At 35.9% G+C, this 57,671-nt stretch carries 44 protein-coding genes, 2 tRNA genes and 1 pseudogene (1 of these 47 running past the window's edge); 20 read left to right on the top strand and 27 right to left on the bottom strand.

All coding sequences use genetic code 11. The features are described from left to right. The 4 genes from ACFINM_RS05265 to ettA all read right to left on the bottom strand — a co-directional run. Positions 1-478, bottom strand: partial view of a lytic transglycosylase domain-containing protein gene (locus ACFINM_RS05265; protein WP_375613362.1) — the 5' portion only. 32 nt of this gene lie to the left of the window's left edge; only the first 478 of its 510 coding nucleotides appear in the window; the start codon lies at positions 476-478; its stop codon lies off the left edge, out of view. A 1,361-nt stretch (positions 479-1,839) separates the two neighbouring features. After that, positions 1,840-2,217, bottom strand: a complete 378-nt coding sequence (locus ACFINM_RS05260) for a hypothetical protein (RefSeq protein WP_375613361.1) — start codon at positions 2,215-2,217, stop codon at positions 1,840-1,842. 2,155 nt (positions 2,218-4,372) lie between these two features. Next, positions 4,373-5,311 carry an ArsR/SmtB family transcription factor gene (locus ACFINM_RS05255; RefSeq protein ID WP_375621373.1) on the bottom strand — a complete coding sequence of 313 codons (939 nt, stop codon included), beginning with the start codon at positions 5,309-5,311 and terminating at the stop codon, positions 4,373-4,375. Between the two features lie 517 nt (positions 5,312-5,828). Beyond that, positions 5,829-7,478, bottom strand: a complete 1,650-nt coding sequence (gene ettA / locus ACFINM_RS05250; RefSeq protein WP_375611983.1) for an energy-dependent translational throttle protein EttA — start codon at positions 7,476-7,478, stop codon at positions 5,829-5,831. 160 nt (positions 7,479-7,638) lie between these two features. Here ettA and ACFINM_RS05245 point away from each other — a divergent pair, with 160 nt between their 5' ends. Both ACFINM_RS05245 and pncA read left to right on the top strand, forming a co-directional pair. Then, on the top strand, positions 7,639-8,175 hold the full coding sequence (locus tag ACFINM_RS05245) for a hypothetical protein (protein WP_375611982.1): 537 nt from the start codon (positions 7,639-7,641) through the stop codon (positions 8,173-8,175). Between the two features lie 46 nt (positions 8,176-8,221). Beyond that, positions 8,222-8,830 (top strand): bifunctional nicotinamidase/pyrazinamidase, encoded by a 609-nt coding sequence (pncA, locus tag ACFINM_RS05240; RefSeq protein ID WP_375621374.1) that lies wholly within the window; start codon positions 8,222-8,224, stop codon positions 8,828-8,830. Between the two features lie 450 nt (positions 8,831-9,280). Here pncA and ACFINM_RS05235 read toward each other — a convergent pair whose 3' ends face one another. Further along, positions 9,281-10,333 carry a DUF475 domain-containing protein gene (locus ACFINM_RS05235; protein WP_375621375.1) on the bottom strand — a complete coding sequence of 351 codons (1,053 nt, stop codon included), beginning with the start codon at positions 10,331-10,333 and terminating at the stop codon, positions 9,281-9,283. Positions 10,334-10,690: 357 nt separating this feature from the next. On the opposite strand from ACFINM_RS05235, the gene ACFINM_RS05230 reads away from it, so the two are divergent. Both ACFINM_RS05230 and ACFINM_RS05225 read left to right on the top strand, forming a co-directional pair. Then, a complete protein-coding gene (locus tag ACFINM_RS05230) occupies positions 10,691-11,230 on the top strand; it encodes a helix-turn-helix domain-containing protein (protein ID WP_375611979.1) in 540 nt (179 codons plus the stop codon). A 388-nt stretch (positions 11,231-11,618) separates the two neighbouring features. Further along, complete coding sequence (locus ACFINM_RS05225) at positions 11,619-11,798, top strand: DUF1508 domain-containing protein (RefSeq protein WP_142416545.1); 180 nt, start codon at positions 11,619-11,621, stop codon at positions 11,796-11,798. A gap of 530 nt (positions 11,799-12,328) precedes the next feature. On the opposite strand, the gene ACFINM_RS05220 is transcribed toward ACFINM_RS05225, so the two are convergent. The 4 genes from ACFINM_RS05220 to ACFINM_RS05205 form a co-directional block, all read right to left on the bottom strand. Next, positions 12,329-12,499 (bottom strand): hypothetical protein, encoded by a 171-nt coding sequence (locus tag ACFINM_RS05220; protein WP_375621377.1) that lies wholly within the window; start codon positions 12,497-12,499, stop codon positions 12,329-12,331. A gap of 52 nt (positions 12,500-12,551) precedes the next feature. Further along, complete coding sequence (locus ACFINM_RS05215; protein ID WP_375611977.1) at positions 12,552-12,863, bottom strand: hypothetical protein; 312 nt, start codon at positions 12,861-12,863, stop codon at positions 12,552-12,554. A 305-nt stretch (positions 12,864-13,168) separates the two neighbouring features. Then, positions 13,169-13,423, bottom strand: a complete 255-nt coding sequence (locus ACFINM_RS05210; RefSeq protein ID WP_375629965.1) for a hypothetical protein — start codon at positions 13,421-13,423, stop codon at positions 13,169-13,171. 15 nt (positions 13,424-13,438) lie between these two features. Continuing rightward, positions 13,439-13,564 (bottom strand): hypothetical protein, encoded by a 126-nt coding sequence (locus ACFINM_RS05205; RefSeq protein ID WP_375611975.1) that lies wholly within the window; start codon positions 13,562-13,564, stop codon positions 13,439-13,441. A 610-nt stretch (positions 13,565-14,174) separates the two neighbouring features. Here ACFINM_RS05205 and ACFINM_RS05200 point away from each other — a divergent pair. Beyond that, the gene (locus ACFINM_RS05200; RefSeq protein ID WP_007347852.1) at positions 14,175-14,489 is read left to right on the top strand and encodes a helix-turn-helix domain-containing protein; all 315 of its coding nucleotides are present in this window, start codon (positions 14,175-14,177) and stop codon (positions 14,487-14,489) included. Here the strand turns inward: ACFINM_RS05200 and ACFINM_RS05195 are convergent. Further along, a complete protein-coding gene (locus tag ACFINM_RS05195) occupies positions 14,413-14,595 on the bottom strand; it encodes a hypothetical protein (RefSeq protein ID WP_375611974.1) in 183 nt (60 codons plus the stop codon). The genes ACFINM_RS05200 and ACFINM_RS05195 overlap by 77 nt on opposite strands. Positions 14,596-16,292: 1,697 nt before the next feature. Further along, a tRNA-Ile gene (locus ACFINM_RS05190) sits at positions 16,293-16,369 on the bottom strand. A gap of 170 nt (positions 16,370-16,539) precedes the next feature. Here ACFINM_RS05190 and ACFINM_RS05185 point away from each other — a divergent pair. After that, positions 16,540-17,283, top strand: coding sequence for an SIMPL domain-containing protein (locus tag ACFINM_RS05185; RefSeq protein WP_375621378.1), 744 nt, complete (start codon positions 16,540-16,542; stop codon positions 17,281-17,283). Positions 17,284-17,312: 29 nt separating this feature from the next. Here the strand turns inward: ACFINM_RS05185 and ACFINM_RS05180 are convergent, their stop codons facing one another. The 3 genes from ACFINM_RS05180 to dnaG form a co-directional block, all read right to left on the bottom strand. Further along, the gene (locus tag ACFINM_RS05180) at positions 17,313-17,774 is read right to left on the bottom strand and encodes a YcgN family cysteine cluster protein (RefSeq protein WP_375621379.1); all 462 of its coding nucleotides are present in this window, start codon (positions 17,772-17,774) and stop codon (positions 17,313-17,315) included. A 611-nt stretch (positions 17,775-18,385) separates the two neighbouring features. After that, entirely contained in the window at positions 18,386-20,401 is a 2,016-nt protein-coding gene (gene rpoD, locus ACFINM_RS05175) for an RNA polymerase sigma factor RpoD (RefSeq protein ID WP_375611971.1), read from the bottom strand. Between the two features lie 390 nt (positions 20,402-20,791). Then, positions 20,792-22,729, bottom strand: coding sequence for a DNA primase (gene dnaG / locus ACFINM_RS05170; protein WP_375640833.1), 1,938 nt, complete (start codon positions 22,727-22,729; stop codon positions 20,792-20,794). 134 nt (positions 22,730-22,863) lie between these two features. Between dnaG and ACFINM_RS05165 the strand changes: the two genes are divergently transcribed. The 4 genes from ACFINM_RS05165 (at position 22,864) to ubiC (ending at position 28,615) form a co-directional block, all read left to right on the top strand. Continuing rightward, positions 22,864-24,081, top strand: coding sequence for a mechanosensitive ion channel family protein (locus tag ACFINM_RS05165; protein WP_375621381.1), 1,218 nt, complete (start codon positions 22,864-22,866; stop codon positions 24,079-24,081). Positions 24,082-24,150: 69 nt separating this feature from the next. After that, complete coding sequence (locus tag ACFINM_RS05160; RefSeq protein ID WP_375621382.1) at positions 24,151-25,842, top strand: Na/Pi cotransporter family protein; 1,692 nt, start codon at positions 24,151-24,153, stop codon at positions 25,840-25,842. A gap of 857 nt (positions 25,843-26,699) precedes the next feature. Continuing rightward, the gene (locus tag ACFINM_RS05155; RefSeq protein ID WP_375611967.1) at positions 26,700-26,951 is read left to right on the top strand and encodes a GlsB/YeaQ/YmgE family stress response membrane protein; all 252 of its coding nucleotides are present in this window, start codon (positions 26,700-26,702) and stop codon (positions 26,949-26,951) included. A gap of 1,157 nt (positions 26,952-28,108) precedes the next feature. Further along, the gene (gene ubiC / locus ACFINM_RS05150) at positions 28,109-28,615 is read left to right on the top strand and encodes a chorismate lyase (RefSeq protein ID WP_375640832.1); all 507 of its coding nucleotides are present in this window, start codon (positions 28,109-28,111) and stop codon (positions 28,613-28,615) included. Positions 28,616-29,293: 678 nt separating this feature from the next. Here the strand turns inward: ubiC and ACFINM_RS05145 are convergent. Then, the gene (locus ACFINM_RS05145; protein ID WP_375640831.1) at positions 29,294-29,791 is read right to left on the bottom strand and encodes a GatB/YqeY domain-containing protein; all 498 of its coding nucleotides are present in this window, start codon (positions 29,789-29,791) and stop codon (positions 29,294-29,296) included. Positions 29,792-30,004: 213 nt separating this feature from the next. Between ACFINM_RS05145 and carA the strand changes: the two genes are divergently transcribed. Beyond that, positions 30,005-31,201 (top strand): glutamine-hydrolyzing carbamoyl-phosphate synthase small subunit, encoded by a 1,197-nt coding sequence (carA, locus tag ACFINM_RS05140; RefSeq protein ID WP_375640830.1) that lies wholly within the window; start codon positions 30,005-30,007, stop codon positions 31,199-31,201. 869 nt (positions 31,202-32,070) lie between these two features. On the opposite strand, the gene ACFINM_RS05135 is transcribed toward carA, so the two are convergent. Continuing rightward, entirely contained in the window at positions 32,071-33,291 is a 1,221-nt protein-coding gene (locus ACFINM_RS05135) for an MFS transporter (RefSeq protein WP_375629975.1), read from the bottom strand. A 527-nt stretch (positions 33,292-33,818) separates the two neighbouring features. Between ACFINM_RS05135 and ACFINM_RS05130 the strand changes: the two genes are divergently transcribed. Continuing rightward, positions 33,819-34,658, top strand: coding sequence for a DUF1460 domain-containing protein (locus ACFINM_RS05130; RefSeq protein ID WP_375611962.1), 840 nt, complete (start codon positions 33,819-33,821; stop codon positions 34,656-34,658). Between the two features lie 711 nt (positions 34,659-35,369). Here the strand turns inward: ACFINM_RS05130 and ACFINM_RS05125 are convergent. After that, on the bottom strand, positions 35,370-36,278 hold the full coding sequence (locus ACFINM_RS05125; RefSeq protein WP_375621387.1) for a cation diffusion facilitator family transporter: 909 nt from the start codon (positions 36,276-36,278) through the stop codon (positions 35,370-35,372). A gap of 766 nt (positions 36,279-37,044) precedes the next feature. Here ACFINM_RS05125 and ACFINM_RS05120 point away from each other — a divergent pair. Then, positions 37,045-37,854, top strand: a complete 810-nt coding sequence (locus ACFINM_RS05120) for a TrmH family RNA methyltransferase (RefSeq protein ID WP_375611960.1) — start codon at positions 37,045-37,047, stop codon at positions 37,852-37,854. Positions 37,855-38,131: 277 nt separating this feature from the next. Here ACFINM_RS05120 and mnmA read toward each other — a convergent pair whose 3' ends face one another. Next, positions 38,132-39,355, bottom strand: coding sequence for a tRNA 2-thiouridine(34) synthase MnmA (gene mnmA / locus ACFINM_RS05115; RefSeq protein WP_375621388.1), 1,224 nt, complete (start codon positions 39,353-39,355; stop codon positions 38,132-38,134). A gap of 400 nt (positions 39,356-39,755) precedes the next feature. On the opposite strand from mnmA, the gene ACFINM_RS05110 reads away from it, so the two are divergent. Further along, positions 39,756-40,031, top strand: coding sequence for a DUF1153 domain-containing protein (locus tag ACFINM_RS05110; RefSeq protein WP_273790817.1), 276 nt, complete (start codon positions 39,756-39,758; stop codon positions 40,029-40,031). A gap of 139 nt (positions 40,032-40,170) precedes the next feature. Here ACFINM_RS05110 and ACFINM_RS05105 read toward each other — a convergent pair whose 3' ends face one another. Beyond that, positions 40,171-40,557 carry a flagellar export protein FliJ gene (locus tag ACFINM_RS05105; RefSeq protein WP_375606932.1) on the bottom strand — a complete coding sequence of 129 codons (387 nt, stop codon included), beginning with the start codon at positions 40,555-40,557 and terminating at the stop codon, positions 40,171-40,173. 564 nt (positions 40,558-41,121) lie between these two features. On the opposite strand from ACFINM_RS05105, the gene ctrA reads away from it, so the two are divergent. Next, entirely contained in the window at positions 41,122-41,823 is a 702-nt protein-coding gene (ctrA, locus tag ACFINM_RS05100) for a response regulator transcription factor CtrA (RefSeq protein ID WP_273790819.1), read from the top strand. A 223-nt stretch (positions 41,824-42,046) separates the two neighbouring features. On the opposite strand, the gene chpT is transcribed toward ctrA, so the two are convergent. Continuing rightward, the gene (gene chpT, locus ACFINM_RS05095) at positions 42,047-42,685 is read right to left on the bottom strand and encodes a histidine phosphotransferase ChpT (protein WP_375621390.1); all 639 of its coding nucleotides are present in this window, start codon (positions 42,683-42,685) and stop codon (positions 42,047-42,049) included. 214 nt (positions 42,686-42,899) lie between these two features. On the opposite strand from chpT, the gene ACFINM_RS05090 reads away from it, so the two are divergent. Genes ACFINM_RS05090 through ACFINM_RS05080 form a run of 3 tightly spaced genes read left to right on the top strand, consistent with a single transcriptional unit; the run spans position 42,900 to position 44,166 of the window. Further along, positions 42,900-43,496: a DUF1134 domain-containing protein gene (locus ACFINM_RS05090; RefSeq protein ID WP_375613340.1), complete on the top strand. Its 597-nt coding sequence runs from the start codon at positions 42,900-42,902 to the stop codon at positions 43,494-43,496. 27 nt (positions 43,497-43,523) lie between these two features. After that, positions 43,524-43,910, top strand: a complete 387-nt coding sequence (locus tag ACFINM_RS05085) for a hypothetical protein (protein WP_375611956.1) — start codon at positions 43,524-43,526, stop codon at positions 43,908-43,910. Next, positions 43,900-44,166 carry a hypothetical protein gene (locus ACFINM_RS05080; RefSeq protein ID WP_375611955.1) on the top strand — a complete coding sequence of 89 codons (267 nt, stop codon included), beginning with the start codon at positions 43,900-43,902 and terminating at the stop codon, positions 44,164-44,166. The genes ACFINM_RS05085 and ACFINM_RS05080 overlap by 11 nt, the downstream gene beginning before the upstream one ends. Before the next feature lie 324 nt (positions 44,167-44,490). Here ACFINM_RS05080 and ACFINM_RS05075 read toward each other — a convergent pair whose 3' ends face one another. Together ACFINM_RS05075 and ACFINM_RS05070 are read right to left on the bottom strand one after the other, a co-directional pair. Further along, positions 44,491-45,609, bottom strand: coding sequence for a DegT/DnrJ/EryC1/StrS family aminotransferase (locus tag ACFINM_RS05075; RefSeq protein ID WP_375611954.1), 1,119 nt, complete (start codon positions 45,607-45,609; stop codon positions 44,491-44,493). Between the two features lie 49 nt (positions 45,610-45,658). Next, on the bottom strand, positions 45,659-46,615 hold the full coding sequence (locus tag ACFINM_RS05070) for a Gfo/Idh/MocA family protein (protein ID WP_375613400.1): 957 nt from the start codon (positions 46,613-46,615) through the stop codon (positions 45,659-45,661). A gap of 164 nt (positions 46,616-46,779) precedes the next feature. On the opposite strand from ACFINM_RS05070, the gene ACFINM_RS05065 reads away from it, so the two are divergent. Beyond that, a tRNA-Met gene (locus tag ACFINM_RS05065) sits at positions 46,780-46,856 on the top strand. Between the two features lie 531 nt (positions 46,857-47,387). On the opposite strand, the pseudogene ACFINM_RS05060 reads toward ACFINM_RS05065, so the two are convergent. The 5 genes and pseudogenes from ACFINM_RS05060 to ACFINM_RS05040 form a co-directional block, all read right to left on the bottom strand. After that, a pseudogene (locus ACFINM_RS05060) lies at positions 47,388-48,414 on the bottom strand (phage late control D family protein). Beyond that, complete coding sequence (locus ACFINM_RS05055) at positions 48,414-48,668, bottom strand: tail protein X (RefSeq protein WP_375610995.1); 255 nt, start codon at positions 48,666-48,668, stop codon at positions 48,414-48,416. The pseudogene ACFINM_RS05060 and the gene ACFINM_RS05055 overlap by 1 nt, the downstream one beginning before the upstream one ends. Further along, on the bottom strand, positions 48,665-49,141 hold the full coding sequence (locus tag ACFINM_RS05050; protein ID WP_375640859.1) for a phage tail protein: 477 nt from the start codon (positions 49,139-49,141) through the stop codon (positions 48,665-48,667). The genes ACFINM_RS05055 and ACFINM_RS05050 overlap by 4 nt, the downstream gene beginning before the upstream one ends. Before the next feature lie 13 nt (positions 49,142-49,154). After that, positions 49,155-49,529, bottom strand: a complete 375-nt coding sequence (locus ACFINM_RS05045) for a hypothetical protein (RefSeq protein WP_375640829.1) — start codon at positions 49,527-49,529, stop codon at positions 49,155-49,157. Positions 49,530-50,293: 764 nt separating this feature from the next. Beyond that, entirely contained in the window at positions 50,294-51,424 is a 1,131-nt protein-coding gene (locus ACFINM_RS05040) for a metallophosphoesterase (RefSeq protein ID WP_375640828.1), read from the bottom strand. Between the two features lie 770 nt (positions 51,425-52,194). Between ACFINM_RS05040 and ACFINM_RS05035 the strand changes: the two genes are divergently transcribed. After that, a partial coding sequence (locus ACFINM_RS05035; protein WP_375640827.1) for a right-handed parallel beta-helix repeat-containing protein occupies positions 52,195-57,671 on the top strand: 5,477 nt, incomplete at its 3' end.

Genomic DNA, 57,671 nt, shown 5'->3' with positions numbered 1-57,671 from the left:
TTGCGCAATATTTCGCTGAAATGGAATTCATTTTTTTTGCAGCATGACCTGCGTTATATTTAAGGATTGTACCACACGTACTTCCACCACTGAGTTTATAGGCCCTTGCCAAATAACGCATACCATATTCAAGATTGGTCGCAGGATCGTACAAATCCTGTACAGAACCACTAAAACCCAATCCTCGTGCCGTAGAGGGTTTAATTTGCATCAAACCTATTTCACCAGCAGCCCCCTTTATACCTGCCTTATAATTACTTTCAACTTTTACAACAGCATGTGCTAAATTAACGGGAACATTATATTTATTCGCAAGTTTCTGAATAAGAAACTCATAAGGACGAGCAGAAATCTTAGAAGCAACAATCACTGAGGTTTCTCCTGATTCCGCAACATTTAAGACACTATGAGTCCAACTTATATCAAATACAAAAAATACAGCACATGCTGTATTTAACAAGATTTTCAAAAATTGCATTTTCTTTCTCTTCACTCAAACATTCTCAAATTCTAGCCGCAAGTAATTTGCAAATGTATTATACAAAAAAGAAAGCAAAAGAACGTCTTTAAAAAGGAAATAGTAAGACAATTTCAAGCTAAAATTATGAAATAAAAGAATATATCTTTATGCACAAGTCTCAGATTTCTCTATATCATAAAATAAAAAAATAAAAAGACTATAATTAATCTTATAGCGTATCAAATAAAATGATATAATCTATAACTTTCGGCTATCACTGTTGTATCAATCAATTTTTATATTAAAAAAATAGCATCTGAACTAGATGTAATATTTTTTACATAAGATTATTAATTTTTTTATTGAGATCAATCCCTCAAAGAAAGAGAGACAAGAGCATCTTTTTACCGAAGATGCTCGATATCAAAAAAGGTTCACAAAAAATATAAACCGTTATCAACGCTTCTCTCTGATTAATAAACACCCACTGCACTCTTTATGTCCGATAAAACCTCAAAAAATCACAAAACAAATCTCCCCATCATTGCGCATAAAAAATTCATAAATATATTAAAACCATCATACTCTTTACCAATTCAAAATATTGGAACAGACTTTTAGCTCTCAAGATGTCTCAAAGAAGCTTTTTAATTCCTTTTTAAAAGAGTTTTTATCCACACAAGCCTCTACTTGTGGTATACAAGAAACTGATTTTAATTTTTTCACCATGGATAAATTTAAAATGAGAGGATTTTACAATTCTTAAGATTCTCATTCAATATAAAATGATAAATTATCATTATAAAACAATATACTAAAAAAGTTATATCCGTTTTTATCCCTACAACAAAGCTTAAAAATTACTTGTGTCTATTTTTTTGAAAAATGTTAGAAAACTCAATACCCCCAAAGCCTTTTTAAATAAAAATAGACCTCTCATCTTCATTCAAATATTTTTTCTTTGTTACAGACTATCATCTTATCAGTCTTGCACCTCATTTTCAGAAATCATACAAGTGGATAAATATCCTAAAATCCGTAGAACAAAAAAAGCTTAAATCCTTTAAAAAATTTTATTTTCTCATATCAAATAAAAAAATAACCGGCATATAAAATGCAGTTAACGTGTTTTATTATAATCAATACTGCTTTTGTCATTGTAGCGATTGATAATGCAATTAACTTGGACCAATACCCTTGATAGACTTTCTATCACTCCTGTAATGATTGCAACATTACCCTTATACTCCAATTGCTTACCTTTTGAGAGATAAATTTTGTTAATACCTTAAAAATTGATTATCTCCTCGCACTTTTCAAAATTTCACGAAAAGCTCTTTCTCCTTAAAATAAAACCCAAAAGCGCAATTAAAAAATAGCTAAAAATAAGCATTAGCAACGGAAGGACGAGAAATCGCTTTTGAGAGAGCCATAGCAACAGTTTCACCAGATTTTTGAGCCTGCTCACGACTCTGACCACTTTTAGAAGCAAGCGCAATTACATCACGACGCAGCTGCGCAATAAACAACTCCTGCTGTTGAGGGGTCATCTTAGAAAGATGCTTGATAATATCTGGAAAAGATACGGATAATCTCTCTAACAACTCCTCCTCTGTTACATCAAGCTGCTGAGAAGAAAAAGAAGAGCGACCGGAAAAAAACTGATAAACAGCACTACTTTGAGAAGCAAAAAAGACAGCGCCAGAAATAAAAAATACAAATAAAATAAAAATAATACGATGTGAAAAAGATCCCATTATCTCTTACCTAAAGATCACAGAATACAAACATAGCTTCCTTTTATGATTCTTCTTATAACATGCAACAATGCCTCAATAAAGAAAAATCAAATTATTAAAAATGAATACGCTAACACTATCCGCCCAATAAGACTCGCCCCTCTATGTATTTAGGTACTATAGGCGAAACAATAACAGATCTTACACTCCCCCCCTAATAACACCTTACATTTCCTAAAATAATTACAAAAAGCCTGACTGAGGAAATCCTCAGTCAGGCCAGACAATCTAGGGGATCCACGCGGGGGGGGGGGGAGGAGGTTCCCCGATTGTCCTCTTACATCAACCACTAAGATAGCCGATGCAATATTCTTGCTATGGAATAAAATTCTTTAAACAACAAGAAATTCTTATCATCTTCTACGCAAAAAAACATAAAAGAATTATAAATTATTTAAAAATGTTTAAATTTAGGCAAAAAAAGTTTAAAATGACCCAATTTGAAGCAATTTTATTTCAATAAGCATCAATTAGAATCTACCATCATTATAACTTTTAAATAGTTTCTTTCATAACTCTGATGATCATATTAAAAAACCGTAATTTCTACGTATCCACCCTATAAAAATCAAACTACGTAAAAGTAGAATCACTTTTCCAACAGCAATCACCACAAAAAGAAAAACGTAGATTTTTAAAATCTTACACAAATAACCGTAAAAAATGGAAAACATCTTCTTGCAAGAAAGCTATGAATTATTTAAATAAAACAATAAATTAGAGAAAATAAAATCTTATCTATCTTTATAAAAAATTTCTGTAAATGATCATTAAAATATTGTTACATCCCTCATGTAACAATCAATGAGGAACTTAAACAGCTTAATCTTATGAGAAAATGAGAACTCTGAAGGTATTTTTTTCGAATCACGCCCCATCGTCATTCCAAATAACGATAAACCATTTTACAATAACCAACAGTCTCTAACGCATTTTAACATAACAAACCGAAATCAATGCAGACATTTTCTCTTAATCTCTATCATTTAAATGATCCCGTAAAATAATACACACAGTAGTTTCTATGCTCAAAAATTTTTATATTCTGTTCTTCTAACGTAAACAATTCATTAATTTACAATCATAACTCATCATTTTACAATTTACATGAGAAACCTCAAGAACGTAAGATTCCCATATTTTCAATCTTCGTCTATTGAATTAATGAATAGCCATACTATCGCACATCACAAACAAGAAGAAGCATATGGATAAAAAACATAAAACGATGATGCCGGCTTACAACTTTTACTTAAACTAAAGACGATGGTGCCCTATCAATTTTACGCTATAACCACGGACTGCGTCATAAGATGAGCGGCAAACATAAAAAGAAAGAAAATACTTTTGGCAAAAACAATGGACTTATTTAATAATCTTCATAACTTCTCATGATAAAGAGATACGAAACTTTAGTGTAATATCACGCTTTTCTTTCCTACTTTCAGCCACAAACTATCCATAGATCATCGCCGATCTTATTTTATGAATATAATGCATTGTCTTACCCTTTTACTTTTTCGTCTTTTTAGAGCATCTTTTTGCACCCCTCACTAAAAGTTCCAAGGTACTCCTTATCTAAAAACCTGTTTTAAAGAGATATTTTAAGATCTATTGGGCACCACCATCTCTGATATTTATAAAGGTATGAGCCTTCACTATGATTATATTGTGCGGCATTATATCATATTGCAGCCGCTCTCACATTTAGAAAATGTATTTTCTTTTACAAACGGTATCATTAAGATAAATACCTTCTTTTGTAGCAGACAAACAGACTCTTTCGGATTCTGAAACAGGAAATTTGAAATGAAACAACATTCCTGTATTTAAACCTCTTATTGAGTCTAAAAAAATCAATGATCTTTTAAAATCAATATATTGGCTAATAAAATATAATATCAAGACACCTTAAATAATGATCCTCGTAGGCTTAACTCTATAGAAGGTGCTTCATTATACAGCCTACACGCCGCTATAAAACACCAATACTTCCATATAAAAACATAATACAAATGTAAAAAACAATAGCTCATCAATGATTGAATAAAGTTTTATCTCTACTCTATTCCTTGAGAAAAATCAGAGTATAAAGCACGTTAACAAACGCGATTTATGCAAAATCTACTTGTTTATCTTTGATATCGTCAACCAATAAACGCGGATCATGAGCAAGCCAAAGCGTAGCAATCCCCTCCTCACTGTTTTCATTTTGTATAGGAGTAAGACAAACCGTTTGTTCTAGAACAAGTCCCGCATTTTTAAGCCATTGTTCTATTTGTAAAGCCGAAAATCCAAAACGCATATGCACTTGATCAGAATATGAAGACTCAATTTCATGATAACCAAAATCCACAATCAATAAACGGCCATGAGGACGCAAAACACTTGATATCTCATGAAGGAATATTTCAGGATTTTCAAGAAAATGTAAAACCCAATGAAGAATAACTAAATCAAAAGTTGTATCTCCAACAGACAAGTGAAAAACATTGCTATCAAGCACAACTTGAACCGCATGCGTATAAAGATTAGAAAACAATTTTAAGATAGAGTCTCCACCTCTTCCAATATTCAGCATCGTCTGAAATGGTTTATCGCCAATGATTTCAAGTAAAGAGTTTTCTACACGATGATCTGCCATATAGGATGACCGTAATACATCCCGTTGCAACGCATTTTGTAAGAAATGCTTCTTCCTCGTTTTTTGACGCTGCTTTTTAACATCCTTCAAACGTTCTAAATCATGCGCTAACAACACATCATTCTTTGGCAAAGCCGAAAGAATACCCATCACAATGTCTTTACCCCAAAAATCATGACAAAGCTTAAAATAAAGGCTATCCCCCTTCTGATAACGCTCAATCAATCGTGCTTCGTACAATAAACGTAAATATCGTGATATACACGCTTGCGACTGATCAAGAATAAAAATAAAATCAGGAATTGTTAAATCTTCATGATGTAAGAGCCTAAGAACACGTAAATGGCTTACTTCTGCGACCGCTTTCAGCAGCACAATCATTGCATCTAAACTTGCACTTTTTTTCATAATTATCCCCTAAACATTCCTATAAACATTTGTTTATAGGAAAAAAAGTCAAGCATACAACGCATATTCTCATCTATTTTGTTCTCTCTATTTTATCATACTATGAAAAAAATAGGCTAATGTAAAAAACAAACAGATCTTATCTCCCTGCTTCTCGTTATAATGAGAATACATTGATTTATAATAATAATTCATTTTTAACTTGAATAAAAAACCGTAATACCGTAGATTTTCCTCATTTCAAATCTATTCATGATAAATCAATCCAAATCATTCTCTTACAGCTCATAAACGGAGGGGACAGATGGATAAAAATGCCTTTTATGCCCACCTCAAAACAAGAACTGCATACTATTGAGAAAAAATAACCCTATTTAGGTCATAATTTCATAAAGTGTCTCTTACTCTTTTCAATGAATAAAAACTCCCACAGAGTACACACACACTTTATTTATGAAATAACAAACGCAATAAAATACACTATTATTCTAACAAAGTTGCGATAAGATAAAAAATTCTAGCGTGTAAGAGGTTTATAATTTGCATGCTTAGGATTAAGAGATTCCGCCCCAAGACGACGAACTTTATCAGCCTCATATTCAGCAAAATTACCTTCAAACCATTCTACATGACCATCACCTTCAAAGGCTAAAATATGTGTTGCCAATCGATCAAGAAACATACGATCATGCGATATGATAACTGCACAACCAGCGAAATTTTCCAATGCATCTTCCAATGCACCCAATGTTTCAGTATCAAGATCATTTGTCGGTTCATCAAGAAGAAGCACATTCCCCCCCTCTTTTAGAAGTTTCGCCAAATGTACGCGATTGCGCTGCCCTCCTGATAAATTTGCCACCTTCTGCTGCTGATCTGCCCCCTTGAAATTAAAAGCCCCGCAATAAGCGCGGCTATTCATCTCATATTTGCCTAATTTAATAATGTCATTTCCACCAGAAATTTCCTCCCAAACAGTTTTATCCCCCACCAAGGAATCGCGACTCTGATCCACATAACTCATGTGAACTGTTTCACCGATACGTATCTGACCTGAATCGGGCTTTTCCTGTCCCGTCAACATTTTAAACAAGGTCGACTTTCCCATACCATTGGCCCCAATAACGCCGACAATGCCACCAGCAGGAAGTTTAAAAGAAAGAGAATCAATCAATACACGTTCACCATAAGCTTTAGAGAGATTATCAACCTCAATAACAACTTGTCCTAATCTTTCTCCAATAGGAATAATGATTTGCGCCTCTCCAGGACGGCGCTCACGTGCTGATTGAACCAACTCATCATAAGCCTTAATCCGAGCTTTTGACTTTGCTTGTCGCCCTTTTGGACTAGAAGCAATCCATTCTTGCTCACGTGATAAAGCACGTTGACGCGCTGCCTCTTCACGGCCTTCCTGAGCCAAACGCTTGGCTTTAGCCCCCAAATAAGCAGAATAGTTCCCCTCATAAGGAATACCTCTACCGCGATCTAATTCTAAAATCCAACCCGTTACATTGTCGAGAAAATAACGATCATGGGTTATCAAAAGCACAGCCCCAGGATATTCACGTAGATGCCTCTCAAGCCAAGCCGTCGTTTCAGCATCTAAATGGTTTGTCGGTTCATCCAAAAGTAATAAATCAGGTTTTGACAAAAGCAATTTACAAAGTGCAACACGCCGCTTCTCACCACCCGAAAGTTTTGTTACATCCCCATCGGCTGGCGGACAGCCAAGAGCAGCCATAGCCATTTCCACTTGACTTTCTAAATCCCAAAGATTCTGACTGTCAATAATGTCCTGAAGCTGTGCGCTTTCATCAGCCGTTTCCTCGCTATAATTCATCATCAATTCGTTATAACGCTCAAGAACTTCCTGTTTATCTGCAACACCTTCCATCACATTACCACGCACATCTTTGCTCGCATCAAGCAAAGGTTCTTGTGGTAGATAACCACAGCGTGCTCCTTCAGAAATCCATGCTTCTCCCGTATATTCCTTATCTAGCCCAGCCATAATACGTAAAATAGTTGACTTCCCTGCACCATTCGGCCCTAAAATACCGATCTTCGCATCTGGATAAAAAGACAAATGAATATTTTCTAGAACTTTTTTATTGCCGTAAGACTTGTTAAGCCCAGCCATATGATAGATAAATTGACGTGCCATAAATTTCTCTTTATATTATGCGATATTAAAGATTAGGATTTTGAAAAAACTGCTTTTGCTTTTTGAAACTGTACAGTAAATAGCACTTACGTCGTATCAAAAGCTTTCGCTTTATATTGGTACATTTTTTCTAATCTCACAAGCCCCAGTATGGTCCTGAATGCAAAAAAACATCCCCCTAAAGAGCAAAAAGCAAATCTTTTTAGCTGTACCTGAAACCTGTTATCAAACATTGCCTCTCTTTTCCATACCAGATATAACATTGTATTTTTATCGTATTAAACCGACTTATCAATGTAATATGATACCACAAAGAAAAGCAATTCTCTATGCGCCTTCTTTTCTCGCTTTATGGGCTTTATATTACGCAGTAAAAAATCCTTCTCTTTTTTCATCGATTTTTTGCTACGGAAAGCAATGGACTTCACCCCTTGCCTTGATATGGCTTAAATTACGTTTACAAAACGACCGCCGCCTTATGGGATCTGACGTCCCAAGCCCAATGATCATGAAAGCTTTGCATCAACACGTAGCAACAAATGACTACAGCGCACTTCCCATTGGTACGTGGTTACAATTCGTAAAAAACTATAAAACCAATTGTAAAAACTTATCCATCCCCCTCTTTTGGCTTGATAATTATAAAAATAATATCAATATCCAGCACATCATTTCAAAACTTCAAGACGACATATAGCTTTTTAAAAATACGATAAAAGCTCATCTCGTATAGGAATATATTTATGGAAAAAAAAGCCTTAATCGTCATTGATGTTCAAAATGACTTCTTACTAGGTGGAGCACTTGCCGTACCTCAAGGTGATGCTATTTTACCCGCCGTCAATAATCTCATAAATCATTTTGACCACGTTATCTTAACCCAAGACTGGCATCCCAAAAACCATTGCAGCTTTGCTTCCTGTTATCCTGAAAAAAAGCCCTATGATACAGTCATTCTTGACTATGGTCCTCAAATACTTTGGCCTGATCATTGCATACGAGGAACACAAGGAGCAGAATTCCATCCATCTCTTAGAGCAGAAAAGGCACAACTTATCCTTAGAAAAGGCTATAATCAAAAAATGGATAGCTATTCTGCTTTTCTTGAAAATGATCAAAAAACACCAACAGGTTTACAAGTTTATCTCAAAGAACATGGTTTTACTAAGCTCATTATGTGTGGCTTAGCAACTGATTTTTGTGTCGGATTTTCTGCTCTTCACGCTATACAATGCGGTTTTAAAGTCAGTGTTTCATTAAATGCCTGTGCTGGTATTGATGTAAACGGATCACTAAACACTATGCTTAAAACAATGAACGAAGCCGGTATAGAACTTTTAATGGTCTCTTAAAATATCCTTCTCTAATCTACCATTATAATACACTGATTTATAAAGGATAAATCATTTTGCACATATTTAAGTAAGAGTCCAGAATATCGTAAATTCTCTCATTTCAAACCTGTTTCAAAAACATTCTTTTACACGTTACAAAGAGAATCAATGTATGAATAAATCATTCAAAAAAACAGTAAGAATGCTTCTTATGACCCATTAAATGCAAGAGCTTGTCATAATATTGAAAGCTGGTAAAAAGTATAACATCAGCTTTCTATCTTATATTTAGGTCAAAAAGTATCCTAGAGATTGTACATTATTGGCTTCATGGGTAGTATCATGCAATGAACTCAACTTTAAAAAAACACAAATAAGCAATAAAATAGTATTTTATTTTGCATAAAAGACCTCTTTCTATTCAAAGATATGCGATAAACAAAAGTGTGAAAAAGGAAGAAATCTCCATTACTTAGATACAACATGTTTATCTAATTGACGATGCTTAAAACGAATCGAAGAATATAATGCCATTCCAATAATACAGACTCCCACAAGTCCTGTTAAAACTTCAGGAACCGATATAATCGTTTGCAGATACATAATCACTGCAAGAACTAGAATTGCATAAAAAGCACCATGCTCTAAATAACGATAATGCAATAATGTTCCTGATTCAACCAACATAATTGTCATAGAACGAACGTAAAATGCTCCGATACCAAGACCTATCGCAATAATAAAAAGGTTGTGTGAAAAGGCAAAAGCACCAACCACGCCATCGAAAGAAAAACTAGCATCAAGAACTTCTAAATAAAGAAACGCCCCTACTCCCCCGTGAGCTACTGTTGTTAAAGTCTTTTGAGGAGTATCCAAGAGATGACCGACAACTTCAACACCGATAAAGGTCAAAAGTCCATAAAGTGCTGCCAATAAAAAAGTTATTTTATTTTCTGCATCAATCTGAGCTGAAACAAATAAGATCAAAATCAAAACAATTGCAATATCAATTCCAACAAGCGCCCCAAACTTTTGAGCAGGTCTCTCTATAATATTAAGCCAATGCACTTCTTTTTCAGAATCAAAAAAATATTTTAAGCCAACCATCATAAGGAAAGTTCCTCCAAAAGCAGCAATCCCCATATGCGCATCGGTTAAAACTTCAGCATATCGATGTGGTTCCCATATCGCTAATTTGACTGCCGCAATTGGATTAATCCCAACAGCAACGACAACCACCAATAATGGAAAAACAATTCTCATCCCAAATACAGCTATCAAAATGCCCCATATAAGAAAACGACGACGCCACAATGGACTCATTCTACTAAGAACACGCGCATTGATAATAGAATTATCAAAAGATAAAGAAATTTCCAAAATTCCTAAAACAAAGCAAATAAAAAAATATTTAAGAAAACCAGTAATACTTTCCGTTTCAAACCAACCAATAACCCCTCCTAAAAAGACACCAATAATCGTGAAAAAAAAAGCAAACCCAAAATAGCGTAATAGGGCCATGATCATTCCTCAAAGTTTATTTTCTACTTCATCTAAGCACACCCAGTACCAATCCAAAGTTTGCATCTCTTTAAAGTTGCATCTATTAATGCAGAGGTGTATAGAATATATATGGTAAAGTTACATGAAAATTCTCTCAAAAAAAGCAAGAGACAAATGTAGCAACAAGGAATTTTGTTTTGAAGTGAATATCAATTGTCAATACAATAAGTGCAAGATTGCTTTCTATCTACACAAATAAAAAAAAACAAGAAATTAAAGCTATAATATTGACATTATATCATAGAATATTAATACATAGTGTGCTTTTATTATTTAATGATTTATACCATGATGATTTACCGAGGGAGATAATTCGTGGCACGTCCTGAAACTGAATCAAAAACCATATTTGGAAAACGTTTACGTTATGTACGTCTTGCTTTAGGCGATCCATCACGTGAAACCTTAGCTAAAAGTTTTAGCATGACAAAAAATTCCATTGCTTTTTATGAGCGTGGAGAGAGAGAACCCAATCTTAGTGTCTTACAAACATACCGCACGTTATATGGTGTCAATATTAATTGGCTTTTAACTGGACAAGGAAAAATGTTTGACACCGAATATACAAAAGGTGATTTTGACTGGAATTATTTTATTAAAAAAATCGAAGGACTGGAAGAAACACTTGCCGATAGTGATCGTAACGAAAAACTAAATCAAGAAAAAATCGACAGTTCTTATGAAAAATTGCAGCAATATTTGTCAAGACAAGGTTTATCAAATGGTTTTAACCCTAAAACTACAACCTCTCTTATCGATATGAAAGCTAAAATGGCCAATTCTTATACCCTTAGCTTATTCATTGATTTACTCATTCGAAGCGTATCCCAAAAAGAGGTTATAGCTAATCAATAAACGTCTATTTCAAAAGAAAAAGCAAGAAATGATTAAACACCAGTATGGAAAAAAGTATTTTTTACTTTATCCATGCTGGTGAAGTTTTATATAATTTATAGACTTTATTTCTGTAACGACAGAAAAATATTTGCATTGTAAATGAAAGTATAGTGTCTTTAAATTAAAAAAAATAATTTTATAGTATAAAATTCTCATTCATGTCTTATTGACAATATTTTTTTTCTTGTTAAAAGAATAATAGCTCTCATAGAAATTATTTTTTAAGGTCAGAAAATTTAAGGGGAATATATTGACGACTTCCTAGAGAGACATACATTAATGTTTACAAGTGGATTAGTTAAATATTTATCCTGAAAATTATCAGCTATTTTATGAGGTGGGAAGCATGTATTTTGAGGTGTTTCAAGGAGTTCACAATCAATGGTACTGGCGTTTAATCTCAGGAGATGCACAAAAAATTGCTTTTTCTAGTAAAGGTTATCCAACAAAACAAGATATCCTAATCAATATTGAGCAAATAAAAGAAATTACACATAAGGCTCTTATTAGAGAACTACAGTCCTAACATTCTTTACCATTAAAACAAGCGTTTATTTTGTATAATGGTATGGTAGTTACTTTTGTGACAAATGAAAAGTGATTGATTTGCCCTCAATGAGAGGAAGTTTTTGTATTATTTCTGACACTCACAAAGAACATTCATATTCTTACAGATTATATGTTTATTTTCAATCATACTCAAATCTCTATAGCCTTTATCAAAAAGAAAATCTCTTAAGTTTTGTATTTTTCATAAAAAATAAACGCACATGAAGAGAAGATAAATCATCAATGAGAAATATATTTACTCTACAAGATATTAATATCTTTTACGTTCATATTCCTCTTCTGTATCTGATAATCATAACTGACTTACCCATTTCATCTTCATAAAAAGCAAATATCTCTTTCTTTCTATTATCATGCAATTTTTTATACCTATTAGCTGAAACTATCGTAGCATTTATACCTTACATCTAAAAAGAACGTGCAAAACTGTTTCCAGCAATAATATAAAATTGCTGGATTGTATAGACGCGCTTTTTAATAACTAGCCTACCTATAAACTGGTTTATCATCATAAACTCTTATTTTATGATCAACGACGCTCTGTCTTATAAACTTAAATGTTGTCATAAAATCAGAGTAAACTTGAATATTCTCTTCCAATACAATCTCTCCATCAGCACCATAATTGGCTTCATTAAAGTTTATCTCTCTCGTCATTCCAATCTTCCTAACACATTTCCAAACCCTTTAATGCAAAATATGAATACAATCACTCTTTATCATCTTCAGATTTAAGCATTTTTTTATATTTCTTTTCATTTTTTTCATATTGCTTAATTTGTTTTTTCAGTTTTTCAATTGCTTGGTCGCGTCTTTTAATCACCATACTTTGCTCTCTAATAGCCCTATCTCGTTCTTCAGTCATCTTCATAGTATCTCTTAAAAACTCATGCTTTATTCTTCTAGATTCCTCTTTTAAAATTTTCACTTGACTGCGATAATATAAAGAAAATCGAAATATAACCCCGCTGCACAACAAAACAACAATCATTGCTCCCAATAAAATTTCGTTTACACTCATTTGGATCTCCCTTAATTGTCGCTCAAGTGATCATCTTGACCAATTTGTTTCATCCTCAATCAAAAAAAGAATGCAATAAATCGCATGTTCCAAGTGTGAACAATCACTCTCGGCGTTCTTATTTTCTCCATTAAAGCATTGATAAATGACGCAAACAAATCTCTGAAAGCGGCTAAATCTACACTCACACCAATTATTTGCGACATATTTATTGACACAAAATACAAAAAATAAGGAACGTCAAATAAAACTAACGACGCAATCCAATCATACAAGCCTTGCCCAAATCGTTCCTATCTTCCTTTTTACGCCATGTGGAATGCGGCTATATATAAAAGTTTTTCATTATTACAAAAATCTTCAGTGTCACAAAGCACAGCATTTCTGTAAAATTTTGCCTTCCCACAAATCTTTACATCACCACAAACTAAAGCATCATTATAAACTCGAGCCTTTCTAAAATCACGAGTATCACCACAAAATTCAATACATTGAGCATTCAAAACTTGATCAAAAAAGACCGCATTAGCATAAACATATGCATCTCCACTCATATTCAAATAACGATAAAGTTCTTATTTTTCATAAACATGCGAACTCTTACGAACCACTAAACAACCATATGTTAATGCATTGTTATCAATAACAACATCATTATAAACACAGACTTCATTATAAACCGCAGCATCATAAAAACACATTCATCCCCATAAGGGCATTGATCGAATGTACAATTCTACCAAACAACCACCTTTGTGGATCAGATTACCTTCCTGTTTAATAAAATATCCAAGATCACTTTTTTGATATTTCCCATTTTTTTTACGCATATATACGATATACCATCTGATAGTGATCTAATTTATTACAATAAAGAAGAAATCAGTATTCTTTGTCTATGCAATTTACATTTTTTCTACAGCCATTATCCTATCTCTTAAGGCTCTAAAGCTTCGTTATATTCACACACTACCTCAACGCAGAATTTTTTTTACAAATTCTGATGTTGGGGTATATCTTGATTTATAATGCTGCTACGTATACTATCATAGTGAAATCTCATAAACATACGAGTGTGTATCGCCCTTTCTGGTATACACATTTACTTTTTCACAACCGTGGAACTAAGCAACCATTTTTATTGATTCGAATCTGAAAGTGTATGGGGACATTTTGTTATTAGTTAAAAACAACTCTATATGCTTCCTTAGCGAAGAGCTACACATGGATATTTTCACGCTCCTTGTATCATATATTCTGGATTCGCAACGCAATATTAACGCTATAGCGTAAATATGTAAAGGTCTAAAAATGACAAAGACTGAAAAAGATTGGTTCCAACGCTTAGTTGAATTGATAAAAAGTGACGGACGAACAATGATTGAAATAAGCAGAGCTGCAGGCTGTGGACAAAATTACGTCCAACAAATGATAAATGGAGGCAAGAGACCTTCTGTAGATAAACTCATGGCTATTTTGAATACACTGGGAAATGCTAGTGCCATATATGTAATAACTGGTTTCAACATCTCCGATGAAGACTTAAAACTCATAACTTTGATTTCGTCTGGAGATAAAAAGAAGATTGAAGCCTTAAATGTTCTGTTGAATGAGCAGAATCTGTAGCATTTTCTACTTTATCCAATATCGCTTGCTTTTGAGACGTCGATAAAGACTCCCATTTCACAATAATATCAGATAAAGTTGTTTCAAATTTTTTATCATTCTTCATAGTCATACTCCATGTAGTCACACTATATAACGCTAAAGCGTTCAAAATATATCTCATACCTTAGAAAAAAATATTTGCAATAGGCAGTATGGAAGCAATTGTGTACAAACTTATTTTACAAAATCAGATGAAGTTCTATTAGTCATGTACCATAGTGAAACAGAAAGCATCACACGATCCAGACCTTCTTATGAAAATTGGTATAATCTATCAAAAACGCGAATAATGTTACGCAGATCTTGCGATTCGGACCAATAAAAACTAATGTGAAAATATCCCTGAAGACACTCCTGAACTCTATATAAGAGAACACGAAAAAGCTTTTTTGAAAAAAATACATCACAATTTATTCTACATAGCACCATCTATGTTTTTTTAACAATATTGCAAAGCAAGAATATAACAATGTTATAGGAATAAATTCTTATAAACAGAGCCACACTACCTAAAACTCTGTAACACATTTACAGGTAACCTCTCCTCTAAACGCACCTTGTAAATACTAATATAAGTCTCTATCATAAGCAAAAATGATACTATTAAAAAATAAAACGAATCATCACGCACAATCTTTGTACGTAAATTTTATACAGATTTACAACAAGAGAGAAATCCCCTTATGCAAATGAAGAATTATATTTTCAAAGTATGACTTTGAAGAAGAAGTATACTTTTCCAAAAAAACACCCTCCCTGCCAATAATTTTTCATAAGAGAAAAAACTCATAATAAAGATAAAACTCTCTATACGATCAATACGAGAAAAATGTTAGCAATACAAAAAAGTGCTAGGGTTACCGCAATATTGCCAATTCCTTATCAGAGTAAAATCAAAAAAGACATCTGCTCTTCAATAATAATTCGGATCACATGAAAACTCTATAATTTAAACATTAAGCAAAAAATACACAAAAACAGAAAATGGCATTTTAACAAATTTTCCAATATCATAGAAAACATTTCTTACAGAATAATAAAATGCTTATTACAATAGAATCTGGATGATGCAAAGCGATAGAAACAATCACTCAATTGACTTTTCAAAGAACAATTAATAAAATTCTTTTCAGAAAACACGCCACCGTCACTATGAACAATATTTCTCAAAATATTAAATAGAATTCCTTTCTTGAGAAAAAGAAAATATCAACAAATGTTATCATCGTTGCCCCCATGATACATATGAATGCCCATAGATCACATTCTCTTATACACTAACCTTTCATCACAATGATGCTATTCGAACGTCTAAAAGACATTAACATCACTTAGAAAAAAGCAAATTTACACTAAATGTTTTTTGAGCCATTTGTTCTGAAAAGGTACAATCTTTAAAATTGGTTTTATTGAGGTCTGTTTATTTGCAGAACAAGTATAAATAAACTTATCCAATGAAGCTTTTAGCCTTCTATTTTATGAAGAACACCATATAGAAAAAGTACAAAACAGTATATGAATTAAGAAAGTAAATAGCGACCCATATCAGTTAATCCAAATGCTAAAAGGTTGCAAATGAGAGAACTTCTTTGATGAGACTAAGAAAACATACCATCATATTAAAGCGACTGAGAGACAAAACTGCAACAAACAACGACCAAAAGCTTCTAAAACAAACAGGAAAATAAATAAAAAACGAAAAAGGTAGAATCTCAAAACTTTTATATAAGCGATCCATTTTTCTATTGTACATTTCCCTATTGGTGGGCCCGGAGGGACTCGAACCCCCAACCAAGCGGTTATGAGCCGCTGGCTCTAACCAATTGAGCTACAGGCCCTAAATAGGTTGTTTCTCTCTAAACTAAAATGCCCTATGATACAAGAGCTGACAAAGATTATAACCCATCTTTTTCTCTTTTCTATTGGTTTTTTTTTCAGTGCTCTAATTTCTTTACAAAAACTCTTAAAAATGAGAGAATAATTAACTGACAAATATAAAGGTATAGATATGATAGAAAAGAAAATTCAACCACTGAAGAGTTCTCGGGTTAAAACAGTTATATTAGCATTTACACTCTTAGCCACATCGTTGACTGTACGTGCTTATGCTGAAGAAAATAAAATGAAAAATGCAACGATTACAGTGACAGCAATCGGAGAAAGTCAAGCAACACCGGATATGGCCATTATTAATCTAGCCGTTGTTACCTATGACAAAACTGCCCAAAAGGCATTAGCTTCCAATAATCAATCCATCAATGATATTATAAACGCTTTTAAAAACAATGGCATCCAAGCAAATGATTTGCAAACATCAGGCTTATCCATTTATCAGTCGACCTCTGATAAACACCACGAAAAAAAGAATAATGAAAAACTCTATCATGTTTCAAATTCTTTAACCGTGCGCATTCGTGATCTTACCAATGCTGGTAAAATCTTTGATCAAGCGATGACACTAGGTGTTAATTCAGTTAACGGCATTACTTTTACCAACGCAGATACAAAGCCATTTTATCAAGCAGCACGTAAAAAAGCCATTACTGAAGCCATTGAAAAAGCGCAAACGATAGCGCAAGCAGCCGATTTAAAATTAGGAAAAATTATTGAAATCAATGAAAAGGATGATTACTATCACCCAACACCACGTCTCATGAGTAGAGCAGCAGATGTAAGCTACGCAAATACAAATTTTGCAGGTGGTGAATTAAATTATAACGTGAGCGTCACTGTAGTCTTTGCGATCGATTAAGTCACAAACAAGTTGTATAAAAAATCATATTACTGGCCTTCACGTAGAAGACCAGTAATGTGATAAAGATAATCTTCCTCAGATAATAATTCGTCTTCGTAAATCTCTATTTGTCCGCGTGCAGAAATATGCGCTGTATGTACCGTCTGACAATCCCCTGATACCAATGGATGCCACCAATGAAGATCTTTTCCCTCATAAATTAATCTATAAGCACAACTTTCTGGGAGCCAACGCACTGTTTTAACTGTCGTAATATCTAGCGATATACAATCTGGTACAATTGATTTACGATGAGCATAATCTCGACACCTGCAGGTTTCCCCATCTAAAAGACGACAAGCAATACTGGTTGCATAAAGGTCACCCGTATCATCGTCCTCAACTTTATGGAGACAACAACAGCCACAGCCATCACAAAGGCTCTCCCACTCAGAAATGGAAATCTCTTCTAATTTTTTTACTTTCCAAAAGGGAAGTTCTCCACTCATAAACTCAGACACACCTTTTTTAATTAAGACGATCTATAAAAAATGAAACGTTTAATTTCTATAATTTTATCTATTTCTGTCTCTTAAAAAGATTCAACTTAATGTATACTTTAAACCATGTTCTTAAAAGCTATCTGAATAAAAAGAGAATATTCAAAAATAGCGCATATAAATGAACATAACCTATTGAAACATCTCTTTGTAAACTTAACGAAGAATAAAATGCGTCACCTAAAATGATAGAAAAATTCCGCAAAGAATATACATTTTTCATCAAAAAGTCCGTATGTTGCAATATAAGTTTATTCCTAATAGATCTCATTTCTTAAAAACGAGCCGCGCTATACGCAAGGTAATGTTTTTATCGTTCATTTCTTGAAAGCCCCCCTACTCTCTACTCCATAACCACCCTTTGCCCTATATCTATTCTTTTGAGACAGAGAAGTATAAAGCCCCAAAACTAAGAAAAACATTAAACATCGAAAACTTTCTAGATTGTTCAAATTCTTCCTATGTTTTTCTCAAGAAAGCATCCAAGTACAACATGAAGCACCTCCCCCCTTCATTAGGAAGAAAGAGGGAGTTATTAAAATGCACACGAATTCTTTTATTTAAGAATCGAGAAAACTGCGCAATTTTCGTGAACGGCTAGGATGTTTTAATTTACGAAGTGCCTTTGCTTCAATTTGACGAATACGCTCTCTTGTAACTGAGAACTGCTGTCCCACTTCTTCCAATGTGTGATCGGTATTCATCCCTATTCCAAAACGCATCCGCAAAACACGTTCTTCTCGTGGTGTTAATGAAGCAAGAACGCGTGTTGTCGTATCTCGCAGATTAGCTTGGATAGCTGCATCAATTGGTAATAACGCATTCCTATCCTCAATAAAATCACCCAAATGGGAATCATCTTCATCACCAACAGGCGTTTCGAGAGAAATAGGTTCTTTTGCAATTTTAAGAACTTTTCGTACTTTTTCTAACGGCATAGAAAGCTTGCTAGATAATTCTTCTGGTGTTGGTTCTCGTCCAATTTCATGGAGAATCTGACGCGAGGTACGAACGATTTTATTAATTGTTTCAATCATATGAACAGGAATACGAATTGTACGTGCCTGATCAGCAATTGAACGTGTAATAGCTTGACGAATCCACCATGTTGCATAAGTTGAAAATTTGTAGCCGCGCCGATATTCAAACTTATCCACAGCCTTCATCAAACCGATATTACCCTCTTGAATAAGATCAAGAAACTGCAAACCACGATTAGTGTATTTTTTTGCAATTGAAATGACAAGACGCAAATTAGATTCTACCATCTCTTTTTTTGCAATTGTTGATTCGCGTTCACCTTTCTGCACCTGCATAACAATCCGACGAAATTCACCAATCGAAATAGCCGTTTCTTGCGCAAGATTTTGTATCTCACTTCGCAGTTTTTGGATTTCTTTTGCTTCACGCACCGAAAACTCTTTCCAACCAGGTGTAGGCAAAGCAGCAATATAATTCATCCAATCTGCGTCCAATTCACGCCCTTGGTATTCTTTTAAAAAATCCTCATGGCCAATACCATAGCTATTGGCAATCCGTTTCAGCTTACCTTCATTATGAATCAATCTCTTATTAATGTCATAAAGCTGTTCAACCAAAGCTTCGATACGATTTTGGTTTAAAGAAAGAGATTTTACTGCTTGAATCAACTCACCCTTTAATTGAATATATTTCTTCTTCTGAGAAGATGTAAGGGCCCCCTCTTTACGCTCTGCCAAACTGCTTTCAACATGCTGATCTTGTAATTTTCGTAATTTTACATAGGTTTGAGCAATAAAATCCAATGTTTCCATAACTTGAGGACAAAGTTCATTTTCCATTGCAGCAAGCGATAAGTTAACATCGTCCTCGTCCTCTTCATCATCGTCTTCAATGTTTCTCTCTCCTGCGCTCTCCCCCATATTACGTATACCAGAAGACATTTTTTCTTCTACGGTCTTATCAACTTCACTTCGCTCAATAACAGGAGCCTGCTTTGCTTCTGGACCAGCATAAGTCGTTTCAAGATCAATAATTTCACGAAGAAGAATACGCTGCTCTTTTAACTCGTCACGCCAGATAATAAGAGCCTGAAAAGTCAAAGGACTCTCACAAAGTCCTGCAATCATTGTCTCACGCCCTGCTTCAATACGCTTAGCAATGGCAATTTCGCCTTCCCGCGAAAGAAGCTCAACAGCTCCCATCTCACGCAAATACATACGCACCGGATCATCCGTACGATCTGTTACTTCGCGTTTATTCGTTGTCGTTGCAATTGCGTGGCTAGAGGCTTCTACTAAATCACCCCCCTCTACCGTAACTTCTTCTTCATAATTTTCAGACTCGACTTCATCCTCATCATCCACAACATTAACCCCCATCTCAGAGAACATCGCCAAGATATCTTCAATTTGTTCGGATGTAACCTCGTCAGAAGGAAGAACAGCATTGAGTTCATCCATTGTTACGTAACCATTTTTTTTGGCAAGTTTAATCATTTTCTTGATGGCATCATCAGAAAAATCAAGAAGAGGACTATCCAAACTCGCTTGGTTTGTTACTTCTGCATTATCTTTCTGTTTAACCTTTGTTGCCATACCATAACTCCACTCGATCACTTCACAGTTTCCATGTAACCATAGTTTCCATGTGACCAGTTTTTTTGTTCTCACTAAAATCTACCAATAGTTACTCATATATACTTCCTGTTAAGAGATTACCATTGGAAAGAATACATTTTGTATACGCCCTGACATCCAGACAAACTTGACATCCAGACAAAAACGCGGGAAAACTCCAGAAGTTTCCCCGACACCTCTCAGCCCTTCTGAGATAATCTCTGCACCCTATCGTAAGAACCAATTTCCCGCTTTTCCTAAAATTTACCCGCTTTTCCTAAAATTTAATTGTCATCTTTATAAAAATGTCACTCCACATAAACTTCCTCATCTAAAATTTAAGTGACTGATTCGCATTAAAAAAGCGAATCATTTTATCGTATCTTGTGTATTCCCGTCTATTTTTTCATCCAACCAACTTCCAAATCCTTCAATTAACGCTTCTGTTGCCTGCATCTGCTCCAGCTCATTTTTTACCTCACGAAGCAGATCAAAAACCTCACTCTTAGGATTTTCTACAAGTTGCTCTTCAATATCCTGTAACCTCTTATGTAGGTGGTGTTCTTGAAGATGCAAGTAGACAGCTTGTTTTAATATAGCACGCGCATCTTCTATAGGGGCTCCACCAAGAATAATACGCATACCAATATTTTGCACAAGATGTTTCATACGCTCTAACAGAGCCTTTTGCCCTCTTTTTTCTAAGAACGCAACCATCGTCTCTTTATCATGAAGCTGTTGGTCCCCAAGAATTTCCAACATAGCTTGATGAAAAATTATCAATTGAGTATTTTTTAATTCTAACTCAGAAAGAATTTCAAAATTTTCATACCACAACTCAGGATTGTAAGCTAAAGTGAGTAAAATCACTGCTTCACGCAAAGGGATAGATTGCGAAGAATTTCGTACTATTTCAGAATTTGCTAACAGAGAAAAGGTTTGATCTTTAAAGGTCCTATTTGGTGAAGATTGACCATATCGCCCTTCCCCCTTTTGTTTTGAAAAAGAGGGACGAAAAAAATCAAAAAGGCGTTTTTTTACATCTTGCAAATAATAACGACGGACATCTTCATCCTTAATCGTAAAAATTTGTTGTTTTAGTTGTTTTTCTAGCGCTGCTCGTGCCTCTGGAATTTCAAAATGCTTTCCATAGGTAGCACGCCACCATAAAAGCTCACTCAAAGGAATAGCTTTTTGCAAAAAAGAAGAAAAAAGCTGAGCTCCACCAGCACAAACAATTTCATCAGGATCTTTCCCTTGTGGCAACAAAACAAAGCGTACACAAACCCCAGCCTTTAAAAGAGGCAACACACGATCAGCAACACGAAAAGCAGCTTTTAAACCAGCATCATCACCATCAAAACACAAAATAGGTTCCTTCCCCATCTGCCATAAAAGCTCAATTTGCGCTTCCGTTAATGCTGTCCCTAAGGGTGCTACAACTCCTTCAAAACCAGCTTTAGTCAATGCAATGACATCCATATACCCCTCAACAACAAGGAGTGAATGAATTTTTTCATCGCCAACAAAGCGACTATTTTTGCGAGCTGCTGCCGCGTTATAAAGTATATTTCCTTTATGAAACAGCACTGTTTCAGGGCTATTGAGATATTTTGCTCGTGTCTCTTTCTCTAATGCACGCCCTCCGAAAGCCACCACACGTCCACGCAAATCTTCGATAGGAAACATAATGCGATTTCTAAATCGGTCATAAGAATCCGCGCTCTCCTCATGCACTGAGAGAAGCCCACATTCTTCCATTTGCTTTATTGAAATGCCCCGTGTACCTAAAGCTTCTTTCAAAGCCGTACGCCTTACCGGTGCAAAACCAATGCGGAAACGCTCTACAAGCTCTGGTGTAACACCACGTGCATCCAGATAACGACGTGCTTGTATACCTCCTTTATCGCGTAAATTATATTGAAAAAAATCTGTGGCAATTTTCATCACATCATAAAGGTCAGCTTTTTCCAGTTGACGTTTATGACTTTGTGAATCCAAAATAGGGAGTTTCATTCCCGCAAAATCAGCCAAACGCTCTACACTTTCTGAAAAGTGCAATCCATCAAGCTCACACAAAAAGGTAAAAATATCTCCACTTACACCACAACCAAAACAATAATAGCGCCCTTTATGATCATCACAATGAAAACTTGGCGTTTTTTCACCATGAAATGGACAACAACACCAAAAGTCTCCCCGTGAAGGCTTACTTTTTCGAGGATCAAAATCCACCCGTTGACCAATCACTGTTGAAATTGGGAGTCTCGTACGCAGTTCATTAAGGAAATCGGGCGGAAAACGCATTATCTCTCACAGAGTTTGAAAATTCTTTTTTGCATATTTAACGACTTTAGAGCATAATTCCAATACTTCCTCTTAAGCAGTTGTAAAATTTTAAACCCTCAACTGCATATATTTTTAGAAATGGAGAATAAAAAGTGATCGAATTTATTGCTCAATATCCTTGGTTAGAGGCTATTTCTTGGCTTGTTATTCTTACTATAGCTGCCCTTTTAGTGAACTTTCTAGGACGAAAATTACTTATTCACGGAGCAAAAAAACTCTCTTCTTTTCTCCCCCAAAATACAACGATCGATATTAATAATGCTATTCAATACATAGCGGATATCATTTCAGCTTTTATTCTTTCAATTGGTGTTAATTTTATCTCAACATTGCCCGATGCATTTAGCACTGTCATCAGTAATGTTGCCAACGCCTTCATTATCTTCTTTGTCGTCCTGACAATTTCTTCCTGTCTCAATGTCATTAACATCCTTTACGAACAACGACCAACAGCACGACTAAAACCAATAAAAGGTTATATTCAAATTGCTAAAATTGCACTTTTTGCTGTTGCAACAATTTTAATGGTCGCTACATTGATTGACCGCTCCCCTCTTATTCTCTTCTCTGGTCTTGGTGCAATGGCCGCGGTTCTCATGTTAATTTTTCAAGATACGCTTCTCTCTCTCGTTGCCGGTATTCAAATTTCATCTACTGATATGGTTCGCGTTGGTGATTGGATTGAAATCCCCAATCTCGGTGCCGATGGTGATGTTATTGAAATTGCCTTGCATACTGTTAAAGTTCAAAATTTCGACAACACCATCACCTCAGTTCCTATCCGTAAACTTGTGACCGACCCTTTTAAAAATTGGCGTGGAATGCAAGAATCGGGTGGAAGACGCATCAAACGCTCCCTTTTTATTGATCAATCAAGTATCCATTTTCTCACAAAAGAAGAACAAAAATATCTTTCCCGATTTAATTTATTAGAAAATTATTTCACGCAAAAAGTAGCAGAAATCGAACAATGGAACGCTCAATTAGATAAAAATCATGATGTCTTAGCCAATACGCGCCGTTTAACCAACATTGGAACTTTTCGTGCTTATGTTTTTGCTTATCTACAACAGCATCTAAACATCAACCCTAATATGACCTATATGGCACGACAATTACCTCCTACAGAAAATGGTTTACCCTTAGAAATCTATTGCTTTACGAACACCACCGTTTGGATCGACTATGAACAAATTCAAGGCGATATCTTTGATCACCTTTATTCCATTCTACCCTGTTTCGGTCTAAAGGTTTTTCAAAATCCAAGCGGTTATGATTTTAATCAAGTATTAAAAGCAAAAGTGAAATAAAAACAATAAACTTCAATTTATTAATTTGAGGCAACCACATTCACAACAACAAAGAAAGAATAAAGTATCATGAATGGTTCATTGGTACTCCTTCATCTTGCCGGCGCTATTTCTTTACTTCTCTGGGCCACACGCATGGTGCGCACAGGAGTTGAACGCGCCTATGGTGACAGACTTAAATATAAAATGTGCCACGTCGTTTCAAAACCATTGTTTGCCGTAAGTTTTGGGCTTTTTACAGCAATGATTTTACAAAGCTCTACAGCAATAACACTCCTCGTTGGCTCTTTCGTTGAATCTGGTTTTGTCTCTGGAGTAGCAGGACTTATGGCTGTACGTGGAGGAGAATTAGGATCAGCAATCGTTGTAAAAATTCTCACCTATGACCTCACTCTTGTTGTACCCTTGTGTCTTTTAATTGGCACTTGTATCTTCATGACAACAGAAAAACGTGAATGGCGTCAAATAGGACGTATTGTCATCGGTATTGGTCTTTTGATTTTATCTTTAGAGATGATAAGTACCGCGACAGAACCTTTACGTGAAAGCGAAATTTTACCTAGCATCATTCGTTATCTTTCAACCGATCCTATTTCCACTTTTTTGTTGGCTGCTGGCTTAACCTACCTCTTACATTCATCCATTGCAGGAATCATTTTGCTAGTCAATTTTGCCAACTACGATCTTATCCATACGCAACTCTGTGTTGTCATGGTTCTTGGTGTCAACTTTGGCTCTTCTCTTATAGCACCACTTTTAACGCGCAACGCCTCTCCTAATACCCGCCTCGTTCCCTTAGGAAATTTACTCATGCGTGGGGCAGGGTCAATCCTTATACTTATCTTATTTCTCTCCTTTCACCCTCCCATCACATGGCTTGGCAATAACGCCCCTACTCAAGTGATCAACGCCCATATCATTTTTAATGTTTTCATTCTCCTTGCTGGAATACCTCTTTCAAAATGGGTTTTAAAATTAACCACTCAGATCGTGAATATAAGTGCAAAAAAAATGCAAGCCGACAAAACACTCAATTTATCCGATCAAACAGCTCTTGATGACAGTGTTCTTGATCGCCCAACTCTCGCCCTCTCGAATGTCATGCGTGAAGTCATTCATATTTGTGATCTTGTAGACATCATGCTAGAAAAAATTATGGGACTTTATGAAAAGCCTGATCCCAATATTATTCGTGAACTCAACCAACTCAACACCATATTGGACAAAAAACATATCGCCATCAAACTTTATCTTGCCCGATTAGCGGGACAAAAATTATCTGACGAAGAAGCTCTTCAAACGCAAGAACTTCTAGGCGCCTGTATAAAATTAGACCAAGCAGGGGATATCATTATTCATAATATGTTGATGCTGGTTAAAAAGAAACAACAAAAAGGTTTACAGTTCAGCAGCGAGGGCTGGAATGACCTCCTTCGTTTCCACGCCATTGTACTAGCCAACGCGCATATAGCATTTAACGTTCTCGTCTCACGTGATACACACACTGCACACCTATTGGTACAAAAAAAAGATCAGCTACGAAACTTAGAAAAAGAGATGAGTTTAAAACATTTTAAACGTCTGCGTGAAGGGGATCTCAAAAATGTAGAATCATCCAGTCTTCATCTCGACACTGTGCGCGACCTTAAACAAATCAACTCTCTTTTGACCTCAATGATCTACCCCATTTTAGAAGAACAGGGACTTCTTCAAAGTTCTCGTCTACGCAACCCTGCTGAAGAACAAGCAGAAAAAACTTAAACTTTTCAAATAACTTGAATAAAACACACATCACATCGATTATTCAATTTTGAATATGGTCAAGATATTGATCTAATCAATAATATCTTATTATTCGACAATTTAAATGAGCTTTCTTCATCGTAAGTTTCTTTCATTTAAAATCTATTCATGATGATTTGCTCAAAGTCATTTGCTTGCACATTACAAACAAAGCAGCATGTAGAATAGAACTCTTGAAGAAAGATGTAAAAATGCCTAACCATCTCAAAGCCAAGACTGTTAAACACATAAAGAGTAGGTCAAGAGTATGATAGTTCCAACCTAAACCCGCCTTGTAAAAAGGGAACCGCTTCACAGTAGCAGCGAAACAGAAATACTCTATAAGAAATACAAAACCCCACAAAAATGCAACATTTATATCAAGATTGGTAGAGGTTCAACCTATACAGCCATGCTATAACGTATCAACGAAACAGTTTTCATTTCAAACATCATTGATATCAATTGGCAAGCTCCAAACTTTTAAATATCCATTTTACTTATTGCTTTAATCACAATTGTTTTTTTAATTTAAGAGAGAGATTTAAAAAGCTTATAAATACACTTTATGAGTTCTTAGAACATTTCTACTAATATTTTCTTCTTTTATTCATATTTATCAAATAATTAATTTATTTATAAATTAAAATATGTTGTATATTTATACTTATTAAGTATTATTATGATATAAATGTGAATATTATTTTTATATAAAGGAAAGTAATAAGTAAAATATCTAAAAGAAATATCCTTTCCACTGGTTAAAAAAGGAATAAACCTTGATTTTTACAAAGTTTACTCTAGTTACAATTTAAATTCAGGCAAAGGAGGGTATCATGGAAAATGCAAACATCGGTTGGATTGCTGCTATTATTATCGGCGGGATTGCAGGTTGGGCAGCACAGTATATTATGAAAAGCCAAACAGGAATATTGTTAAATATTATCTTAGGGATTATTGGCGCTGCACTAGCAAGCTTTCTTTTTAGTCTTTTAGGTGTAAGTTTTGCTGGTTGGCTTGGCTATCTTATTTCAGGTTTTATAGGAGCCTGTATTCTTATATGGATAGGACAAAAAATTCGATCATAGAGTATTTATTTTTTACACCTTTTGGGATTCAATACAAAACTAGGAAACAACGAGCAGAGTTTAAAATATTCCCCTGTAACTTGTTGTTACCAATTTTGATATGATGGTGAGATGCTTAAGCTGTGATTTTAGGCATACACCATCACCGTATTATAAAACCAAATGCAGTAAAGAACTTTATAACGCACCATTTCATACCTATATAAACTTACGCATATCAGAGGAGAGATATGTTGCGTTATTTTAACAAAATACGAACTGATTTTTGTACCACGTGCGCAAATCCAGCATATCTCACTGTAATAACAATTCATAAGGTTACAAAAATCACTAACGATGATTAAAGATTTTACCGTATAATGCTTAACACCTATACACTCTATCAACAATACCCTTTTTACCGAAAAACTCGAAGCGCTTTTTTACATTCTTAAGAAATAAAGAGAGACGGCAAGAATAAAATGATAAATATTTTTTTCTAATCTATGAAAGAAAATAGTATCTAAAATAAATATAAAAATTAAATTATAATGTGTTTTTTTAAATTTATTTTTAATAATAAAATATATAAGTAAAAATTAATAATATTAATGCAAATTTATTATAAAATTAATACAAATTATGTGATGTAATATTTCAAAATTTTAATAATATAATATATTTTAGAGTTTGCAAAAATATATGCATTAATATAAACTTCTTTATTATAAAGAATACGATCTCCTTTACATCTCAATTCAAAAGATTTGAATATCTCTTCACTTTCTAAAGTATAAAATAAAGTTTTGTTCCTCTTAAAATTTCCTCTTTATATCATCTTGCATAGATGAATTTTTAGCTCTTCTTTATATGCGTTACAAACGAATTTTAAAGCACGAAACATTTTTCCCATTGCTCTCATGCGATAAAGAAATTTCCGTAATGCATTGTGAAAGCGCTTTGAACAAAACATAATACTTTATTTTGCTTTTTTAAATGAAAAAATCCTATAATATATACTTCCTGCATATCTTCTTTTAAAGACCTTTGCTTTCGATTTTCCCTTTGATATCTTCCTGTTAAAATCTTGCTGCTTTTATACTCCTTGTATTACAATAGAGCTATCTATTTAACCCAACATAACATATGGAATAAGACTTTAGCTGTGGAGTAAAGCGATGTCTGATCTTGAAGATTCCATCTTACCGCCTCTAACGTGGTTCTCTGATCAAAATCCTCCAATACCAGAAAACGTTCGCGATTGGCTCATGGAATCGGGCTCGATGACGCTTCGATTAAAGAAATATTGTACCTGCCTCCAAGTTCAACCACAACGCGAATGTTTTATTACGCAAGATAAATTAACAGAAGAAGCAGAGCATCTCCCCGAAAATGCGCGTTATTGGCTACGCGAAATCATATTAATGGGAGATAATAAACCTTGGCTCCTTGGACGCACTGTAATTCCACAAGAAACCCTCCTACACAATCAAGCCTTGATGCATTTGGGAACTGTACCTCTAGGACATTATTTATTTAACAATGACAAATTAACCCGCGATTACATTCATATTGGTCAACAAGGTGCGCTATGGGCACGCCGTTCCCGTTTGCGGTTAACGGGTAAGCCATTGTTGCTAACTGAACTATTTTTAACAGATTCACCACTGTATCCCCACAAATAGAGGTTACTCATTTTATTCTGCATAACTTATAGATTTCATATAGCTTATAAGGGATTTAATCAGAGAAAAGAATTTCAAAATTATCTCAAGAACACATTAAAAACAAAGATTTCTTTTCAAAATATCCTTTTATTTCATCAACTCAGCTTAAAAAATCTCTTCCCTAGAAAAAACGTTCTAAAATTCTGATTTTCTTATCATTAAAACCAGCACTTGAATTAAAAAGATACACACCATATTGATAAAACCATCTATATTTAAATTTCTTGCTGAATAATCACTACTCTAAAATACGGTAACTCTTTATCAAACAAATGCTTTGAAACAGCAAAAAAGACAATAATACACTCCCCAAAATTGGAAATCTGTATCAATTAGCTTAATCATTCTGTTTTAAAATTTTTAACAGTGCTGACAATAGATCTTTTTAAAAAAGTAAAAACTCTATAATCTTTTTGTTTTTTAATGGTCTAACAGCTTTGAAGAACAGAAAAATATAATACATAAAAGATATTTCATTGCTCTATGAGAGCCCAAAAAGTTTAGTTGATATCAAAAAGTTATTTTTTTGATAATAGTATGTAAGTACAAGATAAATGACATTTATCAACATCCTACTGATTTACAAAGGCGACGCACAATAAAAAACATTTTCCAATCCCCTTGAATTAACAAGATCTATTGCAATTTCTTACGAAGACTATTGCACACTTTAGAAAAATTCATTTGCCCCGCATACCGTTCCTTAAGCCATGCCATCACCTTACCGATATCGCGTAATTTTTCTGCCTTTGTTTGTGCCAAAGCTTCACAAAGAACCTGTTCTACTTCCATCTCCTTAAGTTGATAGGGAAGAAATTCACGAATAACTTCTATTTCTGCTTGTCCTCTCTCTGCCAATTCCAAGCAACCAGACTCTTTATAGGCTCGCATCAATTCTTCACGCTGTTTAAGCATTTTAGTGAAAACAGACTGTATCTGCTGATCATCCACTTCTAGCTTCCCTTCATCATAATAAAGAATATCACGATCCCTAACTGCAGCATTCATTAAACGAAGTGTAGCAAGACGCGCACTATCTTGCGCTTTCAAAGCAGCCCTAAGAGCCCCATCAATCTGGTTACGCAACATAAATTTATCCAATTTTTGTTCAAGAAGAAGATGCCTTTTAACCAATCTTTATCCATCTTGCAATGGAGAATAAAAAATAATTAAGGACTCGATCTTCGAAAAGCTAAAACAAGACTTTACCTCTTCATGGAATGTACTTATACTGCCTACTTCAAGCGAAACGTTACCAGAATAATATACACAGCATCTGCTAAAGGTATGATTTTTGTGTAAAGTTGATCATTATACCTTTCAGAGAATAAATTGTGGATACATACTATGATACAAGCGACTTCACCCAGCCACCCTTGGAGTATCAAAAAACCGACAGCCCTCTTAGTCTTAGCAGATGGAACCGTTATTGAAGGCAAAGGAGCAGGTGCTACAGGTATAGCTGAAGCTGAAGTGTGTTTTAACACCGCCATCACAGGCTATGAAGAAATCCTCACAGACCCGTCATACACACAACAAATCGTTAATTTTACTTTTCCTCATATAGGAAATGTAGGGGCAAATAGCGAAGATATTGAAGATCTCTCTCCTCTCAATTGTCATGGTGCTGTTGGCGCTATTTTCAAAGCAGACATTACACATCCCTCAAATTATCGATCCAATGAAAATCTTCATCAATGGCTTAAAACGCGTAAAATTATTGCACTTTGTGGTATTGATACACGTGCACTCACAATTCTTATTCGTGAAAAAGGTGCACAAAATGCTGTCATTGCACATGATGCTAATGGAAATTTTGATATTCCTTCTTTAAAGAAACGTGCGCAAAAATGGCAAGGTCTTGTCAATCTTGACCTTACGAAAGATGTGACATCTCAATCATCAATGCAATGGGATGAAAAACCATGGAGTTGGAATAAAGGATACGGTACAAACAATGTGCACAATCTTCATATCATTGCAATTGACTACGGTATTAAACGTAATATTCTTCGCCTTATGGCAACACAAAAAGCCCGCATTACTGTTGTGCCTGCCCACACAACTGCAAAAGAAATTCTGGCAATGAACCCTGATGGCGTTTTTCTTTCTAATGGACCAGGAGACCCCGCAGCTACGGCTCAATATGCCATTCCAACAATCAAAACATTAATTGATTATAATTTACCAATTTTTGGAATATGTCTTGGTCATCAACTTCTCGCTCTTACGGTTGGTGCAAAGACCGTGAAAATGCACCAAGGACATCATGGTGCCAACCACCCAGTTAAAGACCTTAACACTGGAAAAGTTGAGATTGTATCGATGAATCACGGTTTTGCCGTAGATTCTTCCTCTTTACCACAACATGTTCAAGAAACACATATTTCTCTCTTTGATGGCTCAAACTGTGGTATTCGAATCATTGGAAAACCTGTTTTTTCTGTTCAATATCACCCTGAAGCTTCTCCGGGACCACAAGATAGCCACTACCTCTTTCAGCATTTTAGTGATCTCATTATGAATTATAAAAAAATATCTTAAAATAAAAAGCCTCACCTTTTAGCTTCTCTCCTTTAAATTATATCATCTTCCTACGCACAATTATATTATTTTTATACCTACAACTTATTGAATAAATATTCTTATTGATCATTCTGAAACTAAAAAGAGCGCTCTGAATAGCTTAAATTTTTCTCATTCCTCTCCTCTTAAGGTCGTATCCATCAAAATCATTGGCTTCTCCCCCCAAGCAAGATAAGTGGGTCGATAAAAACCATTTTTAAAAAGAGTAAAGTGCCTAATATTCAAATAAGCATTTGATTCACAATATAATTTTAAGCATTCTATTGTGCATGAGAAACATAATCCCTCCTAAAGAATAAAAAAATTAAAGTGTAAGACAGTGCAACAAATCTCTACTTTTTAAAAGATATTGCCGTAGATGGTTTTGAAAACTGTAAAGTCGAATAAAAAAGTAATCGCAAAACAGAAAACATCTTTTCAATTTTACAACTTTATATTCTTCCAAAATGAGGTTTTCTTTCGATTCCAGAAATGATGCCAACAAATATAAGCAATATTTTACTTCCAATTTGCCATATAAAATTTGGAATTGTTCATACAATACTGATACATCTAACTCAGATACGTTTTAATCTTTTTTTTCAATATGCTGCTACATTAGCACTGGATATTAATTTGCAAGCAATAGAAAAAATACGGTCTCCCCTATACAAACAATATCACAAAATAAAAAAATTATTTTCACTAAATGAGAAGGATATATCGATATTCTATACAACACTTTGTGAAACAAATATCACAAAAAACTTTCTGCCTATAAAATGATACATTTTGTTTATCTTGTGCATTCTCTAGCAAAATAGTACGTACCAGCCCCTCTCAACAAATTAACGTACCCGCAAGACAAAAATAACTGTCGCAACAACAAGAAGAAAAAAGCCTCCAACAAAAGGAGCACCAGAAAAATAAAACAGTGCATTTTTATCTGTAAAACATTCAAAAAGAAACACATAAAAAACAGAACCAAATGTTAAACTCAACGAAATAACAGATGTCATCGCTCCTTGCAGTTCTCCTTGTACATTTGTCGGTACCTGCGCTGAAGCAATAGCACGTATAGGTGCATGAACAAGATACTCAAGCATAGTACACACACAAACCATATAAACCATCCACCCCTGCGTCGCAAATGTATAACCCAGCATAGCAACAGAGGCAAACAAAAGCCCTACTATAACAATATGCCAATCACTCCATCGTTTAGAAAAATAAGGCAAAATGAGAGCGACTACAATAAATTGGCCTATCCCAAAAACACTATAGGAGAGTCCAATAGAAAAAGAACTCCAATCATAGCGTTCTTTTGCAATGAAAGCCCAAATGCTTAACCATACAGATTCCGCAAACCAATAAAGAAAAAAGACCAATAACACCCAAAGAACCATCGGGTATTGTTTCAGATGCCAAAAAGCACCTAAGGGATTTGCCCGCTTAATATCAAAAAAGCGCCTATTCCATAAAGAAAGGGTTTCTGGAAGCATAACCCAAGAAAAAATAAAATTAATGAGTGAAACACCAACAGCAAAATAAAACGGAATACGCGGACCAAACTGACCTAAAAAACCACCAATAAACGATCCTAAAATAACCCCCAATGCGGATGCAATGCCTAACAGACCAAAATTGCGTGTACGGGTTTTATCATCAGATATATCCGCAAGATAAGCTGTACAAGTTGCAAAACTAGCGCCACTTATCCCTGACAAAAGACGCCCGATAAATAACATAGAATAGCTCCATGCTATAGCACATATGAGATTATCAAGAGCAAAGCAAATAATAGAGAGAAGCAAAATAGGACGACGACCATAACGATCAGAGAGATTGCCAATAACAGGAGCAAACAAAAACTGCATCACTGAATAAGCTGCAAGTAATTTTCCTCTTTCTACAAAAGATGTACTGACCTCTTTTCCAGTTAATTGAGAAAAATATTCAGGCAAAACAGGACAAATGATCGCAATACAAAGAATATCTAACAATAAAGTGATGAACACTAAAATGAGCCCACGCTGAACAAATTTCGGATTGAGCATTTGGTCTTGCATAACATACACACTATTTTACGCATACAATGACTCCCCCGCTCTCTTTTAACTCCCTTTTCCTTTTAAAAGTATTCTATGCTGTATAATTTTCATATATGAAATAATAACAAATTAAAAATTACAAAAAGAGTCAAGATAAAAATATAAAATTATTTTTTACTTGATATATCATTATCAAAATATAAAAAATATATTTTATATTAATTTAAAAAAATACTTATGAGAATAAATCATTAAACAATTCCTCGTAAAACATAGAATATCAAAATAATTTTATAATACATTATTACAACTTATCATACTGCTAATTTTTAAAACATCAACTCTATTAGATAAATCAATGCCATATAATAATTTAAATATTTAATAATCATCGTAAAATATATTAATACTGTAAAAACTGATTATATTTATTGAATCAATCAATATTATATGTTATTACTACATTAAAATCTAATAAGCATGAGAAAACAGTTCTTTTAGTACGTGTTGTCCGTGAATTGTTAAATTTAAAAATGGTGTGTAAAATGCAAAAAATATCCCTATTAATTCTCACTTTAATGCTAGTGATAGGACGTGATGTCCAAAATTCTTATTCACAAGAGGGGGGGATAGAAAATAAAATAGAAACACAACAAACAACCAGCGTAGAGCTAGATCCCTATACTTTAAATAAATTAAATGCTCTTCTCAAAAAGCGTTCAGAAATAAATGATCACGAAAAAGGAGCCGTGATTGACTTTCTTTCTGAAGCTTTTTTAGGAACACCTTACAAAGCTAATATGTTACATGGCTCAGAAAATACACCAGAAAAACTGATTATTGATTTTAGAAGCTTAGATAACTTCACTTGTATGGATTATGTTGAAGCATTGCGCAAATCAACATCCCAAACAGAATTCATAAATAACGTCATAAAAACGCGTTATATTAACGGTAATGTTGATTTTTTAAATCGGAAACATTTTTTTACGGATTGGGCTTATAGAGAATATAAACTCGCCACTGATATTACCGCTGAAATAAGTCCCCATGCGGTAAAAATAGAAAAATATCTCAACAAAAAAGCTGATGGTGAAAGCTATCTTCCTGGACTTCCAGTTGTGAAACGCACAATAACGTATATTCCAAGTAACTTTATTAATGAAGAGGTTATAAGCCGTTTAAAATCAGGGGATTTCATTGGTATTTATGCAAAACTTGCTGGATTGGATGTAACACATGTGAGTTTCTTTATCATGACAGATAAAGGGCCGATGTTACGACATGCTCCTTCACACAAAGAAAATGAAAAAGTCGTCGATACCCCTTTTATGGATTATGTTGCAAAAACACCAGGAATCGTCGTTTTAAGAGCCCTTGAATAACATCATAGCGATATGAAATAGCTTTTCTATTCTTAATAGATATACTGAAGCTATTCAGATAAACGTCTAACTTTGTATAATCTACACGGATAAAATCATATTTGAAGAATGGCGGTTATAATTACCTTTACTGACTGAAGGCTGAAGGCAAGCAAAACTCTGTTATTTCTTGTATCATACTTTCTTTTCATATGCTCGAGCTAAGAATTATCTATAGACCACCGCCATTCTAATCTTTATGAATATAAAAAATATTTTTTTGCAAGCATAAGTAAAATAAGGTATGTTATGATTATTGTCTCACAAAGTATTTTATATAAAATTTATAATTAAGCTCTATTTCCTCTCGCCCTCAAAACCAAGAGATCTATTCTTGACAGCCCCGTAAACAATACATCTTCTTAAGCCAATTTCAGCGGATAACCATTTCATGTAATTCAATTAAACGCCACCAGCAAGCCTTACTGCTCGGCATTGACCGCGCACTCAAAAAATGCTTAAGAGATCAAATTTTATAGGTCTTATCTCACCACACCTTAAATGACAGTGTACGAAATAAATCTTGCCTTAAGAGACTCTGTTTAATCTTCCCCTTTATTGATGCAAAAATACAATCAACAAAAGAGCATCATCGTATTTTCAAGAGATATGAGTTGCCACACCGTAAAAAATTAATGTTCGTAACATGACAACCCATTTGAAAAAATCTTTTTATATAAAAGGGATCACCGTTGTACCAGGAGGCAATTTTGCCTCATCTTCAGGCTCGACATGAATAGAAATACGCACATTATCAAATTCTTTTTGAAGAACAGCTTCGATTTTATCACAAATTTTATGTGCTTCTCCTACCTGCATTATAGCAGGCACAACCAAATGAAACTCTATAAAAGTAACCCTCCCAGCAACACGCGTCCGCAAATCATGGACCTCAAGCGCACCCGATGCATTTGCAGAAATCAGCTCACGAATCCGCATGCTTTCATTCAATTCAACGCCAACATCCATTAATCCCTGAACAGCATTTCTAATCACCTTCCAGCCCTGTAAGAGAATATTAACGGCAACGATTATCGCTAAAATTGGATCTAAAGCTCCCCATCCTCCGACAAAACCGGCAATCAAACCAATTAAAATTGCAAGCGACGTAAAAACATCAGTTATAAAATGTACTCCATCAGCTTTAAGAGCCGGTGAGCGATGGAGTTTTCCCTGCCCAATAAGAACCATTCCCCACATACAGTTTATGACAGTTGCAATAAGATGAATAACAAGCCATATTCCAGGTTTCTGCAACAATTTAACGGTAGAAAGAGCTATCCATGCTTCTCTTAAAATAACAATTGCCGCAATAATAATGAGTACCCCTTCAAGAATTGCGGAAAAATATTCCGCTTTATGATGCCCAAAGGGATGATCATGATCTGCTGGCTTCATACTCACTTTAACAGCCCACCATGCTGCCAATGACGCAAGAATATTAACGATTGATTCCAATGCATCAGAATAAAGTGCAACCGAATCTGTGATGTGATATGCCCAATATTTCAAAGCAAAAACAATACACGCAATAAAAATAGAGTATAAAGTTAAGCTTTGTATATTGATTTTTACATCCATGAACCTCATCCTTTTCTTCACGAAATAGGGAATTAATATTTTCAACCATATCATTATACTTTTGGCATAACGACGATCTTTCCTCAATATTACAGAAGCTTCATCATACAATAAACGCCTCAGCTCACCATTATTATCGTAAAAACTGCTCAGTTACACGAACAGCACCAATAAATAAAGAAGAGAGAAAATAATAGAAAAAAGAGCTTTCCCAAGAGCAATCAAACACATAACCTTCATTATTAATCGTTTTCTGAATAACTTAAAGCCATCTCACTTCTCATAAACGAAAAACTTGTTTTTGCTCAAATCTATCATGATCATGCATTATTTTTCAGTCTTATGATGTGCATTATAACCCATCTATAAGCCATCTTTGCACCTTAGAAAAAATATCTTAGCACTCTACGGTAACTTTACAGGTCAACAGGATTTTAAAATATGATTTACTGAAAAATTTAGATATAAAAAGAAGAACAATGATTACCCTCAAAAAAAAGAATCTGGGCATTGGGGACCCAGATTCTTTTCCCTTAAAAACTAAGGGCATACAGAACTTGGGAAATAGCGGGGACCCAAGACACTGCACCCGATACGAGAAAAAATATATGATTCCGTATCAGTATTTTTACATTATACCTATGGTTGCATATTGTCAATACAAATTCTACCATAAGTTTTAAAAAATATTTTTTTATCTCTTCTTTTTAAATAAAACAAATTCTAACATCTGGAAATCATAAGAAAAAAGCACTAAAAATCTCGCATGCATTTGAATATCATAACAATCAATGAAACAGATGATCCACGCCTAAAAGCCTATCATAATATCCGTGAAAAAGATCTTGTTGGACGGCAACATCAATTTATTGCTGAAGGCAAAGTAACATTGTCCGCATTACTACATTCGAAAGAGTTTTCTGCCATCTCACTGCTCATCGTAGCAAACCGTCTCTCTGGACTTCTACCGCTTTTAGAAAAAACACAGCCCCTATGTCCCATTTATTGCGTTCCACAAAAAGTTATGGATAATATCACCGGCTTCCATGTTCATCGTGGTGTTCTGGGTATTGGTAAACGCAAAATACTGCCATCCTTACAAAGTTTTTTACAATATCTTCCAGAAAAAGCTTTGATTCTTGTTTTATGTGGTATCTCGAATCACGATAATATGGGATCAATTTTTCGTAATGCAGCAGCCTTTGCCAGTAATGGCATTATTGTCGACAAAACCTCATGCGATCCACTTTATCGCAAATCAATAAGAGTTTCTGCCGGCGCTGCTTTAAAAGTACCCTATACGCAAAACGCTGATATAGATGACATTATAGCTGCTCTAAACGATGAAAACTTTCATCTTTATGCACTCTCCCCTTCTGCCTCACACACTCTCAAACAAGCCAACAAAAGCAAAAGAATAGCACTTATTTTTGGAACAGAAGGCGATGGCTTACCACTCCACATACTAAAACAATCAAACACCTTACGTATTCCCATGACTGACGGTTTTGACAGCCTTAATGTTGCCACAGCCTCAGGTATTGCACTTGCTCATTTTACCAACTTTGACCACTAAAGATGATAACACTTCAAGTTATAGAACATACCTAATGTTGTATGTTATCTACCAGTCTCCAATAATATTGCCGTTCCCTAGCCTTTGAAAGCATTGATAAAAAACATTTTTACATTTTTTTCATCACTTTCCACCCCCTAACCCCGCTTATGACGTGCAGAAGATATAATTTTGATGGATTCAATCATAAAACAAACTTTCAATGAGAAAATCTTCCGGAAGTCTCTCATTCAAGTTTAAGATTAAAAAATATCATTATAAATCAATCTACTATGCTTTATAAAGCTGTTGTTTTTAGTTCTGAGGAAACAGGATCTTTTGTTTCGAGATTGCATAAAACGCGCTTCAACATCATTTCAGTATCAGCTGCACGTTCTGAATGTGTTACAAATCCTCCCCCAAGAATACGCGCCTCATGACCATTTCCATCATAAAGAACGCAAGCTTGCCCTGGTGCCACACCATTTTCACATTCCAATAAATCAACAGAAAAAATACCTTCTTTATAATGTAAGCGCGCAAGGTGAGGAGGACGCGTTGAACGCACCTTTACAGCCACCTCAATACCTTGAGAAGGGAAATTATCTAACGACTCATCACCAAGCCAATTCACATCACGTAAAAAAAGCTTATGCGTTTCTAACATTTCACGCGGTCCAACAATAACACGTGCATTTTCCACATCGAGATAAACTACATAAAGCGCTTCACCCGTTGACACCCCAATACCACGACGTTGACCAACCGTATAATTAACAATTCCCGAATGTTTACCTAAAATCTTTCCATCAATATGGACAATAACGCCAGGATTAGCTGCTTCTGGACGCAGTTTTGCGATAACATCTGAATATTTTCCTTGTGGAACAAAACAAATATCCTGACTATCATGCTTATTGGCAACCACAAAGCCCATTTCTGCTGCCATTTCACGAACGCGGGCTTTTGGAAGGTCACCAAGTGGAAAACGCAAATAATCAATCTGTTCTTGTGTCGTTGCAAAGAGAAAATAACTCTGATCACGATCATTATCGAGAGGACGAAAGAGTGCTCGATGCGCTCCGTTGGAACGCGAACGAATATAATGTCCCGTAGCCAAAGCATCCGCCCCCAATTCGCGTGCGGTTGCTAATAAATCAGCAAACTTAACCGTTTGATTACATGCAATACATGGTACTGGGGTCTCTCCATGAGCATAACTTTCTGCAAAAGGATCAATAACAGCTTCGCGAAAGCGCTTTTCATAATCAAGAACATAATGCGGTATTCCTAATGTTTCTGCAACGCGGCGTGCATCCTCAATATCTTGTCCTGCACAACACGCCCCCACCCGATGCGTTGCTTCCCCATGATCATAAAGCTGCAACGTAATGCCAATAACATTATACCCTTCCTTTTTCAAAAGACCTGCAACAACCGATGAATCAACCCCCCCCGACATTGCAACAACAATGCGAGAATCCTCAGGTTGTCCTGGTAAATCAAGACTGTTTAAAAACATGTATTCATTCTCTATTTAATGCTCTGTTTAATGGCTAGCCATATGTTGACATTCTGATGCACGCTCTTTAGCACTTTTACACGATTGATTGTCTTTATATTATTTTTTTATCCTTTCCACAACCATAGGCATTACTTTCTTAAAAGCTGCTGCAAACAAAAAAAGAATGATGGAAATAAGGCATAATGGTAATCGTTTAGGAGAAATCCTTTTAGAAAACCTTTTTTCTCTTTTGAAAAATCCGGTAAAATATTGCAAGAATCTCTTCTACACACTTCAACTTGAGCTTCTTTTTACATACCCAATCACTTTATTAATTTTCTTTCAGCGCTTTTAGCTCTTTTTTAAATTTCATGCTCTATAAACGAATCAAGTCCTTGACTAAAGGTAGAGGATACGAATGAGCAACTTGATAAAAACACAAATGAAATATGTTATTGGGCCAGATGGAAGTCCGCTTACAATTGCCGACCTACCGCCGCAAACAACACGGCGCTGGGTGATTCGTCGCAAAGCTGAAGTTGTTGCGGCTGTCAGAGGTGGATTGTTAAGTCTTGACGAAGCATGCCACCGTTATACTTTGACTGTAGAAGAATTTCTTTCATGGCAAAGTTTAATCGATGAACACGGTTTAGCGGGATTACGAACGACCAAGATTCAACACTATAGGCATTAAGTTGCCATTGATTAATAACATAAAGCAATCTATAAAACAGCCAAACTTGATAGAAGTTTGGCTATTTTATACTATATCCAAAAGATAAACCTAAAAGAATGGATTTTTCAATAATTGCTTTTATCATCCAGCCATTAAATTAGCCAACCATTGAATTAGATTGAATCAAAATATCCTTATCATCCGCAGCAATCTTCTTTTCTCGTGCTTCCAAAAGCTGTGCACGTTGCAGCTCTGTATTAGCTTCATGGAGAGCAATTTCAGCATTTGTTTTTTGAAGTTCTAAATCACGAATTGAATTGATCAGATTATCACGTCTTTGCCGCGCTGCACGCGCAAAAGCAGAATAAGCAAAATGGTGAACATCATTGTTTCCAGATTTACGTTCTTCATGAGTAATCTGTGCTTCCAACTCTAACACCATTCGTTCAAATTCTGCGATCATCATCTCAAGCTGTGCAATTTCACGGCGCTTTCCACGCACTTGAAACATCCTCAATCGCACCATATTTTCTCGTGGCTTCATACTCACTACTCCTTGATTGCGCCAACTCAAAACTCGTATTCACACCCAATAAATATCTTTTAGTTATATATCTATCCGACAAAAACAGTCTCTTAACTTGAAATTATAATAATTTTTGCCTTGCATTAAAGCATCTGAAAATACAATCTGCTTTAAAGAGCAATAACTATTTCTTTAACTTTTCCCCCCATTATAAACTGAAGAGGTTTAAAGCTCAGTAAATAAACACTGAAATTGTAAAAAAGTAATTTATAAAGCTCTTTTACAAATTTTTTTAAGTTAAAGTTTATAGAAAAAGCCCTCCTTTTTTATTATGTTAAAAAATATAAGATTTTTCTAAAATAATTTTGTAGCCTCTTTCAAAAATAAAAATATTTTGTTAACCACTATCATGGATAGTGGGGAATTTAGTAGTGATTGTTACGCGTACTACTGAAATGTTCATAAACGCTTTTTTATAAGTGTTTGATTTAATGAATTGTTTTTATAACAGTGGTTTTGCTAACTGATATAAAATAGAAATGCTCCTTATGATTCGTGAAGGAGCAAAGTGAGGGATCTAAAATGCGCGTATTATTAATTGAAGATGATAGAGCAGTTACTCAAAGCATTGAGTTGATGTTAAAGTCGGCAAACTTTAATGTTTATATCACTGATCTGGGTGAAGAAGGTATCGATTTAGGAAAACTCTATGATTATGATATCATTTTGCTTGATCTGAATTTGCCTGACATGTCAGGGTATGATGTCTTGCGGACTCTAAGGTTGGCAAAAATAAAAACTCCTGTCCTAATCCTTTCTGGTATGAATGCCATTGAAGACAAGGTTCGTGGTTTTGGCTTTGGAGCAGACGACTATATGACGAAGCCTTTTCATAAGGATGAGCTCATTGCACGTATCCATGCAGTTGTTCGTCGTTCAAAAGGACATGCACAATCGGTTATTGTTACCGGAGATCTCACCGTTAACCTTGACACAAAAACTGTCGAAGTTGCAGGGCGCCCTGTTCACTTAACCGGTAAAGAATACCAAATGTTAGAGCTTCTCTCTTTACGCAAAGGTACCACCCTTACCAAGGAAATGTTTCTCAATCATCTCTATGGTGGAATGGATGAACCAGAACTAAAGATTATCGATGTTTTTATTTGTAAATTGCGGAAAAAATTGGAAGCAGTCTCTTCCAGTGTAAATTACATTGATACAGTTTGGGGACGTGGTTATGTATTACGTGATCCAGTTGAAGAGAACGTACGAAAAACCGCTTAAGCAGTGAACATGCACATTGTAAAATCTCGGAGTGTAGCGGGCCGAGATTTTTTCCCGAGATCTTTTCTCTATTAAAAGTAGAGAACTCGCGCACTAAAAATCTCATATAGAAAGCGCTTAAAGCTTAAGAAGTAACCACACCCAATTTACACATATAACCTTATCGCTCATAAGTTCAATCGAAGCCACTTTTCCCAACACAGCTTAAGCGCTTCTCTCTTATTCAAAGCTTTTTTACACTTTCTAAAACAATACAACCATCACTTTCATCAATATTTATTTTCATCTCTGTCATCTGAGCAAGTAACATTGTGTAATAAAATTGGATGACATGTGCATCAATAAGCTCTTCTTGAACTTCTCCACGAAATAACGCAAGAAAATGAGGGGGTATACGGAGAGTTCTACCGAAAACCTCAAATCGAAAAGAACGTTTATTTTCTTCTTGCAAAATCATAACAACAATTTCACCACCACGAGAAACTGTTGCGTTTGCAATCAATAATAAATTAAGCAAAAGTTTAACTTCATCTTTTTCTAACAATAAAGAAGAAGCTTGCCATTTTAAAGTTGCTTTTTCTTCTTTCATATATTGTTGAGCAACCTGCTCCGCAGCCCGTGTATCTATTTGTCCTCCACTTGCACCAGCAAAACCAAAAGCCAATCGCGCAAATTGTAGACGTGCAGCAGCACTCGCAACGGATAAACGCACCAATTGTAAAGCATCTTCTTCAGCTCCTCCTTCATCATAAAGCTCCATTGCATTTTGAATAGCCCCCACAGGTGAAATCAAATCATGGCAAATACGACTACAAAGCAAAGCAGCAAGATCCATAGGCTTCAAAGAAATATCTAATGTCATAATGATTGAAAACTCCTAGATTCAAAAAAACAAAATTTATTTTAAAGAAAAACTCTTAACATCTGATGCATAATAGGAAACATTAACAATCATGCTAAAAAATTCAGAAATAAATTCAAGAATTTAAATAACCTTATATCTTATTTTTTATTTGAATAGAATGAAAATTCTAATATTATCTTTTTGTTTATCACTAATAAAAGGAGAAAACTCCATGGCTCTCTCTCTGCTCAAATACTGGTACAAAAATATTATATCTTTAATCTTCCTTTTATTCATCACCATAAACACTACACAAGCTCGACTAAAACCAATAGAGCAAAACGAACCTCATTATTCACTCCAAGAAATTATTGATTCTGGTCATATTTTTTTTGGAAAAACAGCCAGTGGTCTGGCTGTTGCAATTCAAAATATTTTTTCAAAATACGGTTATCCCAATGCCTATATTTTAGGAGAAGAAGCTTCTGGTGCCTTTTTTGCTGGATTAACCTATGGCGAAGGAATGGTTTTTACCAAAAGCTATGGTCAACATAAAGTTTTTTGGCAAGGTCCCTCAGTAGGATGGGATTTTGGCGGCCAAGGCTCCCGTTTAATGATCTTAGTTTACAATCTTAATGGCATAAATAATTTATGGAGACGCTATGGTGGTATTTCAGGTTCGGCCTATTTAATTGCAGGTGTTGGTTTTCATGTCCTAAAATACCATAATACCTTGTTAATCCCAATACGTACAGGAGTCGGCGCACGCCTTGGTATCAATATAGGATATTTAAAATTAACACATAGACCGACATGGAATCCGTTTTAAACGGTTTCTTATTTGAAAAGGGGTATTATGCTTATTCAATCATTTCTTTTTTTTATACTTGGAGTTGCTTTCACTTCTTGGTTACTGGTGCTTTTATCTCCTTTTATTTGGCGTAAAGCCGTTCATTTTGCGTATAAAGATGTTTGTGCGAAAATGCCATTATCACTCGCGGAAATAGAAGCAAATCACGATTTTCTTCGTGCACAACATGCTGTAGAATTAGCAAACAACCAACAAAAGTACGAATTTTTGCAAAAAAAATATGTCCAACAAAAAATACAACTGAGCCAAGTAACAGAACAATTTTATCGGCTATGCCTCCCCACAAAAGATACTCTCACCAAAGAAGCGATAGCAATCAAACAAAATATCGCCACACTACACACTTCCAAAGGAAAGACAAATGATGCGTGAAAAAGTCGCACACTATCAGCAACGCTTACAAAAAATCCAAACTCATGAGCTGGACACGACCGCTAACCACCAATTGCTAGAAGAACTCCGAGAAGAAACAAAAGAACTTGCAGCAACATTGGCAGCTCAAATAGCGCTACAAGAGGGGAATACATCACCCATCAACACATTGATTCAAAAATCCAAAAGCAAAAATGACCTAGCATCACGTATTCGCCAAAAAATAACTTTTCTCTCCAAAAGCCCTGTTAAATAAGTTATCTTTTAAAACACCTTAAATGAAGAGTAAAATCAACAAAGGTTCATTGTAACTTTCATAACCCAAATCCTTTTTACTAAACGTGACTTTTTTGCTAAGCTAAAGGACAAAGTTTCTTAGCCCATACCGTTCTGTTAAAAAATATCTTCTTGTCTAGAAGCTTCACTTTCTAATCATATCACCGCTCTAAAGGACAACATTTCATAGGTCCTAGAAAGGAAATAATACCAAAATATTGGCCACACACTTTAACAAAAAATACCTTCTAAGATGGATCACCAATAGAGCTTTGACCATAATTTTAAGGATAAAAACACGCTCTCAAGAGTGATAAAAATCTCTTATTTTTTTGATAATCATATCCTGATCCGTTTGTGTCAAGTAAGGATGCATTGGTAAACTTAAGACACACTCTCCTAAAGACTCTGAAACAGAAAGGGAATCTTTTACATAAGGGAAGTGTTTATAAGCTGGCTGTTGATGTAAAGGAGTTTTATAATAAATCATTGTAGGGATAGAATTTTTTTGTAAAAAATCTTTTAATTTATCCCGTTCTTTTACCTTAATCGTATATTGTGCATAAGCAGAACGAATATTTTCTCCTATTTCTGGAACTGTAACAATATCTCTTAAGCCATTGGAATAGCGTTGAGCAATTTCCACACGCTTTTCCATTTCATCTTCAAAAATCGCAAACTTTTCTAGTAAAATTGCAGCCTGAATGCTATCTAGGCGCGAATTCATACCAATACGTACATTGTCATATTGCGTTTCACCTTTACCATGAAACAAAATAGAGCGTAAAAGTTCTGCAAAATGATCATCATTGGTCATCATAGCGCCTCCATCGCCATAACATCCTAATGGTTTTGCAGGATAAAAACTTGTAGCAGCCACATCACCAAAAGCACCACACATAGTATTACCGCTTCTCCCCCCCATAGATTGAGCAGCATCTTCAATTACAAAAAGATTTTCCTTTGCAGCCACTTGAGCAATTTGCACATAATCAGCAGAAAGTCCAAATAAATCAACGGCAATAATAGCTTTTGGCTTTAGACGTCCCTCTTTTTTTACCATTTCGATAGCGTGAGAAAGTTTTTCAACATCAATATTGAATGTATCAGGTAAAACATCAACAAAAACAGGTTTAGCCCCCACCAAAGCAACCACTTCAGCCGTTGCTGAAAATGTAAAACTAGGACAAAAAACAGCATCGCCTGGACCAATATTTTTAGCCATAAGAGGCATCTTCAAAGCATCTGTTCCATTAGCACATGCAATCACATGTTTAACGCCAAGATATTCTGCCAATTTCTCTTCAAATTCTGTTACTTTTGGCCCCAAAATATACTTACCACTAGCGACTACATGCGCAATTGCAGAATTAATTTTATCTTCAATACGCGCACGCTGCGCCCCAAGGTCGATGAATTGCATATTAACTCCATTGATCATCACAAGAATGCAAAAGCGCTACCTATCTCTTTTATCTATTATAATTGACATCAGCAGCTGTTAAAATCCGTAAAACCGCAATAGCATCATCACCATTTGTACGAGGTGATTGACGCGTTTCAATACAATGAAGGAAATGCCGTAATTCGCAAGTAAGCGGCAAATCTTCACAAACATCAATGTAATTCAGCTCATCCATGCTAAAAGCCCACTCTTGATTTTCTTTCCAAACGGCAAAATGGTGCATTGCCAATTTACGACTCCACGGTTCCATATCATCAAAAACGAGTATAGCCTTTGTTCCAACAACAATTAAACGCCTCTCACGATAAGAACTCAAGCGTGAAGTAAAAAGATGACTACGCACACCATTTGGAAAAATCATATGAATATGAGAAAAATCAGAAATCTGATCAACGACAGCAGCCCCCTCACCGCGAATTTCGGAAGGTTCACATCCTGTCAACGCCAAAATCATTGAAAGATCATGAGGGGCAAGATCCCATAAAGCATCACTGTGTGTGTGAAATTTTCCAAAGCCTAATCTATGAGAATAAATATATCGCACATCTCCCACATCTCCGTTTTTCACCAATTCACACATTTTTTCAAAAGCTGGATGAAAACGCAAAATATGGCCCACCATAAAAACTCGCTCATAGGCCTCAGCCTCCTGAACTTGGCGTTTAGCATCAGAAACATTCAAGGCTATTGGTTTTTCCACCAAAACATCTTTACCATTTTTAACAGCACGGAGCACATTTTGCGTATGCAATTGTGGCGGCAACGCTAATACCAGCGCATCAATATCTCGATGAGTAAAAAGATCATCTGGTGTAACAACCTCTACACCATACAGTGTTGCAAAACTAGCAGCACGATCATTATCAATATCAGAAACTGCTGCTAAAGCCCCGAGAGAGTGGAGTGTCCGTATATGATTTTCACCCCAATGACCGCATCCTAAAACCGCTACACGTGGCACCATTTTCATGCCTTACCTTACTTTATCATATGAAAATTACACTTTTACATATCGAGGATAAAATAGAATGACAAGAGAAAAGCTTAAAAACGATGCTTGACATCTTACTATTCTACCCCTTATATCCGCAAAAGATGTAATTATTGACAATTATGATTGCTTATTTTGGCGGAGTAGCTCAGTAGGTTAGAGCAGAGGAATCATAATCCTTGTGTCGGGGGTTCAAATCCCTCCTCCGCTACCATTACTTTTTTATTGTGTGTGTAGCTTACTGTAGCTTGCCAGCAGGTTTTGTATAATTTGCCACTAGGTTTTGTACCAATTTATTTTTTTTCAAAGAGTTTTTAAGGGGTTCTCAAAGGGTCTTCAAAGACCTTTCAAAGATCATTTAAAGCCTCTTTTTCTTTTCTGCTCAAAATCGCAATTTGAGATGATCAATCATTGAGTTGGAATCGTATTATTTGAGAAGCAGCGTATATAAGATGGTATGACTTCTTTTAGCATAAATTGACTGATGATTTTTCTGTATCCTAAGCACATTATTCAGGACATTATTAAAAAGAGAAGCGTTTAAGGAATTCGGTCAACTTGACCAAATTGCTCTTCAGTCTGCAATTGTGCAATGTTTGCACCATTGCTCCTTTGAGGAATTGGGTAAACATTACCCTATTGCTGTACTCATGCAATTGGTGCAAGTTGCACCTATTCCTTACCTCCACACCAAAATGCGAACTTTTGATTTTGGTCTCAATACTCTTCAACACCGATCAAAGGGTCAAGTTGTCCCTTTGATTTTCTGTCTCTCAGAGGTTTCCTTTTCTCCTGCCTCTTTTCCCTTGTTTGGTGCCTCGAGTGTGATTTCTGTTGTGTATCCGCTTTGTTTTTCATAGCGGTGGGTGACGGTTGCGGCTTTCCATGGTCCATTGATTTGCCCACGAAACCCTTGAAGGATGAGAGGTTGATCCGCCATGATTTCAGGGCGTCCCTCAAGGGTCAAAGAACCACTGCCCACAGCACGACACAACCTGTCCGACTCGGAAGCAGCAGCAGCTCGTGCTTCCTCCTCACAAGTGTAACAAGTCCGTAAACGCCGCACGGGACCGCTAAACCCTGTCTGATGCTTGACTTGGCATTGCTGCCCTTTTGCGCGATCAAAATAAGAAGCTTCAATAGTGCCGTATTGCGTGCGTGGCTCTAATGTGAATTCCCAGTTAGAACAGTCGTGCTTATGAAGTTCAAGGGCTGGTAAATTATCCCCGCTTAAAAATAAAAACTTATGGTCTTTGATTAAAAAACGCGCCCGCATGCGGTCCGCAAGACGGGTTAAAAAATCAACCGCCGATTGATCTGTACGAATCACATAAGGAAGAGTTTGTTTGATAAATTGTGGACTGACCTTTGCTTGATAGCCATGGCGTTTGGCAAGTGTCTCAACAATCTCACCAACAGTTTTGTGATCAAAATGCTCACTCACCTGTTCTTTGAGCTCTTTACGCATCGAGGCACTTTTGCCACAAAGGCGCAAGATCTCTCCATTGCTTGCCCCCACAACTTACAACCGATTCGACAACAAAACACCCCATAAAGGCACTGATGCTGTTCTCATAACCAAAGATCACCTGTAGCGCACTGTTGCTTGAGGGAACCTCTAAATCATTGCCACTATCGTCAAACTCTGCTTCAAATATATCGGCTTCATTACCGGTATGGTCCGTAATCGTTGCGGTTAAAAGACGCTGGTAAAAAACCTCATGAACAGGTTTGTCTCCCACCTTGACCACAATAAAAGGGTGTGTACGCATTAATCCCATAACCGCTTCACCATGCTTTGGGGATTAGACAACACAAATTCAGGCAGAATGACCTTTAAGCCCCGTGGTAAAAATACACCATATTTGGCAATCTCTGGATTGGCTTCCAGTGTGGCTTCTAAATAGCCGTTTAGTCCCCCAACTTGAGAACGGTCCCCTAACACAGCCATGACATGGTGAAAGCAAAGGAGATCGAGGCTCATATCCTCTAGCTCTACAACAACATGCTTTTCTGGTATCTTCATAGAGTTTGTCCCTCTTGGTATTGTCCCACTTGGTATTGTCCCACCTGGTATTGTCCTTGTGGTTTTCCGCCATTAAAAAAGGGCAAGAGCGTAATGGAATAGCGGATGCGCTGGGATTGACCAGAGCGACTGATATAGTCATGGTCTTTATTGATCGTGGTGATTACTACGGGTCCATGAAGAAGAACACTATAGGTCGTATCATTAATCCAACGAAGCATCTGGACAGGCTTTGCTCTTCGGATAGTTGTAGTGATGGCATCTATCGCTACCCGGTCCCCAAATTCTTCTGGAAACCAAACCCCATGAATGGTTTTTGCATCATTGCCATAGCCGGTAAATTGCAAACTGGGGGACCTGCCAAAACGCTCCATACAAACCCATGAGGCAGAAAACTCTTCTTCAAAAGATTGGAAATTCAGCCAGTCCACATAAAATTGATGCGGACCTAACATCATCAAAGGATCTCTCATAGGCTCCCTCCCCTCATTCTGTCCCGCCATGCAGCGCATTAGCGCGTGCCCGTTGCAAAGCATGGGCAACCGCACGACCAGTGGCCATGGGTTCACGCGCCCCATTAACATGCACTGTGACGTTTTGATTGTGTGTGATGGGGGAACGGTCTTTGTCTCTTTGCTCTCTCGCAGAGTAATTGGCATGCCCCGCCCCCGCAAATTGTGCTATGGGCTGAATGGCTGTTTTACCTCCCAAAAAACTTGGCAAAAACTCTCTTACATCAATGGAACCAATCCACCCCTTAATACGGCTAGGCAAAGATTTACAAAAATCCATCAATTGTGAGATAGACGACATAAAGCCATCGACAATCGAATTAGCCAGATCTTCGCCCGCTTGTTCCATACCAGCCTTGGCAGCATCAGAGAGCTGTTCGCGGGCAAAAAAGCTCTTTCTAAACTAGAACTTCTTAAAATCCCCTTTGTACACCTCTCTCAAAGAAAAGATAAAACTGCCAAAACACGTGAGAGTCATCTAAGGATAATTGCATGAGACCATAACAGCTATAAACAGACTCCAATATTTATATCATACTTATTGTAACGATTTACTTACGTATAAAAGAAGAAGATAAAATTGTAATACAACTAAAAGTTCATACGGTTAATCAAGAGAAATTATACAGCATCACAAAACATCAATTGTTTGAAGATTATAAGTAAAAAATTGATCAAAATAAAAAGCTTTTCTTATGAAAAAGAAAAGAGTTGCCCATGAGTAGATATTATAAACTCTAACAAAGGGCATAACTTGATAATTATACTGCAACAAACTAATAGAAACAGCCTTCTTGATAATTCAGGACAACATGTGCTAGCAAATTATGAACACACCCTTGACAAACTCCCCTTTCTTCAAAGATGAATGCCTAAAAAGAAAAAATAGAATAACAAACCATTATTCTGCTTTGTATTAAAGCTCAGTTCACATTAAACCATTGCACTTATAGCGTATAACCTGAAATCTTAACAGCTTTGAAAAAGATATAAAAAAGATGTCTGATTTTTCACTCTATTTCTAAGTAACATTTAGACACTCCTACTGCTCTTCAAGTCCGCACATATAATACGCTTTTTCCCTCATGCTTTAAGACAAAGAAACAAATCCTATTATAACTTACTGCAACTTGCCGAAAATTGGGTGTCTTTCCCTATAACGCCAAGATCTTTAATTAAAAGCGGTTTTCCTATTTCTCCATTATAGGCTTTAACGTGAATGGTCTTGCCTTTCACATCTATGAGGTAATAATCTCCATTAAAAAGCGCACCAGCTGTATATATAGGGATATTTCCAAAAACCTTATCATTTTTCGCACGGCAATAAGACTGATAATGCGTGTGCCCCACGAAGATTGCTTTAACATTATGAGAGGTAATAATTGACTTAAAGACCGACAAATCTTTAGCATTCTTTTTACGAATAAAAAAGGATTCACCATCAATGGAAGCAGCACGCGCATCATGAAAATTAATGATTGTCACTTTACCTCTTGCATCAGCAGCAGCTAAATCGTTCCTAAGCCAATCTAAAGATTTATTGATTTGCACTTCTGTAGACTGCCCCTTCAAACCAACCGTATAGCTTGGATAATTGTGAAGCTGCACATAGTGAACATCTCCATAATCCCAAGAATAACTCAAACTCCCCCTTATCGAGCGAATATTTCCACCCGAAATGGGAACCAAGCTTTCAGTAACATCTGCATTGAAATGCGATAATTGACTACGGTATTTTTTGATTTCCGATACCATTCTTGAAACTGCACTTATAGAACAAGCATCTTTGTAAAAACTGAATTCTTGAGGATTTGTACAATTACCAACATTATTGGCATAATCGTGATTCCCTAGCCCCTCATAGACAGGTGCTCCAAGAGTTTTATAAACATTTTCATAATCATCATAGTTTTTTTGTTGTCCAAACTCCGTCAGATCACCATTGACAATATGGAATGCAGCCTTGTGCGCTTTTATCACACCAGCAACCTGCTCATTTATCTTTAACCATGGCTCTCTGTTTGATATTCCATTGGCATCACCAGAGTTTAAACGCCACGGTTGCGGATCAGCCATAATGATAGCAGTATAATTTTTTGTAAGAGACTTTTCTTTCATCGACCAATCCATGAATGCATCATGATAAAGCCTCTTGTCTCTTTTTATTTTTTCAGCATCAAGATTAAAACAACCAGAGAGAGTAAAAGCAATCACGGTGATTACCAATTCAACTTTATATCTCATAAACCTATCGCCATAAAAACGTTACATATTATATTAAAAAATTCCTCAGAAGCAATTTTTTAGATTTTATTGTCAAAAATATGTCAAAAATTCGAAATAACGAAAGCAATAATCCTTCAATGAAGGTGCACTTTGATGATATAAAAGCACTGTTGATTTCAAGCCTTCAACTTGAAGCATCTTCATTGATTAAGATTTATAAGCTTGGGCTCTGGCTCTTTCAAATGTCATCGATACATCAACAGCTTATAAAAACTTAGTCGTATAGTATTAAAATATCCCCAACAGGAGAAAGAATGTATTCTTATATTAGAGCACCCAACTCCTTTGGATATCAAGATCAAATATATTAGAATATTATGATAAATAAGGTATAACTAATCAAAAGTGCTAGCAATAGTGTTTGATTATTACCGTCATCACTTACTTTGACAAGTTATAAAAATGCAGAAGTATTACAGAAAATACTATTATTACTTTATAAAAAAATAATATAACTTATGTAAGTATTATAATAATATTTATAATTTCTATAATATAGATTTACAATAAATTTAATTATATAATACAAATAATTACAAACACATTGTGTGTTAAATATAAATTAATACAAATTTAATATCATTTGTTTTTTAATTTTGACAAAAAACCAAAAATATCTTACCAAATAAAGACAATTATCGAAATTAATAACAACTATCCATTTTCACTTCTTCTTATGAAGTTTGCGGGGAAATGAATATTTGGGGGCTCTCATAAGGAGAATACTGGTGTATAAAACATCCCTTTTATCATGCACGGCTGCGGCTGCTATCATCCTATTCAACATCCAGTTCACTGCACATGCTGAAACTCTTGACGTTGCCAACGAAGAAAAAGATATATCCGGAAAAACGTACGAGACTATTTATGTAAAAGACAAAGGAAAAATCACCGGCAGTACTGTAACTGTAACTGGAAATAAAAACACAAATACAGACACAGGTAGCGATAAATATGTTGTAACAGTTGAAGGTGCTAACAGTGCGCTTGAATTAAATGGCTTAAATATTCAAGGCACTGATTCTGATGTTCGTTTTGGTATTTCTGTAAAAGACGGCGCTAACATCAACCTGACTGGGGGGAACATTACAGCTTCTCAAACTGGTGTTTATATTGATGATAGTAAGAATAGTAGAAATATACTACAAAATGTAGTGATATCAGATAATAAAAATGAAGCATCATCACTCCTTGGAATAGAAATAAACAACGAAAGTTTTATCACTTTAGAAAATGTAACAGTTAAGCAAGCAGAAACTGGTATACTTGCGGATGTCGTTTCTCAAGTTATAGTATCCGGAGGATCATTCGAAGGTAAAATGGATGGCGTATATGCTATGGGCGGCACCACCATTACTGTAGATGGCGGTACTAACATTACCTCATCTAATGGTAACGGACTCCATGCCGATGATGAAAATACCACCATAAAAATGACTGGGGGAAGCGTAACTGGAAAAGACGCAGCATTGTATACAAACGATGGTGGTCATATTAAAGTCACGGGTGGTACTCTAACAGCTAAGGAAGATACCACAAGTGCACCTACTACAGAAGGGGATAACCCTGCATATAATAAGGGTACTAAAATTGAGAGTGGATTCGGCGCATTGTCTCAAGGTGAAAACAGTGTGATTGAATTATCTGATACAAAGATCAATGATGCGACAATCGGGTTAAAAACACAAGAAAGTGGCGCAATCGCAATGACTGGGGGAAGCATTACAGCGTCCAAAGTTGGTGCATTCTTTTTAGATAGCAAGAGCAAAGAAAACGAACTGAAAGATGTAGTGACATCAAGTGGGAAAGATGATGCGCCACTAATCAATGGAATCAAAGCAACTAACAGTAATGTCACTTTAAATAATGTAACAGTGACGCAAGCACAAACTGCCATAGATGCATATGATTCCACAGTAAAAGTCTTAGGAGGATCATTTGATGCAGAAAAAGCAGCAATATTTGCTCAAAACGGCGGCAACATCACTTTAACTGGCGGTGCAAAAATTACATCATATAACGATGCTGGACTCTATGCGGAAGGTTCAAAGTCCATCATCGAAATGACAGGAGGGAGCATTACAGCGAAAGAGGAAGCAGTAACGACAACATACGGTGGCCATATTACTGTTACAGATGTCACCCTAAAAACAAATGGTGATGGACTTGGTGTAGCTTCTGATGACCTTGGTAGCATGATTGAATTACTTGGAAAGACAACGATTAGTGATAGTGCAATCGGGCTTCAAGCACAAAACGGTGGTGTAATCAAGATGACTGGGGGAACCATTACAGCTTCTGCAGCTGGTGCTGGCTTCTTAAACAGTAACAGCCGTGAAAACAAACTAGAAAATGTGACAATATCGAGTGGTAAAGACGATGCGCCACTGAACTTTGGAATAAAAGCAGATAAAGGTACCGTCACTTTAAAAGATGTAACAGTGACTCAAGCAGCCGCTGGTATATTTGCAGATCATGATTCGACAATAACAATCTCGGGAGGATCATTTCATGCACAAAATGCAACAATATCTGCTCAAAACGGCAGCGCCATCACTTTAACAAACGGTGCAAAAATTACATCATCTGATGATGTTGGATTATATGCTAAAGATTCAAACTCCTCCATCACAATGATAGAAGGAAACGTCACGGGAAAAGCGAGTGCTTTGGTTGCTGAAGATGGTGGTCATATTACTGTTACAGATGTTACCCTAAAAACAAATGATAGCGATAAGTCATTTGGTGTATTTTCTAATGGCGCAAATAGTGTAATTGAATTGCTTGGAAAGACCACAATTAGTGGTAGTGCAATCGGGCTTGCATTCCAAAATGATGGCGCAATCAAGATGATTGGAGGAACCATTACAGCTTCTGCAGCTGGTGCTGGATTCTTAAACAGTAACAGTCATGAAAACAAACTAGAAAATGTGACAATATCGAGTGATAAAGACGATACGCCACTGAACTTTGGGATAAAAGCAGATAAAAGTACCGTTACTTTAAAAGATGTAACAGTGACTCAAGCAGCCGCCGGTATATTTGCAGAGAATGATTCGACAATAACAATCTCGGGAGGATCATTTCATGCACAAAATACAACAATATCTGCTAAAAGCGGCAGCACTATCACTTTAACCAATGATGCAAACATTACATCATCTGATAATGTTGGACTCTATGCAGAAGGTTCAAAATCCACCATCACAATGACGGGAGGAACTGTCACGGGGAAAGGTAATGCATTGGTTGCTGAAAATGGTGGACATATTACGGTCACAAATGTGGCTCTAACTGTCACAGATGTGGCTCCAAGTGACGACTATATATCGTCTGGTGTATTTTCTGTTGGTGAAGGCAGTGTAATTGAATTACTTGGAAATACAACTATTAGTAATAGTGCACTCGGGCTTCAAGCACTAAACGATGGTGCAATCAAGATGACTGGAGGAGCCATTAAAACTTCTCTAGTTGGTGCTGGCTTCTTAAACAGTAACAACAGCAAAAACAAGCTAGAAGGTGTAAAGATATCGAATAGTAAAGACGATGCGTTACTGAACTTTGGAATAAAAGCAGATAAAAGTACCGTCACTTTAAAAGATGTAACCGTCATGCAAGCAACCAATGCCTTAGTTGCAGATGATCACTCAACAATAACAGCCTCAGGAGGATCATTTCATGCACAAAATACAACAATATCTGCTCAAAACGGCAGCGCCATCACTTTAACCAACAATGCAAACATTACATCATCTGATAACATTGGACTCTATGCAAATAGTTCAAACTCCACCATCAGCATGACGGGAGGAACCGTCACGGGGAAAGGTAATGCATTGGTTGCTGAAAATGGTGGACATATTACGGTCACAAATGTGTCTCTAAATGTTACAGATGTATCTCTAGGTGACGAAGATATATCGTCTGGTGTATTTTCTAATGGCGAAGGCAGTGTAGTTGAATTGCTTGAAGGAACAACGATTAGTAATAGTGAAATTGGACTTACAACAAACGATGGTGGCGCAATAAACATGACTGGAGGGACCATTAAAACTTCTCTAGTTGGTGCCGGCTTTTTAAACAGTAACAGCGGTGAAAACAAGCTGGAAGGTGTGAAGATATCGAATAATAAAGACGATGTGTTACTGAACTTTGGAATAAAAGCAGATAAAAGTACCGTCACTTTAAAAGATGTAACAGTGACTCAAGCAGCCGCCAGTATAGTTGCAAATAACCACTCAACAATAACGGTCTCAGGAGGATCATTTAGTGGACGTGATGTAGGAGGAAGCGCCGAAACCAGCAGTACGATTATCTTAAAAAACAATGCTAACATTATATCATCTAATGGCGAAGGACTCCTTGCAGACGGTTCAGGATCTAAGATCATAATGACGGGAGGATCCGTAGCCGCGAACAAAACAGCGTTATTCGCAATCAACGGAGGGCATATTGATGCCACAGATGTTGCTCTAACAACAGAGGGAAAAGGAAGCGGTGCATTTGTAAGTGGCAATGACAGCACAATTCAATTGCATGGTGATACAATAATTAACAATACTTTGGACGGCCTTGGAGCAGTTAACGGTGGTAAAATCATTAGCGAAAACTTATCGATAATCGGTGGTGAAGCACTTGAAGGCTCCGACAACGAACGCACTGGTATATGGACATCGGACTCTGGTAGTGAAGTTAGGTTAATGGGCAAAACAACCATTCAAAATGTCGATGAAGGTTTTTATGCAGACGGTGGAAGTCAAATCATTAGCGGAGATTTAATTATAACCGGTAGTGAAAGTAAAACAATGACCGTTGGTGTAAACGTTGCAGAAACTGATAGTTTAATTAAGTTAAATGGTAAAACAATCATTCAAAATTTTGATGTTGGTCTTTTTGCAGGAAATAATAGCACAATTAAGATGACGAATGGTTATATTGGAGCAGCAGAGAATACAATAAAAAATAAAATAGAAGCAAAAAAAGTTGCACTATGGGCGGCATTTAACGGACATATTGATGTCGTGAATACTTCTATGATAGCAGGAGTTGCTGGTTTGCAATTTATAGCTCTCTCTAATCCTGATCTAGATTATCCAGATGATCCACAAAAACGTAAAAGCAGTGAAATCAATTTAACCAATGCAGATGTTCACGCTGAAAATGGTACTGGAATTTTTGTTGGAGCTTTTACTAACACAAACATGGAAGATATTCCAGGTTTGTCAATCGGTACAGTCAATCTCAAAAATTCAGAAATCCATGCTGATGTATTGTTAGGAGATGGTCTTTTCGAAGATCCAAAATCTTGGAAAAATGACAATTATTGGAACAATAAAGAGGTTAAAGCGATCTCCAATGGCACCTTCACCTTAAGCGCTGATCAGTCTACTCTAGAGGGCAGAGCGAATATTGCTAAAAATAGAACTGTACGTTTTGATCTAAAAAACAAGACAACATGGACACTAAAGACCAGTACAAAAGAAAAAGATGCTGATGGCAAACTGCTTGATATTGCTCAAAGATCTCGTTCCGATATTTCTACGCTTAATCTCGATAACAGCTCTATTGTTTTTGATGGACTGGTAGAAGATCATTATCACACATTGCATATAGGATCTGGTAAACCAGATACGCAAGAAGTCTACAACGCCTCTGGTAATGCAAAGATTTACTTCAACATTGCTTGGAGTGATGGCGTAGCAAGTGCCGATCAAAAAACCGATAGACTTCTGATCCACGGTGATGTCTCAGGCTCCACAACAGTTTATATCAAAAGCGATTCAGGAGATGAAAGTAGTGTAGTCAATGCTGCTGATCCTTCCAATATAGGTGGTCTCTCGCTCATTCAAGTTTCTGGAAAAGCACAAGAAGACTCTTTCAAACTCGTAAATGGCTATACCACAAGAAATCGTTTGCCTTATAAATATACGCTAACGGCCTATGGACCAGAGTCAAGCCACGGTACAGCCGATGTTGCACAAAGCCTCTTTGATGAAAAGAATGAAAATTTCTGGGATTTCCGCTTACATAAAGAAATTCTTGAAACGGATTCTGGTTCTGGTCCAAGTGTGATCGTCCCTGTAGCACAAACGGCCAGTTACTTAGTCATGCCAAATGCTCTCTTCTATAGTGGATTAACCGATATGGCTAAACAAAACGCGCTTTTAGCCAATATCAGAACATCTGTCTTAGGAAAAGAAGAGGA

The sequence above is a fragment of the Bartonella sp. AA168HLJHH genome (assembly GCF_042197365.1).
Lineage (GTDB): Bacteria > Pseudomonadota > Alphaproteobacteria > Rhizobiales > Rhizobiaceae > Bartonella.
The sequence above is the reverse complement of the archived record's forward strand: the minus strand, read 5'-3'. Positions and strand labels throughout refer to the sequence as shown.

Coding starts and splice junctions, on each gene's coding strand:
- ACFINM_RS05070 (WP_375613400.1), bottom strand. CDS start 46,615: ATGGTGCCACGTGTAGCGGTTTTAGGATGCGGTCATTGGGGTGAAAAT.
- ACFINM_RS05050 (WP_375640859.1), bottom strand. CDS start 49,141: ATGAGAGATCCTTTGATGATGTTAGGTCCGCATCAATTTTATGTGGAC.
- ACFINM_RS05085 (WP_375611956.1), top strand. CDS start 43,524: ATGCTTATTCAATCATTTCTTTTTTTTATACTTGGAGTTGCTTTCACT.
- mnmA (WP_375621388.1), bottom strand. CDS start 39,355: ATGTTTTTAAACAGTCTTGATTTACCAGGACAACCTGAGGATTCTCGC.
- ACFINM_RS05130 (WP_375611962.1), top strand. CDS start 33,819: ATGCAAAAAATATCCCTATTAATTCTCACTTTAATGCTAGTGATAGGA.
- ACFINM_RS05260 (WP_375613361.1), bottom strand. CDS start 2,217: ATGGGATCTTTTTCACATCGTATTATTTTTATTTTATTTGTATTTTTT.
- ACFINM_RS05155 (WP_375611967.1), top strand. CDS start 26,700: ATGGAAAATGCAAACATCGGTTGGATTGCTGCTATTATTATCGGCGGG.
- ACFINM_RS05225 (WP_142416545.1), top strand. CDS start 11,619: ATGTATTTTGAGGTGTTTCAAGGAGTTCACAATCAATGGTACTGGCGT.
- ACFINM_RS05055 (WP_375610995.1), bottom strand. CDS start 48,668: ATGAAGATACCAGAAAAGCATGTTGTTGTAGAGCTAGAGGATATGAGC.
- ACFINM_RS05215 (WP_375611977.1), bottom strand. CDS start 12,863: ATGAGTGTAAACGAAATTTTATTGGGAGCAATGATTGTTGTTTTGTTG.
- ACFINM_RS05205 (WP_375611975.1), bottom strand. CDS start 13,564: ATGTGTTTTTATGATGCTGCGGTTTATAATGAAGTCTGTGTTTATAAT.
- ACFINM_RS05160 (WP_375621382.1), top strand. CDS start 24,151: ATGAATGGTTCATTGGTACTCCTTCATCTTGCCGGCGCTATTTCTTTA.
- ACFINM_RS05185 (WP_375621378.1), top strand. CDS start 16,540: ATGATAGAAAAGAAAATTCAACCACTGAAGAGTTCTCGGGTTAAAACA.
- ACFINM_RS05125 (WP_375621387.1), bottom strand. CDS start 36,278: ATGGATGTAAAAATCAATATACAAAGCTTAACTTTATACTCTATTTTT.
- ACFINM_RS05135 (WP_375629975.1), bottom strand. CDS start 33,291: ATGCAAGACCAAATGCTCAATCCGAAATTTGTTCAGCGTGGGCTCATT.
- ettA (WP_375611983.1), bottom strand. CDS start 7,478: ATGGCACGTCAATTTATCTATCATATGGCTGGGCTTAACAAGTCTTAC.
- ACFINM_RS05245 (WP_375611982.1), top strand. CDS start 7,639: ATGCAAAAAAACATCCCCCTAAAGAGCAAAAAGCAAATCTTTTTAGCT.
- ACFINM_RS05255 (WP_375621373.1), bottom strand. CDS start 5,311: ATGAAAAAAAGTGCAAGTTTAGATGCAATGATTGTGCTGCTGAAAGCG.
- ubiC (WP_375640832.1), top strand. CDS start 28,109: ATGTCTGATCTTGAAGATTCCATCTTACCGCCTCTAACGTGGTTCTCT.
- ctrA (WP_273790819.1), top strand. CDS start 41,122: ATGCGCGTATTATTAATTGAAGATGATAGAGCAGTTACTCAAAGCATT.
- carA (WP_375640830.1), top strand. CDS start 30,005: ATGATACAAGCGACTTCACCCAGCCACCCTTGGAGTATCAAAAAACCG.
- ACFINM_RS05110 (WP_273790817.1), top strand. CDS start 39,756: ATGAGCAACTTGATAAAAACACAAATGAAATATGTTATTGGGCCAGAT.
- ACFINM_RS05200 (WP_007347852.1), top strand. CDS start 14,175: ATGACAAAGACTGAAAAAGATTGGTTCCAACGCTTAGTTGAATTGATA.
- ACFINM_RS05105 (WP_375606932.1), bottom strand. CDS start 40,557: ATGAAGCCACGAGAAAATATGGTGCGATTGAGGATGTTTCAAGTGCGT.
- dnaG (WP_375640833.1), bottom strand. CDS start 22,729: ATGCGTTTTCCGCCCGATTTCCTTAATGAACTGCGTACGAGACTCCCA.
- ACFINM_RS05045 (WP_375640829.1), bottom strand. CDS start 49,529: ATGGAACAAGCGGGCGAAGATCTGGCTAATTCGATTGTCGATGGCTTT.
- ACFINM_RS05180 (WP_375621379.1), bottom strand. CDS start 17,774: ATGAGTGGAGAACTTCCCTTTTGGAAAGTAAAAAAATTAGAAGAGATT.
- ACFINM_RS05090 (WP_375613340.1), top strand. CDS start 42,900: ATGGCTCTCTCTCTGCTCAAATACTGGTACAAAAATATTATATCTTTA.
- ACFINM_RS05195 (WP_375611974.1), bottom strand. CDS start 14,595: ATGAAGAATGATAAAAAATTTGAAACAACTTTATCTGATATTATTGTG.
- ACFINM_RS05235 (WP_375621375.1), bottom strand. CDS start 10,333: ATGGCCCTATTACGCTATTTTGGGTTTGCTTTTTTTTTCACGATTATT.
- pncA (WP_375621374.1), top strand. CDS start 8,222: ATGGAAAAAAAAGCCTTAATCGTCATTGATGTTCAAAATGACTTCTTA.
- ACFINM_RS05220 (WP_375621377.1), bottom strand. CDS start 12,499: ATGACGAGAGAGATAAACTTTAATGAAGCCAATTATGGTGCTGATGGA.
- ACFINM_RS05080 (WP_375611955.1), top strand. CDS start 43,900: ATGATGCGTGAAAAAGTCGCACACTATCAGCAACGCTTACAAAAAATC.
- ACFINM_RS05075 (WP_375611954.1), bottom strand. CDS start 45,609: ATGCAATTCATCGACCTTGGGGCGCAGCGTGCGCGTATTGAAGATAAA.
- chpT (WP_375621390.1), bottom strand. CDS start 42,685: ATGACATTAGATATTTCTTTGAAGCCTATGGATCTTGCTGCTTTGCTT.
- ACFINM_RS05120 (WP_375611960.1), top strand. CDS start 37,045: ATGCATTTGAATATCATAACAATCAATGAAACAGATGATCCACGCCTA.
- ACFINM_RS05040 (WP_375640828.1), bottom strand. CDS start 51,424: ATGAGATATAAAGTTGAATTGGTAATCACCGTGATTGCTTTTACTCTC.
- rpoD (WP_375611971.1), bottom strand. CDS start 20,401: ATGGCAACAAAGGTTAAACAGAAAGATAATGCAGAAGTAACAAACCAA.